The sequence below is a fragment of the Streptomyces sp. NPDC015144 genome, assembly GCF_043079735.1.
In the GTDB taxonomy this organism is placed as follows: domain Bacteria; phylum Actinomycetota; class Actinomycetes; order Streptomycetales; family Streptomycetaceae; genus Streptomyces.
In genome coordinates, this window is the sequence record NZ_JBIBUU010000009.1 from 112,567 (window position 1) to 169,004 (window position 56,438).

Here is a 56,438-nt window from a genome sequence, read left to right on the forward strand (position 1 = left end):
TGCCGTACCCAGGAAGCAGTAGCTGCTACGACACCGACGTGAGGGCCCCATGCGCGCACACGAACCGACGCGGACGCCGGACACGGGCAGGGCGCGCGCCAACTCCACGGGCCGGGCCGGAAGGCCTGCCGGCCCGGCCCGGCAGGCGGAGGAACCAGCTCCGCTCGCGGGGGACCTCTCCCCGTCGGCCCTGCGCTCGCTCCAGCGCAGCATGGGCAACGCCTACGTCACCGGGCTGATCCAGCGCGAGCGGCACCGTCACGGGCCGGACCGCGACGACGACCGCGAAGGCGTTTACGAGGGCGCCCGGCGGGACGGCTCCGCGGGCGGCCCGGTGGCCGGACCGGCCGTACAGCGCTCGACCACCGTGCACGAGGTGCTGCGCGGCAGCGGCCGGGCCATGGACGCGCCCCTGCGCCAGGAGATGGAGACCCGTCTCGGCGCCGACTTCTCCGACGTACGGCTGCACACCGGCGCCGTCGCCCAGCGGTCCGCCGCCGAGGTCGGCGCCCACGCCTACACCTCCGGGAACCACATCGTCCTCGGCCGGGGCGGGGACTCCAAGCACACGCTCGCGCACGAGCTCACCCATGTCATCCAGCAGCGCCACGGCCCCGTCGCGGGCACCGACAACGGCTCGGGCCTCTCCATCAGCGACCCGTCCGACCGCTTCGAGCGCGCCGCCGAGGCCAACGCCAGCCGCGTCATGGCGAAGGCCCCCGACGAACTCGCGGACCCGGCCCCCGACCCGCACGGCCCCGCACAGCGGCCGGGCGGGGCGGCGGCCGTCCAGCGCGTCATCCACCAGGAGCCCAGCTACCAGGCGAAGGTCGGCGACAGCACATCGCTCACCAACCGCGGCGACATCGACATCGAGGAGCACGGCGGGGAGCAGTTCGTCCGCGTCTACCAGACCGTCTACGCGCCGGTGACCGGCGGCGGCAACTTCAAGGACACCCAGCAGCGCGAGGACGGCTCGATCAACCTCATGCACCAGAAGGAGTCCGCCTGGCTGAACATGGGACGGCCCTGGCGGTCCATGCACTACATGCGCACCTACCAGGACCAGAAGAACCGCAAGGCCCCCGACGGCAACGCCTCCCCGGCCGCGCAGGACTCCTCGATGGTGCGCTCGTTCCTGGTCCCGCTCTACACGTACCAGCGGGTCACGAGCAACGCGGTCAGCGAGAAGCAGATCGGCTCGGTCCTGGACCCGGAGAACACCAGTCAGAGCACCGACAAGGCCAAGGACACCGACCAGTACGAGATCCGCGGCGTCTGGCGGGACGAGGTCGCGGACACGGCCGTCCCGAACTCCCTGATCACCTACGTACGGGACGACCTGGTCGGGCAGCTGAGCGGCGAGACGGCCTACGGCGAGGTGCGCCCCATCAGCGACATGCTCGGCAAGCTGAGCATGCCGGACCTGAAGGACTTCCCGGAGTACCGCCCCGCCGACCAGCGCGACGACGGGCTCGTACTGCCCCTGAACAAGGGCAAGATGCCCGGCGCCCGCGAACAGGACGCGCACATCGACCGCCTCGCGGACCTGGTCACCAAGGCGTACCCGAAGAACGGGGAGACCCATCTGAAGGACGCGAAGAACGCCCGCAAGGAGCTGAAGAAGCTCGCCGGTCTCGACGCGGCCAAGGATCGGGACATCGACTGGGACGCCCTCAAGGAACGCATCCACCGCGCGATGAACTACGCGGGCGTCCCCGCCGTGCTGGCCGAGATCTACAACGCGGCGAAGGGCGCGTCCGGGGACGAGTTCAAGACGAAGCCCTTCGGCAGCAACAAGTAGCCCGACTGCGGACGGCGGCGGCGCACGGCTCTCCACGGCGGCCCGCCGTCCGACCGCGTTCCGCACGCCGCGCGGTCGCTCACGCCCGCGACAGCTGCGGATTCCCCGCCCGTGAATTCCCCGCCTGCGGAACCCCCACCTGCGGCCCGTGCCCGGCGAGGTACAGCCGCATGGCGCACTGGTCCTCGGCCTCGATGAACACCCGCTGCCCCCAGTAGTCACCGAGGCGGTGCGCGACATCGACCAGCCGCCGCCGCTCCTCCGGCGAGTACGCGGGAAACCGCACCCAGCCCCGTTCGGAGACGGCACGGCCCAGATCGTTGAACAGCACGGCCCGCGCGCGCCGTTCCTCCTCCGCGGTCAACGGCGTGGGACCGTCCTCCGCGGGCTGCGACCGGACGTTGTACAGGTCTCGGATCACTGGCCGCTCGCCTTCCATCGTGTCCGTTCCGGGTTCCGGAGAGTGTCCGGAAGACTATCGCCGCCGCTGGTGGACATGTTCGGGTGCACCGACGAGTCGGCAGAGCAGGAAGAACGCGAGTCCGAGGAGAGTGCCGAATGATTGCCGACGTTCCGGACGGACCGAGCCGGACGGCCGCCACGTGCCTCCGGACCCACGGGAGCTTCGACCGGCCCGGTCCGGTCTGCTGAGTGCCCCTGTCTACGAGGACCTGCCGGACCACGCGCCCGACTGAACGCGTACGCGACAGCCACCGACCGCCTCTGCCCCTGCCCCTGCCCCGACTCTCCGAAGGAACCGACTTGCCCGCGCACCACAACATCGCCGCCGAGACCGAGCTCTGGAACACCTACGCCGCCTCCGCCTTCAAGGACGACATGGAGCCGGTCTTCCGCTGGACCCAGTACGCCGACCACGGCCCCGGGCCCGAGCGCTCGGCGACCCGCGCTCGGTGCTGGAGATCGGCTGTGGCACCGGCCGCGCGCTCGCCCACCTGGCCCGGCAGGGCGTCGCCGCCCGGGGCGTCGACCTGTCCCCGGTCATGGTCGAGAAGGCCGCCGCGCGGTGGACCGGCAACGGTGCCGAGTTCGTGTGCGCGGAGGTCCTGGACCACCTGAACGCGGACCCGGACACGTACGACGCCGTCTACTCCGTCTTCGGGGCCGCCTGGTTCACCGACCCCGGCCGCCTCTTCCCGCTCGTACGTCGACGACTCAACCCCGGCGGCGTCTTCGTCTTCTCCCAACCACCGGCGATCCCGGGCGCGTACGGCCCCCAGGGCATGTACAAAGGCGGCTTCGCCGGCCGGGCGCTCTTCACCTACCGCTACAGCTACCGCCCCGCCGTGTGGGAGCGGCTGCTCACCCGCGCCGGTTTCGCCACGGCCCACGCCCGGGTCCTGGACGCCCCGCAGCCCGGGCACATCGGCACGTTGCTGGTACACGCCGTCGCGGGGCCGGACGCCTGACGCCCACGCTCACGCTCACCGGAAGGCGGCGCTGTTCTCCGTCGCCCACTGCCGGTACGTCCTGGCCTCGGCGCCCGTGACCCGGGAGACGGTGTCGCGGACCTTCAGCAGCTCGTCGTTGATGTCCCCGCCCATCAGGTCGAGGACCGCGCTCGCGCCCCCGTCGCCCATGAACGAAGCCATCTCCCGGTGGGCCTCCTCGCGACTGATCTCGTCGAAGGAGAGTTCCCGCCCCAGCGCCTCGGCCAGGGCCGCGAGCTGCTGCCGGGGTGTGACGCGTGCCGGTCCGGTCAGCGCGTACGTCTGCCCCTGGTGCCCCGGTTCCGTCAGCGCCACGCGGGCCACGGCGGCGATGTCCGCAGGGTGGATGGTCGGCAGGCCGACGTCCCCGTACGGCGCCCGGACCACGCCCTGTTCGCGGATCGAATCCGTCCACCACAGGGTGTTCGAGGCGAACTGCGTGGGCCTGAGGACCGTCCAGGCCATACCACTGTCCTGGAGCGCCCGCTCGACGGCCAGGTTCGCGCCGGCCTGCGGGAGATGGGGATGGGTCTGCACGGTGATCGACGACACGAGCACCACATGCTCCACGCCCGCCTCCCGGGCCGCCGCCAGCACCTCCGCGTCCGCGCCCCTGCCCGCCGGAAGGAACAGCGAGCGCACCCCGCCGTCCAAGGCGCCCTTCAACGACTCCACCCGGGCGAGATCTCCCTCGACCGCTTCGACGCCCTCCGGGAACGAAGCCCGGCCCACGTCCCGGGTCAGCCCTCGCACGGGTACGTCACCTGCCTGGTGCAGTTCCTCCAGCAGAGCCCTTCCGATGTTCCCGGTCGCGCCGGTCACGAGGATCATCGCCATTCCTTCCTGCCGCCTGCCGTCGACTACGTGCACGCAACGCTAGGACCCCAACTCCGGTTGAGGTCAAGGAAGGCGGCGTCTCCGCCGATCAGCCCGACCGCCCCGCATCGACCGGGCGCAGATACCGCGTCCAGGGCGGCATCCATCCACCCGTCTCCGCCAGTACCTCCAGGCGGGTGCGGTACGCGCCGACGTCCGGGCTGGTGCTGTCGAACCAGTGGGTCACCGAGCGCCAGGCCGGCCGCGCCGGCTCGCCCTCCGCGACCAGCCAGACCGGCGGATCCGCCATGCCGAGGTCGGCCCCGTCGACGACGTGGAACGCGTACGCCTGGTGCGCGACCAGCACCAGCAGCCCGGCCGGGTCCCGGAGAGCAGCGCCGCCTCCGGGCACCAGGGCGGCCTGCGCGTACCGCTTCGCGTCCCCGCCGACCGCGTCCACCCCGAGCGCACTGCCCACCTGCCACAGCCCGTGGCGCACACCGATCAGACGCAGCACCTCACGGACAGCAGCGGGCACCGCCGTGACGCCCTGCGCGACGGCGTACGCCTCCACCTGCTCGTCCGTGGCACCCTCCACCGAATCCGGCGCCAGCCCCTCGGCCATGCACCGGTCGAAGACCGCCCGGATCGCCGCTCCTGCGTCCCGGCCCCGACTGTCCACGGCAGAGTTCCTCGCCTTCACACCCTGATCGACGCACTCAGCCCGACGACCGCCCCAGCCCGGCCCGGAACGCCTCCCACGCTACGGGGCCGACGATCAGGACGGGCCCGTCGAGCCACTTGGAGTCGCGGACGGCGACGATACTCGGGACGTTGCGGGCCACCTCGACACACTCCTGGCCAGCGTTGCCTCCGCTGTAGCTGGACTTGACGAACTCGTACCCGGGCACGCGATTTACAGCTCCCTGAGGGTGGCCTGATGAGCCTGACCAAGGGGCGTTGCGCAAGCCCCAGGCGCGAGATGCGGTCGAAAAGGCTGACGTGACGCTGGGCATCAGTATCGCTCTCCAACCAGAGGGGTCGACACCAAACACGGAGGGCTCACACGGCGGCGAGGTTCAGCCGCTCCGCATCATTCCCTAAGCGCGCTGCACCAGCTCGGACCGGAACGCCTCCCAGGCTGCGGGTCCGACAACCAGGACGGGCCCGTCGAACCGCTTGGAGTCACGGACAGCGACGGCACTAGGAATGTTGCGGGCTACTTCGACGCACTCACCGTGCGCCTCGCTGTAGGACGACTTAACGAACCGAAACATGACTACGCCCTCGTTTCGTGTGAGGCGTCCCTCCAAGCTCAGCCCCGAGACTGCACCAGCCCCGCCGTAAAGGCGTCCCACGCTGCGGAGCCAACAAGCAGGACGGGACCCGTAAGGTCCTTGGAGTCGCGAACGGCCACGGTGCGGGGGACGTTTCGGGCCACCTCGATGCACTCGCCGTTGCCGCTGCTGTAGCTGGACTTGACGAACTCGAAGTGGGACACGACTACAACTCCTTGCGAATACGCCCTATCAGAGCGATGGAATCGCGGGGAGCGAGTCCGCTTCGTGCGATTCGACCAAACGTGCCGTTGTGGCGCGCCGCATCCGGCTCGCTCTCAAGCCACAGCGTAGACGACGTGGTGTCCATGTAGACCACGTCCATCGCGCCGGGTTCGGCGAACGAGACGATGCTAAAAGCACTGGTCATGCCTGGATGAGAGCCTGCGAGGAACGGGACAACCTGCACGGTGACATTTGGCGCTTCGGCGGCCTCCGCCAGGCGTCCCAGTTGGGCACGCATCACATCGCGTCCGCCGACCAATTGTCGCAGCGCCGCCTCCGCCACGATGGCCCACAGCGCGAGAGGGCTGCCGTCCGTGAGGCGTGCTTGACGGGCGATCTTCGCCTCGACGAAGCGCTCGATCTCATCCGGGTCGTCCCAGTCCGCGTTGCCGACAGCGAGCGCTCTGGCATAGTCCGGAGTCTGGAGCAATCCCGGCACGAACGCTCCTTGCCAGGTTCGGACTCCCTTGGCAATGTCTTCCAACGCGACGTACTCGACCAATGAACGCAGCTCTGGGTACTGGTTCCACCAGCCCTTCGCCTTGCGCCGTTCTCGATCCACCCGAGCCACTTCCAGCAGCCGATCGACGAGCGCATCACTGGCCCCGTAGAACTCACAAAGGGCCTTGATGTCCGGGTCCCTCATCGGTACCCATCCCTGCTCCATCTTCACGATCTTTGAGTTGGTCGCGCTGATGACCTGGGCGGCCTGCTGCTGCGTCTTCCCCGACGCGTCTCTCAGGCGCAGAAGCTCACTACCGAGCCTGCGTCCCAGGACGGTTGACGACCTATTGCCTTGCCGATTCCCACGATTCACCGCACCAGTTTGGCCCTCCCGACGCGGGCAGTCGACGCCTGTCACCCGTTGGAGACAATTGACTCCGTTTCACTTGCCTCGCACTCCGGAGGGTGGCTACTTTCAGCGCATAGCCGCTCGCACAGCGGAATCAGTCGGCGGAAGTGCACCGCCCTGCCCTGCGCCCGCACCGGCGCTTCGCAGGTACGGCATCGCCACCGCCCGCAAACACGGAGGCCCGCGCCATGACCGCAGCCGAACAGATCTCCGTCCCCGAACCCGTCCTCCGCGAGGACCGGCTCGACTACGTACCGACCGCCGAGAGCGTGTCGTTCTCGCGGCGGCGTGCCGCGCGGCTCGTGCGGGAGTGGGGGTATCCGGGGCTGGTGGGCGACGCGGCCTTGCTGGTCAGCGAGTTGGCGACCAATGCGCTGGTGCACGGTGCCGTGGAAGGGCGGCTGTTCCGGGTGCGGCTCACGCTCACCGGCACCGCGCTCCGGGTCGCGGTGAGCGATCCGAGGGGCGAGCGGTTGCCGGACCTCCGTGAGGCGACGGACGAGGAGTGCTACGGGCGCGGGCTGCTGATCGTGAAGCGGATCGCGGACCGGTGGGGCGTCGAGCCGCGCGCCGTCGGCAAGATCGTGTTCGCCGAACTCGACCTGCTCCGGGGGCCGGACGCGCCGGTGGGCCCGCACATGCGATGTGCGGGCCCACCGGCGTAAAAGGTGGAACGAGGAGAGCTACGCCCAGGTGATCAGGCGCTTCGGGTTCTCCAGGATGGCGGCGACGTCGGCCAGGACCTTGGAGCCGAGTTCGCCGTCGACCAGGCGGTGGTCGAACGACAGGGCGAGGGTGGTGACCTGGCGGGGCTTCACCTTGCCCTTGTGGACCCACGGCTGGAGCTTGATCGCGCCGACCGCGAGGATCGCGGACTCGCCCGGGTTGAGGATCGGGGTGCCCGTGTCGACGCCGAAGACGCCGACGTTGGTGATGGTCACCGTGCCGCCCGCCATGGCGGCCGGGGACGTCTTGCCGTCCCGGGCCGTGGCGACCAGCTCGCCCAGTGCCGCGGCGAGCTGCGGCAGGGTCATGTCGTGCGCGTCCTTGATGTTCGGCACGATCAGGCCGCGCGGGGTGGCGGCGGCGATGCCCAGGTTCACGTAGTGCTTCTGGACGATCTCCTGGTTGGGCTCGTCCCAGGCGGCGTTGATGCCCGGGTTCCGCTTGATCGCGACCAGCAGGGCCTTGGCGATGAGGAGGAGCGGGTTGACCCGCACCCCCGCCATGTCCTTGTCCTCCTTGAGCTCCGCGACCAGCTTCATCGTGCGCGTCACGTCGACGGTGACGAACTCGGTGACGTGCGGGGCCGTGAAGGCGCTGCCCACCATCGCCTGCGCGATGGCCTTGCGTACGCCCTTGACCGGGATACGGGTCTCGCGGGCGCCCGCCGGGGCGGCCGCCTCCGCCGCGAAGGCGTCCACAGCGTCCGCGGCCTCGACGGCGGGGGCGGCGGGGGCCTGGACCTGCGCCGGTACGGGGGTGGCCACCGGGGCGGCCGCCGCGTGGACGTCCTCCCGGGTGATGATCCCGTCCTTGCCGGTCGGGACGACGGTCGCCAGGTCGATGCCCAGGTCCTTGGCCAGCTTGCGGACCGGGGGCTTGGCCAGCGGGCGCTCCTTGGGAGCCTCCGACGCCACGGCCGCGGGCGCGGGCGCGGCCGCAGGCGCGGGTGCGGCGCCGTGGCCGTTCAGCTCGGCCTGGACCGGGGCCGTGCCCTTGCGGGCCCGGCGCTTGGTCGAGCTCTCGGAGACGCCGTAGCCCACCAGGACCGGCTGGCGGCCCTTCGGGGCCTCCGGCTCCGCCTCGGCGGAAGGTGCGGGGGCCGAATCCGCGACGGGAGCCGGGGCCGCGGGGGCGTCGCCGCTGCCCGGGGCCACGTCCACCGCGATGATCACCTGGCCGACGTCGACGGTCGTGCCCTCGGGGAAGCGCAGCTCGTGCACCACCCCGTCGAACGGGATCGGCAGCTCCACGGCCGCCTTCGCCGTCTCGACCTCGCAGACGACCTGACCGTCGGCGACGGTGTCGCCGGGCTGGACGTACCACTTGAGGATCTCGGCCTCGGTCAGTCCCTCGCCCACGTCGGGCATCTTGAACTCACGGAAGCGAGCGGCGTTGGAAGTGTCGGTCATCGTTGTCACGTCCCAGTCCTCAGTACGCCAGCGAGCGGTCGACGGCGTCGAGCACCCGGTCGAGCCCCGGCAGGTACTCGTCCTCCAGACGCGCCGGCGGGTACGGGGCGTGGTAGCCGCCGACCCGCAGCACCGGTGCTTCCAGATGGTAGAAGCAGCGCTCCGTGATCCGGGCGGCGATCTCGGCCCCGGAGCCGTAGAACACCGGCGCCTCGTGGACCACCACGAGCCGGCCGGTCTTCTCGACCGAGGTCTGGATGGTGTCGAAGTCGATCGGGGCCATCGAGCGCAGGTCCAGGACCTCGATCGACTTGCCCTCCTCCTCGGCCGCCGCGGCCGCCTCCAGGCAGACCTTCACCATCGGGCCGTACGCGGCGAGCGTGAGGTCCGTGCCGGTGCGGGCCACCGAGGCCCGGTGCAGCGGGCCGGGAATAGCGTCGGTCTCGACCTCACCCTTGTCCCAGTAGCGCCGCTTCGGCTCGAAGAAGATCACCGGGTCGTCGCTCTGGACGGCCTGCTGCATCATCCAGTAGGCGTCGCTCGCGTTCGACGGCGAGACCACCTTCAACCCCGCGACGTGCGCGAACAGCGCCTCGGGCGACTCGCTGTGGTGCTCCACCGCGCCGATGCCGCCGCCGTACGGGATGCGGACGACGACGGGCAGCTTGATCTTGCCGAGCGCACGGGCGTGCATCTTCGCGAGCTGCGTGACGATCTGGTCGTACGCCGGGAAGACGAAGCCGTCGAACTGGATCTCCACGACCGGGCGGTAGCCGCGCAGGGCCAGGCCGATCGCGGTGCCGACGATGCCGGACTCGGCGAGCGGGGTGTCGATGACCCGCTCCTCGCCGAAGTCCTTCTGGAGCCCGTCGGTGATCCGGAAGACGCCGCCGAGCTTGCCGACGTCCTCACCCATGATGAGGACCTTGGGGTCCGTGTCGAGGGCCCGGCGCAGCGACTCGTTGAGAGCCTTCGCGATGGACATCTTTTCCATGGCCATGGCTACTTGCTCTCCTCGGCGGTGTCTGCGAACGATGCCTGGTAGGCGGCGAACTGGGCGCGCTCCTCGTCGACGAGCGGGTTGCCGTCGGCGTAGACGTTGTCGAAGATCGCGATCGGGTCGGGGTCGGGCATGGCCCGTACCGCCTCGCGGACCCGCTTGCCGAGGGCCTCGCTCTCCTCCTCCAGCGCGGTGAAGAACGCCTCGTCGCCGGCGCCCACGTTCTCCAGGTACCTGCGCAGCCGCAGGATCGGGTCCTTGGCCTCCCAGGCCGCCCGCTCCTCGTCGGCCCGGTACTTGGTCGGGTCGTCGGAGGTGGTGTGCGCGCCCATCCGGTACGTGAACGCCTCGACGAGCATCGGGCCCTCGCCGCTGCGGGCGCGGTCCAGCGCCGCCCTGGTGACCGCCAGGCAGGCCAGGACGTCGTTGCCGTCGACCCGGACGCCGGGGAAGCCGTAGCCCTGGGCGCGCTGGTAGAGCGGGACGCGGGTCTGCTTCTCGGTGGGCTCGGAGATCGCCCACTGGTTGTTCTGGCAGAAGAAGACGACCGGGGCGTTGTAGACCGCGGAGAACGTGAACGACTCGGCCACGTCGCCCTGGCTGGAGGCGCCGTCGCCGAAGTACGCGATCACGGCGGAGTCCGCGCCGTCCTTGGCCACGCCCATGGCGTAACCGGTGGCGTGCAGGGTCTGCGAGCCGATGACGATCGTGTACAGGTGGAAGTTGTTGGTGTTCGGGTCCCACCCGCCGTGGTTCACCCCGCGGAACATCCCGAGCAGGTTGGTCGGGTCGACGCCGCGGCACCAGGCGACGCCGTGCTCCCGGTAGGTCGGGAAGACGTAGTCGTCGTCGCGCAGTGCCCGGCCGCTGCCGATCTGCGCGGCCTCCTGGCCGAGCAGCGAGGCCCACAGGCCCAGCTCGCCCTGGCGCTGGAGGGCGGTGGCCTCGGCGTCGAAGCGGCGGGTCAGGACCATGTCCCGGTACAGGCCGCGCAGCTCCTCGGCGGTCAGGTCGATCGCGTAGTCCGGGTGCTCGACGCGCTCCCCCTCGGGCGTCAGCAGCTGGACGAGCTCGGGCTCGGTGCCCTGCGGCGGCCTGGCGGCCGTCTTCGCCGCCCTTTTCGCGGGCGTCGTCCTCGCGGTCTTCTTCGCGGGCGTCTCAGCGGGCTTCTTCGCGTTCGACGCGCTCTTCTTCGCGCTCGTCGCGGTCGTCGCGGACTTCTTCGCGGCGCTGGTCCCGCTGCTGCGGCGCGATGTGCGCGCGGCAGTGCTCTCCACGGTCACGTGCGTGCTCCTCCGTCGGTCCGGCCCCCGGGGTCTGCCGGGAAAGCCAGTGCGGCTCGCCTGGGTCCGTACCCGTGCACGGGGTGGGTGCCGCTCGGTCCGGGAACAGGCGTGACAGGTGCCCCGGCGAGCGCCCTGTGAAAAGCACGTTACCCAGTGCGCCGCATATCTGCGAAACCCCATCTGACCTGCGATTTTGCTTGGATTTCCAAGTAAATCGAAAAAGTCGGGAACTCTCGCTGGTCACAGCGCCGGGAACAGCCTCTCGGGCCACCGGAACAAGCGCACGTTATCCCGCCGTTCGGCGGCAGGGAAGAGGCGAGTGTGTGAGACTGCGTTTTGTGCGCGAACAAGGAAAAATCACCGTATTCCTTCTGGACGATCATGAAGTGGTCCGGCGCGGGGTCCATGAATTGCTCTCATCGGAGGACGACATCGAAGTCGTCGGCGAGGCCGGTACGGCGGCCGACGCCCTCGTCCGGATTCCGGCGACCCGGCCCGATGTGGCGGTGCTCGACGTACGGCTGCCGGACGGCAGCGGGGTGGAGGTCTGCCGCGAGGTCCGCTCCCAGGACGATTCCATCAAGTGCCTGATGCTCACTTCCTACGCCGACGACGAGGCCCTCTTCGACGCGATCATGGCGGGCGCCTCGGGCTATGTGCTGAAGGCGATCCGGGGCAACGAGCTGCTGAACGCGGTACGCGACGTGGCGGCCGGGAAGTCGCTGCTGGACCCGGTGGCGACCGCCCGGGTGCTGGAGCGGCTGCGCGCCGGGAAGAAGGAGCGCGGCGAGGACCGACTCGCCAACCTCACCGAGCAGGAACGCAAGATCCTCGACCTGATCGGTGAGGGACTGACCAACCGGGTGATCGGCGAACGGCTCCATCTCGCCGAGAAAACGATCAAGAATTACGTCTCCAGCCTGCTCTCCAAACTGGGCATGGAACGGCGCTCGCAGGCCGCCGCGTACGTGGCCCGGCTCCAGGCGGAGAAGCGCTGAGCCCGGACGGAGCAACGCCCGGCCACTCCCGGCCACTCCCGGCCACGGACACCCCGGTTACCCGGGACGCCCGGCAACGACGGCCCGCGACGACGTGAACCATCACCGTACGTGTCCGTATCGGGACTTTGGTCCCGCTTCAACCGGGGCCCCGGCCTCTGTCCGTGGGCCGGTGGGACACGGAGAGTGGAGAGCATGTCCCCCGAGGAACTCCAGGCGATCGAACTGCTCGGCCGCGTCCGCTACGGACGGCTGGCGACGAGCATGCGCGCCCTCCCGTTTCTGTCGGTGGCCCGCCATGTCGTGGTCGACGGCCATGTGATTCTGCGGATGCACAGCGGCTTCGGCTACCACAACGCCTGCGACGGCACGGTCGTGGCGTACGGCGCGGACAACTTCGACACCACCGCCACCGGGGGCGACTGCGAGCTGTGGGCCGTGCAGTTCACCGGCACCGCCCGGATCGTGCGCCCCTCGCCCGCCCAGTGCGCGTCGTTCGGCGAGGCTCCGGCGCGGGTGAACGGGGAGCTGTTCGACGCCGCGTACCTCCGGCTCGATCCGCACTTCGTCTCTGTGCACACTCTTGACTTCCACGCAACTCAACCGATCGGGCACACAGCGTGATCTAACATCTGGCGAGTGCCGCGCTCATTTGTCGCTCTTCCGTCCGTTCCTTCGGCGGACGAGATCCTGTTCCCGTTCCCCTTACCGTTCCCGTCCGCCCCCGCCCCACCGGTGTCGCCGGTGGACCAGGTGCGGCTGCCCCCCGTGCCCCGGCCGGCCGCGCCGCCGGTGAGCCCGGTGCGGGCCGAGCCCCCGATACGGCCGGCCGCCCCCGCGCCCCCCGTACCGCCGGTGGACGAGGTGCTGCGCCGCTACCCGGACGCCGGGGCACCGCTCAGCTGCACCCCCATCACCCAGGGCCTGCTCAACCACGGCTACCGCGTCTCCACCACCCGCGGCCGCTACTTCCTCAAGCACCACCTCGACGACTCCACCGGCGACCGCGCCACGATCGTCCGCCAGCACCGCGCGACCCAGCGCCTCCAGTCACTGGGCCTGCCCGTCGCCCCACCCGTCCGGGACACCGAGGGCGGCACCGTCACCGAGATCGGCGGCCGCTGCTACGCCCTGCACCCCTGGATCGACGGACTGCACCGGGCCGGCGCACAGCTGAGCACCACCCAGTCCGGGCGGCTCGGGGGGCTTCTCGGGACCGTGCACACCGGGCTCGCCCAGGTCATGGGCGCGGGCCCCGGGCTCGCCCGCCGGGCCGGTGGCCTCCGGAGCGCCGACCCCGCCGAGACCTCCGCGCTGATCGACGAGCTGCTGGCCGCCGCGCGCCGGCGCCGCCCCCGGGACGCCTTCGACGAACTGGCCGAGCACCGCCTCCTGGAACGGCGGGCCCTGCTGGAACGCCACGCCGACCGCAGGCCGCCCACCCCGGACGCCCCGGCCATCGGCTGGGTGCACGGCGACTTCCACCCGCTCAACGTCCTCTACCGGGGTCCGGAGCCGGTCGCGATCCTCGACTGGGACCGGCTGGGCGTCCAGCCGAGGGCCGAGGAGGCGGTACGGGCGGCCGCGATCTTCTTCGTGCAGCCGGCCGGGACGCTGGAACTGGAGAAGGTCCGGGCGTACGCACGCGCCTACCGCCGGGCGGCCGGTGCGGAACCGGCGGAGCTGGCCGCGGCGGTGCACCGGGTGTGGTGGGAGCGGCTCAACGACTTCTGGATACTCAGCTGGCGGTACTGCCGGGACGACCGGAGGGCCGACCCGCAGTTCCCCGCGGTATCGGCCCTGGCGGTGTGGTGGACGCGCGAGTACGAAGCGGTGCGCGAGGCGTTCACCGCCTGATCCGGGCGATTCCGGGGCGGGGATGGGCCCGGACCGGGAGTCCGGGAGTCCGGGCGGCGGGCGGCGGGCGGACCACCGGACGATCCCCTGGTCAGGGGCGCTGGGGGCCACCCGCTCCCGATCCGGCCGCCGCGGACGCGCCGGTGTTGGTGCTGCCGTTGTCCGCTCCCGTACCGCCGTTGTCCGTTCCGGTACCGCCGTTGTCGGTGCCGGTACCGCCGTTGTCGGTGCCGGTACCGCCGTTGTCCGTTCCGGTACCGCCGTTGTCGGTTCCCGTACCGCCGTTGTCCGTACCGGTGCCGCCGTTGTCGGTGCCGGGGGGCGGGCTGGTCGGCTGCTTCGTCGCCGGTTCGGTCGGCTCGGTCGGGGTGGTCGACGGCTCGTACGTCTGCTGCGGGGGCGGGTCCTGCTGGTTGCCGGTGGAGTTCTCCGGCTGCTGGGTGTCCTGGCTCGTGTCGTCGCTCGGCCCGGACGAAGTGCGCGTCGGGGACGGCGAAATGGACGTCTCGCCGGGCTGCTTCCGGTGGTTCGCGTCGTCGTTCTGCGCGGCGTTGACCGCGATGGCCACCCCCGCCCCGATCGCGATCAGCGCGAGCACCACGAAGAGCCACAACTTGCCGCGCCCGCCGCTGCCGCCGGGCTGACCGCCACCGTCGTAACCGCCGTCGTCCGGGTTCATCGGCGGCAGGATCGGGCCCTGCGAGGTGTCGCCGTGCTGCGGGTGGCCCATCGCCATCGTGGAGCCGTTGATGCCCATGGCCGGGGTGTTCCCGCCCTCGTGCACCGCGACCGGGCCGGTGTTCCACGTACCGGTGTGGCCGCCCTGCATCTGGAGCATCTGGAGCCCGTACTGGACCAGGCCGCGCATCTCCTCGGCGCTCTGGAACCGGTCGTCCGGGTCCTTCGCGAGGGAACGCATGACCAGCCCGTCCAGCTCCGGCGGCACCGAACCCAGCACGTTGGACGGCGGTACGGGCATGTCCTGGACATGCTGGTACACCACGGACAGCGGCGTCTCGCCGGTGAACGGGGGCCGCAGCGCCAGCAGTTCGTACAGCAGGCAACCGGTGGCGTAGAGGTCGGAGCGGTGGTCGACCGCCTTGCCGAGGGCCTGTTCGGGGGAGAGGTACTGCGGCGTGCCCATGACCATGCCGGTCTGGGTCATCGTCGACTGCGCGCCGTGCAGCGCACGGGCGATGCCGAAGTCCATCACCTTGACCGCACCGGAGTTGGTGATGATGACGTTGGCCGGCTTGATGTCGCGGTGCACGATGCCGTGCTGGTGCGAGTAGGCCAGCGCTTCGAGCACCCCGGAGACGATGATCAGCGCCTGCTCGGGCGGCGGGGGCTCGGCGGTGAGCAGCAGATCGCGGATGGTGCGGCCCTCGACCAGCTCCATCACGATGTAGGGGACGGTCTGCCCGCCCACGGTGTCCTCGCCGGAGTCGTACACGGCGACGATCGCATGGTGGTTGAGCCCGGCGACCGACTGCGCCTCGCGCGTGAACCGGGCCTTGGAGACCGGGTCCTCGGCGAGGTCGGAACGGAGCAGCTTCACCGCGACGGTACGGCCCAGCCGTACGTCCTCGGCCGCGAAGACCTCCGCCATGCCGCCCCGGCCGAGACGGTGCGTCATCCGGTAACGCCCGTCGCCCACGACACCGTCGATGCCCCAGGAGTCGGTGCCATCCGAAACTCCGCCGCCGTTTGCTTCGGATTCGGGTGCCATCAGTCCTCGCCGTCGTATCTGTCCGCGCGTCCGCGGGTTCTCACGGTGTCGGGGTCCTCCGCGCCTTCCACCCGGCCCGGACGGGACCGGACCCCGCCGGGCCGATCTGCCACGCTGCACATCGGACGGTGCGGGCCGGACGACCCCACTGCATTGCCACGTCACGCTACAGGCTCCGGGGGACACCCCGTCGTCGAGTCCGGACCGGCCACCCCCTCCTGCCGGGCGGCTCACCCGGTGGTGACGGACCGGCCATCGAACCGCCCTACACGCCGTCCACGCAAATTCCATGCGGTTCCTGTAACGCTTCCGGGACTCTTCTTGTGCGTACGGTCACGGAACGGGCACCTGGCTTGACGTGTCGTACCCCTCGGGCAGACTTGGCGCGTAATAGCGGGATGATCGCGGCAGTCGCGCCGAGGGGGAAGCAACTCATGAGCCAGGACGGCGCACAGGGCGCTCAGGGGCGCTACGCGGGCGGTTCGGTCGCCGGCGGGCGGTACCAGCTGCGCGACCTGCTCGGCGAGGGCGGCATGGCCTCGGTGTACCTGGCGTACGACACCGCGCTGGACCGTCAAGTCGCGATCAAGACATTGCACACGGAGCTGGGACGCGAGCAGTCCTTCCGCGAGCGGTTCCGGCGCGAGGCGCAGGCCGTCGCCAAGCTCCAGCACACCAACATCGTCTCGGTCTTCGACACCGGCGAGGACGAGCTCGGCGGCGCGCTGATGCCGTACATCGTCATGGAGTACGTGGAGGGGCAGCCGCTCGGCTCGGTCCTCCACGCGGACATCCAGGCGCACGGCGCGATGCCCGCCGACAAGGCGCTGAAGGTCACGAACGACGTGCTGGCCGCGCTGGACACCAGCCACGAGATGGGCCTGGTGCACCGCGACATCAAGCCGGGCAACGTCATGGTGACCAAGCGCGGCGTCGTCAAGGTCATGGACTTCGGCATCGCCCGCGCCATGCAGTCGGGCGTCACGTCGATGACCCAGACCGGCATGGTCGTCGGCACCCCGCAGTACCTCTCCCCCGAGCAGGCCCTGGGCCGCGGCGTGGACGCCCGCTCCGACCTGTACTCGGTCGGCATCATGCTGTTCCAGCTGCTGACCGGGCGCATCCCCTTCGACGCGGACTCCCCGCTGGCCATCGCGTACGCGCACGTCCAGGAGGAGCCGGTCGCGCCCTCCAGCATCAACCGCTCGGTCACCCCGGCGATCGACGCGCTGGTCGCCCGCGCGCTGAAGAAGAACCCGAACGACCGCTTTCCCAGCGCGGCCGCCATGCAGGACGAGATCGCCCGGGTGCTCTCCGCGGGCGGCGCCACGGGCGCCCCGGTGATCGTCGCGGGCGGCGGCGCTCCGGCGAACAGCGGCTCGGGCGTCGGCTCGGCGGTCTTCCCGCCGCTGGACCAGTCCGGTGCGGCCCCGCAGGGCGTCCAGACGCCGTACCAGCCGGGGCCGTACCAGTCCGGCCCGTACCAGTCGGGCGCGTACGGCCAGGCCACCCCGGCCCCGACCCCGGCGCCGTCGTACGGCTACCCGCAGGCGGCGCAGCAGTTCCAGGCCCAGGCCCCGGCCCCGGTCGCGCAGCAGACCCCGCCGCCCTACGGGATGTCGCCGCAGCCCCAGACCGCGCAGACACCGGCCCGCTCGGGCGGGGGCGGCTCCACGCGGATGCCGCTGGCCATGCGGCTGTCCATCGCCGTGATCGCGGTCGCGGTGGTCGGGACCGGCGGGTTCCTCGTGCTGCAGTCGCTGGGCGGCGATGAAACGGACAACGGCGGCGGGGACAAGACCCCGGCCGCGGGCGAGCACCGGCCTCCGGAGCGCAACCGGACCATGGAGACCGAGAAGTGCACGGAAGCGTACGAGAATTCGGACGACCCGGAGAAGGTCGACGCCCCGAAGTTCCTATACAAGGACTTCCTCTCCGCGAAGGCGTGCGCCGAGGCGGCCGGCTGGACGATCAAGAAGATCAAGGTCCCGGGGAACGCGTACGCGGAGGACCAGATCATCGACCAGTTCCCGTCGGCCGGAACCGCCGTGGACAAGACCGGCGCCCACTTCGAGCTGCGCGTCGCCACGGGGGACCCGGCCTGAGCCCTGAGGGCGCCTGAGTCCGGAGTACGTCCGGCCTGAGTCCGGAGTAGGGCGGGATCGGCGGTTTTTTGCGGGGTCCCTGCGGGCTGTCGGAACCTCGCCGGGCCCGAGTGGCGTAGTCCGGGGACACAGAAAGTGCCGGAGCTGTCGCCGCGTGTGACGCTGGCGCCATGTCTCCCGGACTTCTGCTCTCGCGGCCCACGCGGTGCGTGGCCTGCCTGGTGCTGACAACGGGTGCGGCGCTGGGGGGCGCTGCGGGCGAGGCGGCCGCAGCGGTCGCGACCACCGCCCCGTCGAGCGAGCCGGCCACCGCGCCCACCCCTTTTCCGTCAGCGCCTTCCGTTCCCTCAGCTCCTGTCGTGCCTTCAGCGCCTCTGGCGACTCCGTCCCCGTCAGGCCCTTCGGCTTCCCCAGCGCCTTCGGCTTCCGCGGGACCGTGGCTCTCTCCCGCCCCCGCGCTGTCCGGTTCGCCGCTCGCCGCACCGGGATCGGCGTACCCCGGGGCCCCTGCCGAAGCTTCTCCCGCCGATCCCTCTGCCTGGGTCTCCCTCTCGGCCTCCCCCACCGACGCGCGGACCCCGCTGGCCGGGCAGGAAGCCGGGGTGGGGCGGCCCCGGCCCGGGCGGCAGCTCTCGCCGGGCGAGATCGCGCGCTCGGACCGCTTGTACGACCAGGCCACGGCCCAGCCGACGGAGGAGGTGCCGGGCATGCCGTCGGCAGCCGACGCGCTCCCCGGCACCGAACCCCACTCGGAACAGGCCCTGAACCCCGCGACCGTGCACCAGGTGAAACAGGTGTCGCTGGGCGGCGGGCTCGCCCTGATCGGGCTGGGCCTGGCCTTCCTGGCGTACCGGATGCGCCGCACCGGCTGACCGGTCGCGGCCGCCGGCCCCGGTCCCGTCGTCGGCCGGGGTGCGCGCCCCGGCGTTCACCCGTACGCGCCTGACGTCGGTCCGGCGGGCGGAATACGCGGTCGAAAGGGTGGATCAGCCGTTTGCGGGGGCACCACAGTGCTGAACAAGAGGTGTGGGAGACAATGGCGCCATGGAGATGCCGAGGAATGAACGGTCGCAGGAGCACCCCCAAGTCCTCGTGGTGGGGCAGGACGGCATGGCGATCGGCGGCGGTGGCGGTGGCGCTGACGACGAATCGCGCGAGGTCCCGGTGACGGAGATGGTCGAACAGCCCGCGAAGGTCATGCGCATCGGCAGCATGATCAAGCAGCTCCTCGAAGAGGTCAGGGCGGCCCCTCTCGACGAGGCGAGCCGGGTCCGGCTGAAGGAGATCCACGCCGGTTCCGTGAAGGAGCTGGAGGACGGTCTCGCGCCGGAGCTGGTGGAGGAGCTGGAAAGGCTCTCCCTGCCCTTCACCGACGATTCGGTGCCCTCCGAGGCGGAGCTGCGGATCGCGCAGGCCCAGCTGGTGGGCTGGCTGGAGGGCCTCTTCCACGGCATCCAGACGACCCTGTTCGCCCAGCAGATGGCGGCCCGGGCCCAGCTGGAGCAGATGCGCCGCGCCCTTCCGCCGGGCAGCGTCCACGAGGAGGACGACGGCAGCCCCGACCCGCACGGACCGGTCCGGACGGGCCCGTACCTCTAGATCGTTTCTTTCGGGACGGCTGCGTTGCCGGACGGTTGAAGCGCCACAAGACTGATGTGCCACAAGGCCCGGCGTACCTGGTCCATGACCGGTGCGCCGGGCCTTGAGGGTGTCCGGGGGCCGTGCGGCCCCGTCCGGCATCAGCTCGTCGGGGCCTGGAGCAGGACCTTCCCGATGTGCGTGCTGGACTCCAGTACCCGGTGCGCCTCGGCGGCGTCCGGCATCGGCACCGTACGGTCCACGACCGGCCGTACGACGCCGTCCGCGATCAGCGGCCAGACGTGCTCGCGCACCGCCGCGACGATGGCGGCCTTCTCGGCGAGCGGGCGGCCGCGCAGCGAGGTCGCGGTGACGGCGGCCCGCTTGTTCAGCAGAGCGCCCAGGTTCAGCTCGCCCTTGACGCCGCCCTGGAGGCCGATGACGGCCAGCCGGCCGTTGACCGCGAGTGCCTGCACGTTCCGGTCCAGGTACTTCGCGCCGACGATGTCGAGGATGACGTCCGCCCCGGCCCCGTCGGTCGCCCGGCGGATCTCCTCGACGAAGTCCTGCTCCCGGTAGTCGATCAGGATGTCGGCCCCCAGCTCGGCGCAGCGCGCCAGCTTCTCGGGCCCCCCGGCGGTGACCGCGACCCGCGCACCCACGGCCTTGGCGAGCTGGATCGCCATCGTGCCGATACCGCTGGACCCTCCGTGCACCAGCAGCGTCTCGCCGGGGCGCAGATGGGCCACCATGAAGACGTTCGACCAGACCGTGGCCGTCACCTCGGGCAACGCCGCCGCCAGGGCCGTTCCGACACCGTCCGGCACCGGCAGCAACTGCCCGGCGGGAACGGCGACCTTCTCCGCGTATCCGCCGCCCGCGAGCAGCGCGCACACCTCGTCACCGACCGCCCAGCCGGTCACCCCGGGCCCGACCGCCGAGACGCGCCCCGAGCACTCAAGGCCGGGGTACGGGGACGCGCCGGGCGGCGGGTTGTAGAACCCCTGCCGCTGCAGCACATCCGCGCGGTTGACGGCGCTGGCGACGACATCGACGAGGACCTCGCCCTCACCGGCCACCGGATCGGGCACTTCGGCCCAGACGAGCGCCTCGGGGCCACCGGGTTCGGGGATCGTGATCGCATACATGGCGGCAAAGCTACTCCGTGGCCCCATGGAGTCGACGGAGCAGGTCGGATCCGCCGGTCGGCCGGGTCGGCCGATGAGACCGACCCGGCAGACCGGGATCCGGCGGACCGGGCCGAGGCATTCGGGAGACTGGACCGAGGCGTTCGGCAGAAGGCGTCAGTCGAGCGGGCGCTGCGTGGACATGGGCGGATGCTCGGGCGGCGTCTCGTTCGAAGCACGGACGATGGTGATCAACCGGTCCGTCAACTGGAGCGGGCTGGCCGCCGGGTCGTCGTAGCCCAGCAGCCGGTGCCCACGCAGAACACTGACCACGAGGTCGTCGGTCTCCCGGACGCTCTTGCCCACCTCGGCCTTTATCACCGGCCGTTCGACGAGATCGAGCCCGCTGCCCTGCTGGATCAGGTCCTCCATCACCGTGCCCGCGCTCGGGCTGAGCACGGAGAGCCCCAGCAGCCGGCCGGCGGCGCTGGCGCTGGTGATCACCGCGTCGGCCCCCGACTGCCGCAGCAGCGGTGCGTTCTCCTCCTCGCGCACCGCCGCGACGATCTTCGCGCCACGGTTGAGCTGCCGGGCCGTCAGCGCCACCAGCACCGCCGTGTCGTCCCGCTGCGTCGCGATGATGATCTGCCGCGCCTTCTGGAGCTCGGCACGCAGAAGCACCTCGCTGCGCGTCGCGTCACCGACCACGCCGACGAACCCCTCGGCATTGGCGATCTCGATCACCTTGGTCGCCGGGTCGACGATGACGATCTGTTCCTTCCTCAGGCCGGTGGCACGCAGGGTCTGGATGGCCGAACGGCCCTTCGTACCGAAACCGACGACGACGGTGTGATCGCGCAAGTTGCTTCTCCAACGCTTCAGCCGGAAGTCCTCGCGGGTCCGTTCCGTGAGGACCTCGAGGGTGGTGCCGACCAGGATGATCAGGAAGAGCACCCGCAGTGGTGTCACGAGCACCACATTGGTGAACCGGGCGCCGTCCCCGTACGGGGTGATGTCGCCGTAGCCGGTGGTGGAGAGGGTGACAGTGGCGTAGTAGACCGCGTCCAGCAGGTCGACCTTGTCGTCGGCGGCGTCGTGGTAGCCGCCCCGGTCCAGCCAGACGATCAACACCGTGGCGGCAAGGACCAGGAGCGCCATCAGCAGCCGCTTGGCGACCTGCCGTGCCGGTCCGTCGACCACTCTGCGCGGAAGCAGTACCCGTGTCGGTACGACGTGCTCGTCCGCGCGCCTGGCCATCGCATCGTGGCCGGGAAGTTTCACGTGAAACACCCTTCCGTCCACGGCATCGCCGAGGCCCATCGGAGATCGAGGATCTCCACTTCGGTGCCGGACCGTACCCCGCCCGGCGGGACGACGGCCAGTCCATCGGCCGCGGCGACACCTCGAAGCATCGCCGGACCGTTGTAGCGCAGTGGTACGACGCACTCGGCACCGCCCCCGGTGTACGGGGCGGTTTCGGGGTTCCGAAGGGCCCCAGAGCTCCCAGCGCCACCAGCGCCCCCAGCACCCCCCGCGCCCGCCGCCGCTCCGGGCCCCTGGGCCCCGGCGGTACCCACCCGGGTGACCACGGGCACCAGCCGGGTGTCGTGCGGGTGCCCCTGGACGTCCTCACCGGCGACGGTCCAGTACGGCGGCTCCGGCACCCGGCCGGCCAGCCCGCGGAGCAGGGGCTCGGCAAGGGTGAGGAGCCCGGAGACGGCGGCCAGGGGGTTGCCGGGCAGCCCGACGAGATAGCGGGCCCCGGCCCGGTCCGCCGTGCCCTTGCCGCCGAGCCGGGCCAGCAGCATCGGATGGCCCGGCCGGACCTCGGCCCCGTCCACCAGCAGCTCGGCACCGGCCTCGGCGAGGACGGAGTGGACGTGGTCGACGGGCCCCGCCGCCGTACCGCCCGTGGTGACCACCAGATCGGCGTCGGACGTGGCGAGGGCGTGACGCAGGGCGGCCGCATCGTCCCCGAGGCGCTGCGGGGCCGACACCTCGGCGCCCAGGGTGCGCAGCCAGGGGCCGATCATCGGGCCGAGCGCGTCGCGGATCAGCCCATCGTGCGGCAGGCCGTCGGTCAGCAGTTCGTCGCCGAGCACCAGGACGTCGACGCGCGGGCGCGCCACCACGACGAGCGTGTCGTACCCGGCCGCGGCCGCCAGGCCGAGAACGGCGGGCGTCATCAGCGCCCCGGGAGGCATGAGCAGGTCGCCCGAGCGGCATTCCTGGCCCCGGGGTCTGATGTCCTGGCCGGGCAGTACCCGGCGCTCCGCGTGCAGCAGCCCGGTGGCCCCGTCGGCATGGGCGTGTTCGCTGCGGATCACGGCGTCGGCACCGGGCGGAATGCGGGCGCCCGTGGCGATGCGTACGGCGGCCCCGTCGGGCAGCTCGGAAACGGCCCCCTGACCGGCGAGGATCCCCGCGCCCCCGCCCGCTCCCTCGGCGCCCTTCCCGTTCGCGTTACTTGTTCCGGCCCTGGCCCCGGTTCCGATCGCGTTCCTGGTTCCGGTTCCAGTCCCGTTCCCGGTTCCGGCGGGCTCGTTCCCGTTCCCGGTTCCGGCGGGCCCGTCCTCGGCTCCGGTGGTCCCATCGAGCCGCCACGGACCCGGCCCGGAGACGGCCCAGCCGTCCATGGCCGAGGTGTCGAAGGACGGCAGATCGGTCAGCGCGGTCAGCGGCTCGGCTAGTACGTGGCCGAGCGACCGGTCCAGCGGCACCCGGACGGTCCGGGCTCCGACGGCACGACCCGCCCGCACCGCGCGCGCACGGGCCTCCGGCCAGGAGACCGTTCCCCGGCCCCGCGACGGGCGGGTGCCAACGGGCCGGTCCGCGGCGTGCGGGGCGCCGGACGACCGGCGGGCGACCAGCGCGAGGGCCTGCTCCAGGGCCCGCTCCGTCTCGTCCGCCCCTGAACCGGCGCCCGGCCTCTCCTCGGCCGCGGAGAACGAGCCTCCGCCCGGGGACGGGTCGGCCGCATCGCCGGGGCGGGTCACCGCGTCTCGTTCTCGTCCGCCCAGCGAAGGGCGAGCGCGGCGGCCTTCCGAGCGGCCTCGGCCACCGCCGTGGCGCCGTCGCCGCCCTCACCGGCGGCCTTCGCCGCCGCGTACCCCACCAGGAAGGTGGTCAGCGGCGCGGCGGGCCGGGCGACACCGTGGGCGGCGTCCCTGGCCAGGTCGAGCAGCATGGCGTTGTCGACGTCGAGCTCGATGCCGAGCTCGTTCTTGACTGCGGTCATCCATTCATCCAGCACGGCCCCATGCTCTCTGATGCGGGCACGGGCCACCGCGATGTCCTCCCAGGTGTCGCAGTCGAAAGAGGCCAGGGGACCGGCCGTCACCCGGGCAAGGTCGAGTCCCTCCGTCAGCAGCCGCAGGGGGAGCCCGGACAGGCCACCGTGCTCGGCGGCGATCAGCGCGAGTTCACGGCGGAGCGGCTCGGCGCGGTAGACGGCGACGAGCGGCTGCTCCCGCCCCTGCGGGTCCACGCACAGGGCACCTTCCCCCGGCTCTCCTCCCTGCCCGTCGCGCGACCCGTTCCGTGGCCCCTCCCGGCGCCCTTCCGGTACCGCCGACAGAAGCGCCGCGACCGTGCCCGGCCCGAGGAACGGCAGGTCGGCGGAGAGCACCAGGAGACGGTCCGCCGTGGTCCGCCGGACCCCCGCGTCGAGCGCGGCCAGCGGACCACCGCCCCGGGGCTCCTCGCACGTCCAGACCACCGGCCGGACGGTGGGCCGGCGCCCGCCCACCACGACGGTGGCCGAGGCGTCGGAACAGGCCGTGAGCACCCGGTCGAGCAGGGCGCGGCCGCCGACCCGGATGCCGGGCTTGTCGGCGCCGTCGAGCCGCTTGGCGGCTCCTCCGGCCAGGACGATGGCGTCGTACGCGGTCATGCGTCCGAGTATGCGTGCCACGGCCCACGGCCCCGGGTCGCGGGGCCCCGGTTTCCCCGGTCGCCCGGGAAGGGGCCCCGACCCGGCCCGGCCGGCTACAACGTGCGCAGCAGCACCGCCGGTTGCTCCACGCAGTCGGCCACGTAGCGCAGGAAGCCGCCCGCCGTGCCACCGTCGCAGACCCGGTGATCGAAGGTCAGCGAGAGCTGGACCACCTGGCGCACCGCCAGCTCGCCCTGGTGCACCCAGGGCTTGGGCACGATCCGGCCCACGCCGAGCATCGCCGCCTCGGGGTGGTTGATGATCGGGGTCGACCCGTCGACGCCGAACACCCCGTAGTTGTTCAGCGTGAACGTGCCGCCGGTCAGCTCGGCCGGGGTCAGCCGCCCGGCCCGCGCCGCCTCGGTCAGCCGGGCGATCTCCGCTCCGATCGACTCGGCGTTCCTCGCCTGCGCGTCCCGCACGACGGGAACGACCAGGCCGCGCTCGGTCTGCGCCGCGAACCCGAGATGGATCTCCGGCAGGCGCACGATCTCCCGCGCCTCCATGTCCACCGTGGAGTTGAGCTCGGGGAACCGGGCCAGCGCCGCGGTGCAGATACGGGCCAGCAGCGCCAGCACCGACACCTTGGGCCCGCCGGACGGTCCTCCCGCGGCGTTCATCGCGGCCCGGGCCGCCATCAGCTCGGTGGCGTCGGCGTCGACCCAGCAGGTGGCGTCCGGGATCTCCCGCCGGCTGCGCGCCAGCTTGTCGGCGACCACACCCCGCACACCGCGCAACGGGATCCGCCGCGCTCCCTCCTCGGCCGTCGGCCGCACCACCTGTGCCGCCTGCGTCGCCTGGACTGCCGGTGCGGGAGCGGAGTCGAGCCTCGGAAGCGTGGTCGCCGAGGAGACCGCCACCTCGTCCCGCGCTCTGATCGCGGCCTCGACATCGGCCCGCAGGATCAGCCCGTCCGGACCGGAGCCCGCCAGGCTCCGCAGATCCAGCTCGTGCTGCCGGGCCAACTTCCTCACCAGCGGCGAGACGACCGCCACCGGCCCCACGGCCACGTCCGGCACGGAGACGGAAACCGGCTCCGGAGCCGGGGCGGAATCAGCGACCGGGGCGGAAGCCGGGGCCGCGGCCCCCCGCCCGGAAGCTCCCGCCACGGCGGCAGGGCGTACCCGGCGACGCCGCGCCACCGGAGCGCCCGTCCCGTACCCGACCAGCACGTTCCCGGACGACTCCGCCGAGGCCCCCTCGCTCGCACCGGAGCCGCCCCCGGCACCCGGCTCCGCCTCCTCGTCCTCCCCGACCGCGACCGTCAGCAGCGGTGCCCCGACCGGAAGTTCCGCTCCCTCCTCGCCGAACCGCGCGGTCACCACACCCCCGTACGGGCACGGCACCTCCACCATCGCCTTGGCCGTCTCGACCTCGACGACCGGCTGGTCGACGGCGACGACATCGCCGACCTCCACCAGCCAGCGGACGATCTCCGCCTCGGTGAGCCCCTCACCGAGGTCCGGCAACTTGAACTCGCAAACCCGCGCCATCAGCTCTCCGCCTCCCACTGCAAACGGGCGACCGCGTCCAGCACCCGGTCCACGCCCGGCAGATGGTGCTTCTCCTGCATCGGCGGCGGATACGGGATGTCGAACCCGGCGACCCGCAGCACCGGCGCCTCCAGGTGGTGGAAGCAGCGCTCCGTGATCCGGGCCGCGATCTCGCCACCGGGACCGCCGAAGGCGGAGGACTCGTGCACGACGACCGCGCGCCCCGTGCGCCGCACGGACGCCACGACGGTCTCGTCGTCGAACGGCACCAGCGAGCGCAGGTCCACGACCTCCAGGTCCCAGCCCTCGTCGACGGCCGCCTGGGCCGCCTCCATACAGACCGGCAGCGACGGGCCGTACGTGATCAGCGTGGCGCTGCGCCCCGGCCGGCGGACCACGGCCCGGCCTATCGGCTCCACGGAGACCGGCGCCTCGGGCGACCAGTCCGACTTCGACCAGTAGAGCCGCTTCGGCTCCAGGAACACCACCGGATCGTCGGACGCGATCGACGCCCTCAGCAGCCCGTACGCGTCCTCGACCGTCGCCGGGGTCACGACATGGAGGCCGGGCGTCGCCATGTAGTACGCCTCCGAGGAGTCGCTGTGATGCTCGACCCCGCCGATCCCGCCGCCGTACGGCACCCGGACCGTGATCGGCAACGGCATGGCGCCGGCCGTCCGGTTCCGCATCTTCGCGACATGGCTCACCAACTGCTCGAACGACGGATAGGCGAAGGCGTCGAACTGCATCTCCACCACCGGACGCAGCCCGTACATCGCCATGCCCACGGCCGCCCCGAGAATGCCCGACTCGGCCAGCGGGGTGTCCGTGCAACGGTCCTCGCCGAACTCCTTCGCCAGACCGTCGGTGACCCGGAAGACCCCGCCGAGGGCACCGACGTCCTCACCGAGGACATGCACCGCCGGATCCTCGGCCATCGCGTCGCGCAGCGCCCGCCCGAGCGCCTGCGCCATCGTGGCGGGCCTGGCCTTCGCGGCCCGCTGCCCCGCCGTCACCGCCGCGGTGGTCATCGCCCCTCCTCCACTTCGTCCCGACCGGCTTCCAGCTCGGCCCGCAACAGGTCCGCCTGCTCGCGGAGCTGACTGGTCCGCTCCGCGTAGACATGGGCGAACAGATCCATCGGGTCCAGCACCGGATCGGCGTTCATCCGCTCGCGCAGCGCCGCCGCCATCCGCTCGGCGGCCGCCCGCGCCTCCTCGATCCCGTCGTCGTCGAGCAGCCCCCGCCCGGTCAGCTCCCGCTCCAGCAGCCGGATCGGGTCGTGCGCCCGCCAGACCTCCACCTCGCTGTCGGCGCGGTACCGGGTGGCGTCGTCGGCGTTCGTATGCGCGTCCATGCGGTACGTCACCGCCTCCACCAGCGTCGGACCGCCACCTCTGCGAGCCCGCGCCACGGCCTCGGTGAGGACCTGGTGCACCGCCGCCGCGTCGTTCCCGTCGACCAGTCGGCCCGGCATTCCGTACCCCACCGCCTTGTGCGCCAGGGACGGGGCGGCGGTCTGCTTCGCCAGCGGCACGGAGATCGCGAAGCCGTTGTTCTGTACGAAGAAGACGACCGGAGCACGCCAGACGGCCGCGAAATTCAGCGCCTCGTGGAAATCGCCCTCGCTGGTCCCGCCGTCCCCGACCATGGCGAGCGCGACCACGTCGTCGCCCTTCAGCCGTGCCGCGTGGGCCAGCCCGACGGCATGCGGCATCTGAGTGGCGAGCGGGGTGCAGAGCGGCGCGACCCGGTGCTCGCGCGGGTCGTATCCGGTGTGCCGGTCACCGCGCAGCAGCGTCAGCGCCTCGACCGGGTCCAGCCCGCGCGCCACCGCCGCGAGGGTGTCCCGGTAGCTGGGAAAGAGCCAGTCCCGCTCCTCCAGCACCAGCGCGGCGGCTATCTCGCAGGCCTCCTGCCCGGTGCTCGACGGGTAGACGGCGAGCCGCCCCTGCTTCGTGAGGGCGGTGGCCTGCGCGTTGTACCTCCGGCCGCGGACCAGCTCCGCGTAGAGCCGCAGCAGCAGCTCCGGATCGGCGTCGGCCACGGCGTCCGTACCGAGCACGCGGTACGGCTCGGGGTCCGGGAGCAGCGGCGCGGGATCGGTGAGCGGCTTCCAGGCCGGGGGCGGCGTGGGCCGGTACGCGGCCGCGCCGGGCAGCTCTTGGACCGTCATGACAAGCACCTCCTGGCATCGAGGGGTTTCGAGCGGCGTCCGGCGGCACCGGGGGATCACCCAATGCCGGGGGTGTCGAAAAGCATCGAAATGTCGAGCACTGTCCGAGGCGCGGCTGTGGCCTGCCTCACCTACCGATTGTTCGGTCGTGAGCGCATTTTGGCTACAGGCACCTTCAGCCTGTGGACAAACGGTTCTCCACAGCCTGGGATGGGTGCAGGTCGTCCAGGGCGGGGAGGCGGGGGAACATGTCAGCTGAACAAATGGCCGACGGGAGCGAGGTCCCGGACCGGACGCCCCCGCCGCGCCCGCTCGACGCCATCGACCGCGACATCCTCCGGCTGCTCCAGACGGATGGCCGCGCCTCGATACGGTCGGTGGCCGATCGCGTCCATGTCTCCCGGGCCAACGCCTACGCCCGGATCAACCGGCTCATCGACGACGGGGTGATCCGCGGCTTCGGCGCGCGCGTGGACCACGAGCGGGCGGGGCAGGGGGCGTCCGCGTACATCACGCTCAAGATCGTCCAGAATTCCTGGCGCACGGTGCGCGAGGAGCTTCAGGCGCTGCCGGGGGCGACGCACATCGCGCTGGTCAGCGGCGATTTCGACGTCCTGCTGCTGGTGCACACCCCGGACAACAGAACACTGCGCGAGCTGGTCCTGACGAAGATCCAGGCCATCCCGGAGGTGCTCTCCACCCGGACGCTCCTGGTGTTCGAGGAGACCGACCTGGCCCCGGGCTCGAACCGGCCCGCCGAACTCGACTGAGACCGCCCGGATCCCCGAACGTCAGGCCGGGAGCTCAGCGGCTGGCCCGCACCCCTTCGAAGGCCACCCGTACGAGCGTGTCCGCCACCAGCTCCCCGTCGACCCCGCCGTCCGGCAGCGGCCGGTACCACTCCACCAGCGAGTTGACCATGCCGAAGAGCAGCCTCGTCACCAGGCGTATGTCCACGTCGGAGCGGAGGTCGCCGTCCGCGACCGCGGCCTTCAGCAGGTCGCTCACCCGCTGGTCGAACTCGCGCCGCCGCTCCATGGCCCAGCGTTCCGTCTTCGTGTTGCCCCGCACCCGCAGCAGCAGCGTGACGTAGGGAAGTTCGGCTATCAGCACGTCGACGGTGCGACGGGTGACGTACTCGACCCGCTCGATCGCCCGCCCCTGGGTGGCCCCCGGCTCGTCGAGAATCGCGAAGAGCCCGTCGAGCGCACGGCTGACCGCGCGGCGCAGGAGCTCCTCCTTGCCCGCGACGTGGTGGTAGATGGACGACTTGGAGATCCCCGCCGCGCGGGACAGATGCTCCATGGACGTGCCGTCGTAGCCGCGCTCGTTGAACACGCGGACGGCAACGGTGAGCAGGGTCTCCGGGGTGTACGTGTCCCGCTTGGCCGTGGTCATGTCCGCGATCCTCCCCTACCGGTTGTCCACAGGTGTGGCGGGCCCCCTTGTCCCGACCGATCGTTCGGTTACTCTAACTCTGTCCACCTGTTCCTGCCCAGCTCGACGAGGAGTTGGTCCGTCATGGCCGCCGAGCTCTCCCCGCATCTGCTGTCCGAGAAGCACCGCCCCACGCTCGACCAGGCCCTCGACGCGATCCGTACGCGTGGCTACTGGTCCCCCCACCCCGAGCATCCGAAGGCGTACGGGGACGGGGGCGCGCCCGGCAGTCTGAGCGCCGCCGAGGGCAAGGCCGCGTTCGACGCCGTGCTGAACACCCGGATCGACCTCGGTCAGCCCGGCACCGACGGCTGGACGGGCAGCGAGGTCTCCCCGTACGGGCCGGCGCTCGGCGTCGAGTACCCGCACGCCGACGCGGACGTGCTGCTTCCCGCGATGCGCGCCGGCATGCCCGCCTGGCGTGCGGCGGGCCCCGAGAGCAGGGCACTGGTCTGCCTGGAGATCCTCGCCCGGATCAGCGCCCGGACCCACGAGTTCGCGCACGCCGTGATGCACACCAGCGGCCAGGCGTTCCTGATGGCGTTCCAGGCGGGCGGCCCGCACGCCCAGGACCGCGGCCTGGAGGCGGTGGCGTACGCGTACGAGGAGCAGACCCGCACGCCGCAGGGCGCCGACTGGTCCAAGCCGCAGGGCAAGCGCGACCCGCTCCAGCTGCGGAAGACGTTCACCGCGGCGCCGCGCGGCATCTCGCTCCTGATCGGCTGCAACACCTTCCCCACGTGGAACGGCTACCCCGGTCTCTTCGCCTCGCTGGCGACCGGCAACCCCGTCCTGGTCAAGCCGCACCCGCGCGCGGTGCTCCCGCTCGCGCTCACCGTGCGGGTGGCCCGCGAGGTGCTCGCCGAGGCGGGCTTCGACCCCAACCTGGTCGCCCTGGCCACCGAGCGGCCCGGCGAGGGCATCGCGAAGAGCCTGGCCCTGCGCCCGGAAGTCCGGATCATCGACTACACCGGTTCCACCGCCTTCGGCGACTGGCTGGAGGACCACGCCCGCCAGGCCCAGGTCTACACGGAGAAGGCCGGGGTCAACACGATCGTCGTCGACTCCACGGACGACTACCGGGGCATGCTGTCCAACCTGGCGTTCTCCCTCTCCCTGTACAGCGGCCAGATGTGCACGACCCCGCAGAACCTGCTGATCCCCCGCACCGGCATCACCACCGACACCGGCGACAAGTCCTACGACGAGGTGGTCACCGACATCGCCGCCGCGGTCACCGGCCTCCTCGGCGACGACGCCCGGGCGAACGCGCTGCTCGGCGCCCTGGTCAACCCCGATGTGAAGGCCCGCCTGGAATCGGCTCCGGAGCTGGGCGAGGTGGCCCTGGCCTCCCGCGAGGTGACCAACCCGGAGTTCCCCGACGCCGTGGTCCGCACCCCCGCCATCGTCCGGCTGGACGCCGCCAAGCCCGACGACGAGAAGCACTACCTGTCGGAGTGCTTCGGTCCGGTCGCCTTCGCGGTCGCGGTCGACTCGACGGCCGACGCGATCGAGCTGCTGCGCCGCACGGTGCGCGACCGGGGCGCGATGACGGTCGGCGCGTACACCACCTCACCGGAGGTGGAGCGCGCGGTGGAGGACGTCTGCCTGGACGAGTCGGCCCAGCTGTCGCTGAACCTGACCGGCGGGGTGTACGTCAACCAGACCGCGGCCTTCTCGGACTTCCACGGCTCGGGCGGGAACCCGGCGGCGAACGCCGCTCTGTGCGACGGGGCCTTCGTCTCCAACCGCTTCCGCATGGTGGAGGTCCGCCGCCAGGCCTGACCACGCCCACCGGCACCCCGGGGCGTGCCCGACCGGACACGCCCCGGGACCACATCGCAGCACCACGCCCGGACGGCCCCACCGCCTCCGTCGCCGGTGCGCGCTCCATGACCCGTTGGACGCTGCCCGTCGGCCCGTCGCCCGTGACCAGCCGGACTGGACCGGACCAGCGCTACGCGCCCGCCCCGGGGATCTCCGCGTACCGCTGCACCCACGCGTGCATGGCGATGGCGGCCGCGGCGCCCGCGTTGATCGACCGCGTCGATCCGAACTGCGCGATCGAGCACACCATCGCCGCGTGCTCCCGGGCCTCCTCGGTCAGCCCCGGCCCCTCCTGCCCGAAGAGCAGCACACAGCGGCGCGGCAGCTCGGTCCGCTCCAGCGGGACCGCCCCCGGCAGGTTGTCGATGCCGATGATCGGCAGGCCCTCGGCCTCCGCCCACGCGGTCAGCGACCGGGTGTCGGGGTGGTGGCGCACATGCTGGTACCGGTCGGTGACCATCGCGCCGCGCCGGTTCCACCGCCGCCGCCCCACGATGTGGATCTCCTTGGCGAGAAAGGCGTTCGCCGTGCGCACCACGGAACCGATGTTGAAGTCGTGGCCCCAGTTCTCGACCGCCACATGGAAGTCGTGCCGCCGCAGGTCCAGATCGGCGACGATCGCCTCCCGCGTCCAGTACCGGTAGGCGTCGCCCACGTTGCGCCGGTCACCGTGGGCGAGCAGTTCGGGGTCGTACCGCTCGCCCTCGGGCCACGGCAGCGGGTGCGGCCCGACGCCGATCTCCGGCCCGAAGCCGTCGTCGTACTGCGCCGGCTCCGCGTCGCCGCTGCCGTCCGTGCTACCGCTCTCGTTCCTGCTCACCCGACGAGCGTATGACCCCCGCCGTCGCGTTGCGGAGCCTCCTCGCCCTCGTCCCCCCGCCGCTGGCCGGGGACGTCGCCCCGGCCGGGAACGAGGCGCTGCCGGGCGAGGGCCGCCCGGGAGCCGACCCAGAGCAGGAAGGCGGTCGGCAGGAAGACGGCGTCCGCGGCGATCATCGCCATGGAGAAGAAGGGCAGTCCGAGCAGCAGGGCGATACCGGCGTGCTCGCACATCATGGCGACGAGCAGCACGTTCTTGACCCGCCGGTTGAACAGCGTGAACGGGAACGCGACCTGGACGGCGACCGTGCCGTACGTGATCAGCATCACCATGACGCCGTTGGTGGCGAGGAGGTCCGACAGCCAGGGCCAGGGCGTGAAGGAGTCGAGCTGGAGCGGGTAGTACAGCGCCGTGCCGTCCTGCCACCGCGAGCCCTGGATCTTGTACCACCCGGCGGTGGAGTAGATCAGACAGACCTCGGCCATGATCACGACGAGGGTCGCGTTGTGGGCGAGGTTGGCGATGACGTCGAGCAGGACGCGTGACTGGCTCCGCGGCGCGTAGCGGTTCACGAACCACCAGGCGCCCTCGCCGATCCACAGGATCCACAGGAGGGTCGGCAGCCACCAGGTGCCGCCGAGCCCGTCCGTCACTCCGGCGGCCATCAGCACCACGCCGAGCACGGCCCACAGGACCGGACCGGTCACGTCGCCCCGGATCCGTGCCGGTCGCCGAGGACCGTCCGCCGCCGCCTCGACGCCCTCGGTCGCGCCGGCCGGCCAGTCCGGATCCCGCGCTTCGGCGGCCTTCCGCTCCTGCCGCGCCGCCCGCCGGGCGTCCAGCGACCAGACCCGTGCGCAGCGCGTGAGCACCAGGTAGATCGCCATGATGTGGATGACGTTGTCGCCGCCGTCGCCCATGAAGATGCTGCGGTTCTGGACGGAGAGCACCCCGACCATGAACAGGACCGACATCGCCCGGGTGTGCCAGCCGACCATCAGCAGCGCCGCGGAGATGAGCGTGACCGCGTAGACGATCTCGAACCAGACGGTGCTGTCCGACCACATGAGTACGGAGAACGCCTGGTTGCTGGAGATCAACTGCTGCGCCATGTCCCAGCGCCAGGGGGCGTCGGGGCCGTACAGCTCGTGGCGGTTCGGCAGTTCGCGCAGCAGGAAGAAGAGGTAGGTGGCCGAGAAGCCGATCCGGATGACGGCGCTCTGGTACGGCCCGAAGGGGGTGGACGTGACGCGCTGGATGGCGCGGGCGATCCGGTGCTCGGCCCGGCGGCCGAGGGCGGGCGTGCTCACTTGTCCGCCTCCTCGGTGTTCGCGGGCAGGTCCGCGTCGGTCACCGTCCACCACGGCAGCACCCGGTAGGAGGGTTCGGTACTGATCCTCTCGTTGCTCCACGGGGGCGCCGGGACCGACCGGGTCTCGGAGCGGACCTGGATGCGCCGGACGGGGCCGCCGTAGTCGTGTCCGTCGAGGCGGAGCATCACGATGCGGCGGATGTAGCGCTCGGAGAGCTCACCGCGCAGGCCGTTGGGCCGGTCCTCGTTGTCGTGGGAGTTGAGGTAGAAGTCCCAGCCGCGACGGAGTTCGTTCTGGTTGACATGGCTGGGCAGAGGATTGCCGCGGATCGCCTTGCTGTCCTCGGCCGAGAGGCTCATCCAGCGGGTCGTGCGGACGCCGTCGCGACCGGCTATCTCAGCCCTCACGTGCACCGCGATGTTCTGCTGGAGCGGATTGGGGGCGAAGAGCTTCCAGTTCTGCTCGAACTCGGGATAGACCCACTCGTCGACCGCCTCGCCGTGCCGCTTGGTCAGGGTGTTGGAGGGGGCGACGTGCAGAAAGACCATGGCCAGCTGGACGCAGGCGATCACCCCGATCACGGACAGCGCGAGCGCGGCGACGATCTGGTACGGGAGGGAGAGGCCGGCCATCCCGCCCAGTGGCTCTGGTTCAGGCTCCTGACCTGCGTCGGAAGGATCCTTCTCGCGCTGCTCCGGTTCCGGACCGGCGACCCCGTTCCCGCGCGCGGCGCCGCTGCCGTCGTACGAATCCATCCCGCCCCGATCCCCGTCGATCCCCGGTCAGTTATCCACAGGGTTGACACCCTACGGGCCGTCGACCCACCATTGAAGACATTGAACCGAACGATCGGTCGGTAGGGAGCCCGGGATGGCGGCAGTGGCTGCGGACCAGACAGCGCAGGCGGGAGCGGGCAATCCCGCTGGGGCGGACGAGGCCCTGGAGGCGGCGTTCGACGCCGCGGTGGCGGCGGACGAGCGCATCGAGCCGCGCGACTGGATGCCCGACGCGTACCGGGCCTCGCTGGTCAGGCAGATGGCCCAGCACGCCCACTCCGAGATCATCGGCATGCAGCCGGAGGCCAACTGGATCACGCGCGCGCCCTCGCTCCGCCGCAAGGCGATCCTGATGGCCAAGGTGCAGGACGAGGCGGGCCACGGCCTGTACCTCTACAGCGCGGCCGAAACCCTCGGCACGGGCCGCGAGGAGCTGCTCGACAAGCTCCACGCGGGCCGCCAGAGGTATTCGTCGATCTTCAATTACCCGACGCTGACCTGGGCGGACGTCGGCGCGATCGGCTGGCTCGTGGACGGCGCCGCGATCACCAACCAGGTGCCGCTGTGCCGCTGCTCCTACGGTCCGTACGCGCGGGCGATGGTCCGCATCTGCAAGGAGGAGTCCTTCCACCAGCGCCAGGGGTACGAGCTGCTGCTCGCCCTCAGCCGGGGCACGCCCGCGCAGCACGAGATGGCGCAGGACGCGGTGGACCGCTGGTGGTGGCCGTCCCTGATGATGTTCGGCCCGCCGGACGACGCGTCGGCCCATTCGGCCCAGTCGATGGCCTGGAAGATCAAGCGTCACTCCAACGACGAGCTCCGGCAGCGCTTCGTGGACATATGCGTCCCGCAGGCCGAATCGCTCGGCCTCACCCTCCCCGACCCGGACCTCCGGTGGAACGAGGAGCGTGGGCACCACGACTTCGGCGCGATCGACTGGGCCGAGTTCCAGGAGGTCCTCAAGGGCAACGGGCCCTGCAACGAGCAGCGCCTGGCCCAGCGCCGCCGGGCGCACGAGGAAGGCGCGTGGGTACGGGAGGCGGCAGCCGCCCACGCCGAGAAGCACGCACCGGAACGGACAGCGGTGAGGACCGGAAGTCCCATCGTGAACGGGGAGGCGACAGCATGAGCAGCTCGACCGAATGGCCCCTGTGGGAGGTGTTCGTGCGTTCGCGGCGCGGCCTCTCCCACACCCACGCGGGCAGCCTGCACGCGCCGGACGCCGAGATGGCCCTGCGCAACGCACGCGATCTGTACACCCGCCGCTCCGAGGGCGTCTCCCTCTGGGTGGTGCCGTCGGCGCAGATCACGGCCTCCTCGCCGGACGAGAAGGACTCCTTCTTCGAGCCCGCCGGCGACAAGCCGTACCGGCATCCGACGTTCTACGAGATCCCGGAAGGGGTGAAGCACCTGTGACCGCGGCCCTCGCCCTGGGCGACGACGCGCTGGTGCTCTCGCACCGGCTGGGGGAGTGGGCCGGCCACGCCCCCGTGCTGGAGGAGGAGGTGGCCCTGGCCAACATCGCCCTGGACCTGCTGGGCCAGGCCCGGGTGCTCCTCTCCCTGGTCGGGGACGAGGACGAGCTGGCGTATCTGCGCGAGGAGCGGGCCTTCCGCAACGTCCAGCTGGTCGAGCAGCCGAACGGCGACTTCGCCCACACCATCACCCGCCAGCTCTACTTCTCCACCTACCAGCGGCTGCTGTACGAGCGGCTGGCATCGGGCGACGGCCCGTTCGCCGAACTGGCGGCCAAGGCCGTCAAGGAGGTCGCGTACCACCAGGACCACGCGGAGCACTGGACGCTCCGGCTCGGTGACGGCACCGAGGAGAGCCGTGCCCGGATGCAGCGCGCCACGGACGCCCTGTGGCGGTTCACCGGCGAGCTGTTCGAGCCGGTCGAGGGGATCGACATCGACTGGACGGCGCTCGACGGCGACTGGCTGGAATCCGTCTCCGCGGTGCTGGAGCGGGCCACGCTGACCCCGCCCGCCGGTCCCCGGTCCGGGGCGTGGGCCGCGGGAGCGGGGCGCCAGGGCGTCCACACCGAGCCCTTCGGCCGCATGCTCGCCGAGATGCAGCATCTGCACCGCAGCCACCCGGGGGCGTCATGGTGACCGGGACGCCCCTGGAGGAGGAGCTGCGCCATCTCGCGGGCTCCGTCCCCGACCCCGAGCTGCCCGTGCTGACCCTGGACGAGCTGGGGGTGCTCCGGGGCGTGGAGGTCGTCGCCCCGGGCCGGGTCACCGTGCGCCTCACCCCGACCTACACCGGCTGCCCCGCCATCGAGACCATGTCCTGCGACATCGAGCGGGTGCTGCACGACCACGGCATACCGGAGGTCTCCGTGGTCACGGTGCTCTCACCCGCCTGGTCCACGGACGACATCAGCGCGGAGGGGCGGCGCAAGCTCGCCGAGTTCGGCATCGCGCCCCCGCGCCCCCACGGAGCGGCCGCCGCCGGCGGTCCGGTGCCGCTCGCTCTCTCCGTCCGCTGCCCGCACTGCGGGTCGACCGACACGGAACTGCTGAGCCGGTTCTCCTCCACCGCCTGCAAGGCACTGCGCCGCTGTGTGTCGTGCCGCGAACCGTTCGACCATTTCAAGGAGTTGTAGATGTTCCATCCGCTCCGGGTCCGCTCGATCGAACGGCTCACGGACGATTCGGTGGCCGTCACTCTCGCCGTGCCGCCCGCGTCGCGCGAGATCTTCCGCCACAAGCCGGGCCAGCACCTCAACGTGCGGTACACGGCCGACGGCGAGGAGATCCGCCGTTCGTACTCGATCTGCTCCCCGGCCACCGAGGAGCCGGACGAGCCGGTCCTGCGGGTGGGCATCCGGCTGGTCGACGGCGGCAGGTTCTCCACGTACGCCCTGAAGGAGCTCGCCGTCGGCGACCAGGTCGAGGCGATGCCCCCGATGGGCCGCTTCGTGCTGACGCCCCGGCCCGGATCCTTCGCGGCGATCGTCGGAGGCAGCGGGATCACGCCGGTCCTGTCCATCGCCACCACGCTGCTGGCGCGGGAGCCCGCAGCCCGCTTCTGCCTGATCCGCAGTGACCGGACGGCGCTCTCGACGATGTTCCTGGACGAGGTGGCCGAGCTCAAGGACCGTTACCCCGACCGGTTCCAGTTGGTCACGGTCCTCTCCCGGGAGGAGCAGCAGGCCGGGCTGCCCTCCGGCCGGCTGGACGAGGACCGCCTCGCCGCCCTGCTGCCCGCCCTGCTCCCGGTGGACGGGGTGGACGGCTGGTATCTCTGCGGGCCGTTCGGCCTGGTCCGGGCGGCGGAGCGGGCGCTGGGCGGCCTGGGCGTCGACCGGACCCGCGTCCACCAGGAGATCTTCCATGTGGACGACGGTCCGGGCGCGGACACCCGGCCCCGGGCCACGGCGCCCGCCCACAGCAGACTCACCGCCACCCTGGACGGCCGCTCCGGCACCTGGCCGGTGGAGGACGGCGAATCCCTGCTGGAGACCGTGCTGCGCAGCCGTGCCGACGCACCGTACGCCTGCAAGGGCGGGGTGTGCGGGACCTGCCGGGCCTTCCTCGTCTCGGGCGAGGTGCGGATGGACCGCAACTTCGCGCTGGAGCCCGAGGAGACGGACGCGGGCTACGTGCTGGCCTGCCAGTCGCATCCCGCCACCCCGGAGGTGGAGTTGGACTTCGACCGCTGACCGCTCGCCACGTGTTCCCTTCTCGTAGAACCTGTTCTATCTTGACGAACCGTCAGATCCAGGCAGGACATCGGGCAGCGGGAGGCCGGGGCAGTGGACTTCACCTTCACCGAGGAGCAGCAGGCGGCCGCGGAGGCGGCGCGCGGGGTCTTCGCCGGGGTCGCGCCGGACGGGGTCCCCAGCCCCGCTCTCGTACCGGGCGCCGTGGCCGAGGACATCGACCGTCCGCTGTGGGCCCGGCTCGCCTCCGGCGATCTGCTGAGCCTCACCCTGTCGCCGGAACACGGCGGGGCCGGGCTCGATCCCGTCGCGCTCTGCCTGGTGCTGCGCGAGTCCGCCAGGGTTCTCGCCCGGGTGCCGCTGCTGGAGACCTGCGCGGTCGCGACGGCGCTCCAGCGGTACGGAGAGCCTTCGCTGGCCGCCGAGTTGTTGCCCCGGGCCGGCCGGGGCGAGCTGGTGCTCACCGTCGGCGCCAACGGCCGTTCGGGACACGAGCCGGCCGAACGTGCCGTCACGGCCCGCCCGGAGACGGCCGCGGCGGCCGATGCCGGTACCGAGGGCGCCCGGACCGGGGGTACGGACGCGGGCTGGGTGCTCGACGGGACGCAGACCGCGGTGCCCTGGGCCCAGGCGGCGGACTGGATAGCCGTTCCGGCCCAAACGCCCGAGGGCCGGACCGTGATCGCCCTGATCAGCCCCGGCCAGGACGGCGTCACCCTGGCCGAGCAGGTCTCCACCAGTGGCGAACGGCTCGCCGAGGTCCGGCTGGAGGCGGTACGCATCACGGGCCGCGCCCTGATGGATCACCCCGGTGCCTGGGCGTGGCTGCGCGCCCTCCTCACGACCGGCACCTGCGCACTCGCCCTGGGCCTGGGTGAGGCCGTGCTCGCCATGACGAGCGAATACACCGGAAAGCGGGAGCAGTTCGGTTTCCCCGTGGCGACGTTCCAGTCCGTCGCGGTACAGGCCGCGGACCGGTACATCGACCTGCGGGCCATGGAGGCGACGCTCTGGCAGGCCGCCTGGCGGATCTCCACCGGGGCCGACGGGACACTGCCCGCCGAGGGCGACATCGCGGTGGCGAAGATCTGGGCGTCGGACGGTGTCCGGCGGGTCGTTCAGACGGCGCAGCACCTCCACGGCGGGTTCGGCGCGGACACCGACTACCCGCTGCACCGCTTCCACGCCTGGGCGAAGCAGATCGAGCTGTCCCTCGGCCCGGCAGCGGCACACGAGGAGGCGCTGGGCGACCTGCTGGCCGCGCACCTTCTCGGCTGACAGTGGCGGGGCCCCGGCGCTCCTGCCCGGGACTCGGAACGCGGGCCCGAAGCACCATGCCCGGAGCAGGGACGCCGGAGCGCCGTGGCGGGAGCGCGGGGACCGGCGCCCGTACTCAGAGCACGAAGGCCGGAGTGCCGTTGTCCGTGACCATCGGGCGCCCGGCACCGTCCCAGGCGAGCATCCCGCCGTCGACGTTCACCGCGTCGATGCCCTGCTGCACGAGGTACTGGGTGACCTGCGCCGACCTGCCGCCGACCCGGCACACCACATGCACGCGCCGACCGTCACCGACTGCATCGGTCAGCTCACCGAAGCGCGCCACGAAGTCGCTCATCGGGATGTGCAGAGCGCCCTCGACATGCCCGGCGCCCCACTCGTTGTCCTCCCGGACGTCCAGCACGAAGCCGTCCGACGGGACCGCCGCGGCTTCCACCGAGGGCAGAGGGGCGAAATTCATGGGTCATGCCTTCTCTCGTACGTACGCGCCTGGGTCATCCGGAACGCTACTGCACCAGTGTCGCCAGCTCCGCCTCGCGCTGCGCGACCTCGCCCAGAAGCTGTTCGGCGATCTCGTCGAGCAGCCGGTCGGGGTCGTCCGGGGCCATCCGAAGCATGGACCCGATGGCGCTCTCCTCGAGCTCCTGGGCGAGCAGCGTCAGAAGCTCCTTGCGCTGGGTCAGCCAGTCCAGCCGGGCATAGAGCTCCTCGCTCTCGCCGAACCCCTTCTCCGGCGGAACCGGGCCCGCTTCCCACTCCTTCGCCAGCTCCACCAGGAGCTCCTCGTCGCCCCGGCCGTACGCGGCGTTCACCCGGGCGATGAACTCGTCCCGGCGGGCCCGTTCCGTCTCGTCCTGGGCAAGGTCCGGATGGGCCTTGCGGGCCAGGTCCCGGTAGAGCCTGCGTGCCTCCTCGGTCGGCCGGACGCGCTTGGGCGGCCGGACCGGCTGCTCCGTCAGCATCGCCGCGGCCTCGGGGGAGAGCCCGTCGGAGTCCATCCAGTCATGGAACAACTCGTCGACACCGGGCATCGGCATCACGATCGCACGGGCCTCCTGCGCCTTGCGGATGTCCTCCGGGTCGCCCGTTCTGGCGGCCCGGGCCTCCGCGATCTGCGCGTCGAGCTCGTCGAGGCGGGTGTACATGGGACCGAGCTTCTGGTGGTGCAGTCGCGAGAAGTTCTCGACCTCGATCCGGAAGGTCTCCACCGCGATCTCGAACTCGATCAGCGCCTGCTCCGCCGCCCGCACCGCCCTCGCCAGACGGGCCTCGGGCTGCTCCTCCTCGGCCCGGGCGCCCGCACTGCCGGCATCCGCGCCACCGGCGCCCGCAGCACCGGTATCCGCACCACCGGTATCCGCGTCTCCGGTCCCGGAACTCCCGGTCCCGGCGCTCCCGTCCTCGGCATCGGGCCGGGGACCGGCAGCGGCCGGCCCACCGTCCTGCTCGAACGGCTCGTCCTGCCGGTCGTCGTCGTTCCGGCCATCGTCGTTCGGGGAGGTCGGCACCCCGGCGGCTTCGTGGGTCACCCGTCCAGCGTATGGCCCCGGCCCGCCTCCCCCGTACGCCCGGTCGGTCCGGCGCGGCTCAGACGCCCAGCTCGGCGGCTATTCGCCCGGAACCTATCGCCCGTACCAACTCCGCGTGATCCGCCTCCGTACGGTCCGCGTAGGTCACCGCGAACGCCGCCACCGCCTCGTCCAGCTCGTCGTTCTTGCCGCAGTAGCCCGCGATCAGCCGCGGATCGGCGCTGTGCGCATGGGCCCGCGCCAGCAGCGCCCCCGTCATCCGGCCGTAGTCGTCGACCTGGTCGGCCGCCAGCGCGGCCGGGTCGACGCTCCCCTTGCGGTTCCTGAACTGCCGTACCTGGAACGGGCGTCCGTCCACCGTGGCCCAGCCCAGCAGGATGTCGCTGACGACCTGCATCCGCTTCTGCCCGAGCACCACCCGGCGCCCCTCGTGCACCGACCGGGGCACTTCGAAGCCGACAGCCGGCAAGTACGGCGCCAACACGGACCGCCGCGCCTCCTTCACCTGAAGCACCAGCGGCTCACCCCGGTGATCGAGCAGGAGCACCACGTACGACCGGGTGCCGACGCTCCCCGTGCCGACCACCCGGAACGCCACGTCCTGTATCGCGTACCGGGCGAGAAGCGGGACCAGGTCCTCCGAGACCGTGCCCACGTACTCGCCCAGCGCGGACGCGACCGCGGCGGCCTCGCCGTCCGACACCCGCCGCAGTACCGGCGGCGCGTCGACGAAGCGGCGGCCGCCGTCGACGGACTCCTCCGTGGACTTCGCCGCGAAACGGGCGCTCGTGTTCTTCCGGGCCTTCTCCGAGACCCGCTCCAGAGTGCCGAGAAGGTCCCGCGCGTCCGTGTGCGAGACCAGCTCCTCGTCCGCGATGGCGTTCCAGGAGTCGAGCGCGGGCAGCTTGGCCAGCAGCCGCATCGTCCGCCGGTACGCCCCCACCGCGTCGTACGCGCCCCGCCGACAGGTCTCCTCGTCCGCCCCGGCCTCACGCCCCGCGAGCACCAACGAGGTGGCCAGACGCTTCAGGTCCCACTCCCAGGGGCCGAAAACGGTCTCGTCGAAATCGTTCAGATCGATGACCAGACTGCCCCGCGCATCGCCGTACAGCCCGAAATTGGCCGCGTGCGCGTCGCCGCAGAGCTGCGCACCGACCCCGCTGACGGGCGTGCCCACCAGGTCGTGAGCCATCAGACCGGCCGAGCCCCGCAGAAAGGCGAAGGGCGTGGCCGCCATCCGCCCCACCCGGATCGGGGTGAGCTCGGGCACCCTGTCCCGGCTCGACGCCTCCACCGCCCGCACCGCGTCCGGCCGCCCGGCCGGCAGGTCCAGGTCCGCGTGCGAGGACCGGGGCACCTGCCCGCGCAGCGCCTTGCCCGCGTCCTTCGGCAACCGCGCCGCGCCGTCTCCCGCCCGGCCCGGCCCGGCCGCCCGTCGCGCGAATCCGGGCACGGCCGGGATACGCGAATCCCCTGCCCCCGCCCGCCGGACCGGCACCGCCATCCCGCTGTCGCCCATGGCGCGCAGCCTCCCCCCGTACCCACCTGCGCTCCTGGCCGAATGCCTGTCGCAGAGCAATTCCGACGAAGGTACCCCCGCCCGCCGAAAGCCGCTCGCCCCTGTGGAAAACCTGTCCGACCGCCTGTGGACAGCGCCCCGGTCCCCGTCAGGAACCGTCGCCGTCAGACGCCGACGGCCTCCTCCAGCTCCTCCTCGACCTCTTCACTCCCTACAGTCCCCGCAGCACCCTTGGCCACCCCTGCCGCCGAAGCACCAGTACCAGCGAGGGCACCGGCCTTCCGCCGCTTCGATTCGGCCATTCCCGCGAGTCCCACCATCACCAGGCCCACCACGAGCCAGAGTCCGAGCACCAGCACATGCCCGCCGAGCCCGTGTCCCTCGAAGTACACATGGCTGCGCACCCCCTCGACGAAGCCCGCCCCGTTCCAGAAGGAGTGCAGGGAAGCGAAGAAGCCCGGCTGCAGTTCGGGCCGGAAGATGCCCCCGGAGCTGGTGAAGTTGAGCATCACGAACAGCACCATCAGGCCCAGCGTCGTCCACCGCTTGAGGAAGGTGTGCAGTCCGACGCCGATCAGCAGGATGCCCGCGGAGTAGAGCCAGGCCATCGCCCACAGACCACCGAGTCCCTGGTCCACCAGCCCGAACAGCGGCCCCGCGAACACCACGCCGATCACGCTCACCACGAACGACGTGACAACGGCCAGTGCGGCCCTGATCCGCAGCGCCAGCACGGCCCCCGCGCCCCCGATGACCGCGACCGACGCGTACGAGCCGATGCTCAGCGCGACCAGGAGGAAGAAGATGCCCTGGCCGGTCGGATCGCCGTCCGCGGTCGGCGCCGTGTCCGTCACCTTCAGAGGGGCGCCCCGCTCCGCCGCGACCTTGGTGAAGACCTTCTCCACCACCGTGGCGCTGGTGTCGGAGGACGCGCTCGCCACCAGCAGCTCGGGGCGGCTCCCCGGCAGGTAGGCACCGTAACTCGTCTGCGTCCTCAGGTGATCCGCGGCGGTGGCGCGGTCCGGAACGGTCCGCACGCTCAGCGCCCCGTCGCTCCTGTCCTGGAGGTTCTGCGCGAGCACCTGGGCCCTCGCCCCCGACCCGACGACGTCCACCCGGAGATCGTGCGGCTCCGGGGCATGGAAGGCCCCGAGATAGGCCAGCCCCATACCGATGCACATCAGCAGCGGTGTGACGAAATGCCCCAGCACATGACGGAGAGCGGCGGCGGTGGAGCCGGGGGCTCCTTCCGGACTTGCGGACATCCAGAACACTCCAATAGTTGTCTTTTACAACTCCAAACTCGTTGTACTATACAACCAGCATCAGGGAGAGCGAGACGGAGGCCGGAGCGTGCCGGACACACCCGAGGAACGTGAAGCATCGCTGGACGTCATCCAGCGCGAGCTGACGGCTTTCGCACGCCGCGCACGCGCCACGGCGGCCCGCCTCCACCCGGAGCTTCCTCTGGTCTCGTACACCCTGCTGGCACACATCGAGGATCGAAACGGCTGCCGCGCGACGGATCTGGCCGCCCACTACATGCTGGACAAATCAACGGTCAGCCGACAGGTCGGCACCCTGGAGAAACTGGGACTGGTCGAGCGCCACCCGGACCCGGACGACCACCGGATCCAGGTACTGCACCCCACCGAGGCCGGAACCCGGGTCCTCGCCTCCACCCACGCCAGCCGCCGCACCGCCTACCGCGAACGCCTCGCGGACTGGTCGGAGGAAGATCTCGCCCGGTTCGCGGAGTACCTGCTCCGCTACAACACGGTCGGCGACACCACCGCGTAGGCCGCAGAGGTCGCAGAGCTCGCCAACTACCGCAGGGGGTCTGAACCAGACGTTTCACGTGAAACGTCCGGAGAGAAGCCGGAGTCGGAACCAGTCCGTGAGCCAACCCGGGAAGCAGAGCCGGAAGCGAGGCAGCGCATCGAGTCGCGAACCAAGTCGCATATCAAGCCAGGAACGAAGAAGCCCCACAAGCCGTTGGGCCTGTGGGGCTTCTCTCTTGTGCGCGAGGGGGGATTTGAACCCCCACGTCCCTAAGGACACTGGCACCTGAAGCCAGCGCGTCTGCCGTTCCGCCACTCGCGCAAGAGTGGTGTTTCCGGGCTCCTTCACCGTTTCGGTGCGCTTGCCTGGCGACATCCGGAAGATTAGCACGCTATGCAGGGTGGATTCACATCCGTTGTTTCACCGGTCGACTGAAGGGAAGCGGGAACGCCGGGCGGCCGCCCCCACTCCTCCTGTGTGCACCCCGCGTGCGGGACACTGTGAGGAGGCCGCCTCTACGATCCGTGTGAGAGGTGACACTCATCCACAGGGCAGACAAGGGGAACCAGCCGATTTCCCGACGCGTGGATACGATCAGTAAGCAGTACAGGGACGACTACGACGGAGGAGGTGCCCCATGGGAGTCATGAAGCGTTTCGAGCAGCGTCTCGAGGGTCTGGTCAACGGCACCTTCGCCAAGGTCTTCAAGTCCGAGGTCCAGCCGGTCGAGATCGCCGGCGCCCTCCAGCGCGAGTGCGACAACAACGCGACGATCTGGAACCGCGAGCGGACCGTCGTCCCCAACGACTTCATCGTCGAACTCAGCACACCCGACTACGAGCGACTCAGCCCGTACTCCGGGCAGTTGGGCGACGAGCTCTCCGGGCTGGTCCGCGACTACGCGAAGCAGCAGCGGTACACCTTCATGGGCCCCATCAAGGTCCACCTGGAGAAGGCCGACGATCTCGACACCGGGCTCTACCGGGTGCGCAGCCGCACCCTGGCGTCGAGTTCGTCGCAGCAGCCCTCCCAGGGCGCGCAGGGCCAGCCACCCCATCCGGGACCGGCCCGTCCGCAGCCGCCCGGCGGCGGCTACGGCTACCCGCCCAGCTCTCCCCCGCCCATGCCTCCCGGCCCGCCCCCGGGCGCCAGGCCCGGAGCGCCCAGCACCGACCGGCACCCGCCGGCCGGGCCCAGCCCCCTGCCCAACGCGCAGGTGCGACGCTGGATCGAGATCAACGGCACCCGCCATCAGATCTCCCGCCCGACGCTGGTGCTGGGCCGCAGCACCGACGCCGACGTGCGGATCGACGACCCCGGCGTATCGCGTCGGCACTGTGAGATCCGGACCGGAACGCCCTCGACGATCCAGGATCTCGGGTCTACCAACGGCATCGTGGTAGACGGGCAGCACACCACCCGCGCTACGCTCCGCGACGGCTCGCGGATCGTCGTGGGCAGCACCACCATCGTTTACCGGCAAGCCGAAGGGTGAAGCGGGGGCAATGTCAGAGCTGACCCTGACGGTCATGCGGCTAGGTTTCCTGGCTGTTCTGTGGCTATTCGTGATCGTGGCCGTACAGGTCATCCGCAGCGATCTGTTCGGAACGCGTGTCACGCAGCGCGGCTCACGCCGCACCGCGAGCGACGCACGGCCGGCACAGGCGCGCCAGAACACCGCCGCGCCGCCGCAGCAGCGCCAGCAGTCCGGCCGCCAGCGCCGGGGGGCGCCCACCAAGCTGGTCGTCTCCGAGGGGAGCCTCACCGGCACCACGGTGGCGCTCCAGGGCCAGACGATCACGCTGGGCCGGGCGCACGATTCGACGATCGTGCTGGACGACGACTACGCGTCCAGCAGGCATGCCAGGATCTACCCCGACCGTGACGGCCAGTGGATCGTCGAGGATCTCGGGTCCACCAACGGCACGTATCTCGACCGGACCCGCCTCACCACCCCGACGCCCGTTCCGCTGGGTGCGCCGATCCGGATCGGCAAGACCGTCATCGAGCTGCGGAAGTAGTACGACAATGAGCGAGCGGAGCGAGCGAGCCGCGGCAGTCCGGGCATCGGACTCCGTCCGGCTCCCGACCGGAGGGTGGGCAGTGTGGCTCAGGACCGGCTGTACCCGGAGCCGACGGGCGAGGTGGGCATGAGTCTTTCCCTGCGCTTCGCCGCCGGATCGCACAAGGGCATGATCCGGGAGGGCAACGAGGACTCCGGTTACGCCGGTCCCCGCCTCCTCGCCATCGCCGACGGCATGGGCGGACAGGCGGCCGGCGAGGTCGCCAGCTCCGAGGTCATCTCCACCCTCGTCCAGCTCGACGACGACGTCCCCGGCTCGGACATCCTCACCTCGCTCGGTACGGCGGTCCAGCGGGCCAACGACCAGCTTCGCGTGATGGTCGAGGAGGACCCCCAGCTGGAGGGCATGGGCACCACGCTCACCGCCCTCCTCTGGACCGGCCAGCGCCTCGGCATGGTCCACGTCGGCGACTCCCGCGCGTACCTCCTCCGTGACGGCGTCCTCACCCAGATCACCCAGGACCACACCTGGGTGCAGCGGCTGGTCGACGAGGGCCGGATCACCGAGGAAGAGGCCACCACCCACCCGCAGCGCGCCCTGCTGATGCGCGCGCTCGGCAGCGGCGACCGCGTCGAGCCCGATCTCTCCATCCGCGAGGTCCGGGTCGGCGACCGCTATCTGATCTGCTCCGACGGGCTGTCCGGCGTCGTCTCCCACCAGACCCTGGAGGAGACGCTCGCCAGCTACCAGGGCCCTCAGGAGACCATCCAGGAGCTGATCCAGCTCGCCCTGCGCGGCGGTGGCCCCGACAACATCACCTGCATCGTCGCCGACGTCCTCGACGTCGACAGCAACGACACCATGGCCTCGCAGTTCAACGACACCCCCGTCGTCGTCGGCGCGGTCGCGGAGAACCAGGCCGCGCAGATGGCCGCCGCCGAGAGCACGGCCGCCATGCAGACCCCCGCCGGACGCGCGGCCGGCCTCGGCCGCCCCGTGGCGCCGCCCCCGGGGGGCTTCGGCCCGCCCGGCAGCGGTGACGCCGACGCGTACGGCGGGATGCCGGAGGGCTCCTTCGACTCGTACACCGACGACGACTTCGTCAAGCCCGGTGGCGGCCGCAAGTGGCTCAAGCGCTCCCTCTACACGGTGCTGGCGCTGGCCGTCGTCGGCGGTGGCGTCTACGGCGGCTACCGCTGGACGCAGAACCAGTTCTACGTGGGCGCCAACAAGGAGCACGTCGCGCTGTTCCGCGGCCTCAGCCAGGACCTGGCGTGGGTCTCGCTCTCGAAGGTCGAGAAGGACCACCCCGAGATCGAACTCAAGTACCTCCCGCCCTACCAGCGCAAGCAGGTCGAGGCGACGATCGCCGAGGGCGACCTGGCCGCGGCCCGCGAGAAGATCAGCGAACTCGGGATCCAGGCATCCGCCTGCAAGAAGGACGCCCAGCGGCGCGCGGCGGCGGAGAGCGACGCCCGCCCGGACCCGGAGAAGTCCGGAGGCATCGACGCGAACGCCCCCAAGACGTCCTCCACGTCCAAGGACACCAAGACCAAGCCGACCACCACGACTCCCACTCCTGGTCCCAGCCTCTCGGAGGAAGAGAAAAAGCTGGTCCCGCAGTGCGGTAAGCAGTAAAGCCGTAGGGGGCCTTCAGCACCATGAGCGTTGTCACCAATACGACCACGATCGGCGCGATCGACGCACCGAGCCGCCGCAACACCGAACTGATGTTGATGGCCTTCGCCATCGCCATCTCGGTGTTCGCCTACGCCAATGTCGGGCTCGCCCTCAACGGCAAGCTCCCTTCGGGCATGCTCGGATACGGGCTCGGCCTTGCTCTCCTGGGCGGCATCGGCCACCTCGCCGTCCGTAAGTTCGCTCCCTACGCGGATCCCTTGCTGTTGCCGCTGGCGACCCTGCTGAACGGGCTGGGGCTGGCCATCATCTGGCGGCTGGACCAGTCCCCGAGGTTCCAGGCGACCCGTGACTTCGCTCCCGCCGCCTCCAAGCAGCTGCTCTTCTCGGCCGTGGGCGTCGCGCTCCTGGTGGGCGTCCTGCTGCTGCTCAAGGACCACCGCATCCTGCAGCGCTACACCTACATTTCCATGCTGGTGGCGCTGTTCCTGCTGATCCTGCCGATGTTCTTCCCCGCCGTGAACGGCGCCAAGATCTGGATCAAGATCCCCGGTGTCGGCACGATCCAGCCCGGAGAATTCGCCAAGATCATCATCGCGGTGTTCTTCGCCGGCTACCTCATGGTGAAGCGGGACGCGCTGGCCCTGGCCAGCCGCCGCTTCATGGGGCTGTATCTTCCTCGCGGCCGTGACCTCGGTCCGATCCTCATGGTCTGGGCCTTCTCCATCCTGATCCTGGTCTTCGAGACCGACCTCGGTTCGTCGCTGCTGTTCTTCGGCATGTTCGTCGTCATGCTGTACGTGGCCACCGAGCGCACCAGCTGGATCGTCTTCGGTCTGCTGATGTCCGCGGCGGGTGCCGTGGGCGTCGCGGCCTTCGAACCCCACGTTCAGCAGCGTGTGACCGCCTGGCTCGACCCGTTCGACGGCTGGGGCAAGCTGGCCGCCAGCGAGCAGATGGCCAAGTCCCTCATGGCCTTCGGCTCCGGCGGCACCCTCGGTACCGGGCTCGGCCAGGGCAACTCCGACCTGATCGGCTTCGCCGCCAACTCCGACTTCATCCTCGCCACCGTCGGCGAAGAGCTGGGACTGGCCGGGATGATGGCCATCCTGCTCGTCTACGGATTGATCGTCGAGCGCGGTATCCGCACGGCCCTCGCCGCCCGTGACCCCTTCGGCAAGCTCCTCGCGATCGGGCTCTCCGGCTCTTTCGCCATCCAGGTGTTCGTCGTCGCCGGCGGTGTCATGGGGCTCATCCCGCTGACCGGTATGACCATGCCGTTCGTCGCGGCAGGCGGGTCGTCCGTGATCGCGAACTGGGCCCTGGTCGGCATCCTGCTCCGCATCAGCGACACCGCCCGTCGGCCCGCCCCGGCTCCCGCCCCCTCACCCGACGCCGAGATGACCCAGGTGGTCCGACCGTGAACAAGCCCCTGCGCCGGATCGCGATCTTCTGCGGGGTGCTCGTCCTCGCGCTCCTGGTCCGCACCAACTGGCTCCAGTACGTCCGCGCCGACGAGCTGAACGGCAACGAGCACAACCGCCGCGTACAGATCGAGCGCTACGCCCACGAGCGCGGCAACATCATCGTCGACGGCAAGTCCGTCACGGGCTCCGTCGAGACCAAGGACAGCGACTTCAAGTACAAGCGGGTCTGGAAGAACGGCCCCATGTGGGCCCCCGTCACCGGCTACGCCTCGCAGGCGTTCGACGCCTCGCAGCTGGAGAAGATCGAGGACGGCATCCTCACCGGCAACGACGACCAGCTCTTCTTCAACCGCACCCTGTCGATGTTCACCGGCGGGAAGAAGCAGGGCGGCAACATCGTCACCACGCTGAACAGCGCCGCCCAGAAGGCCGCCTTCAAGGGACTCGGCAGCAAGAAGGGCGCCGTCGCCGCGCTCGACCCGCAGACCGGCGCCGTCCTGGCCCTGGTGAGCACCCCGTCGTACGACCCCTCCGTCTTCGCCGGGAACTCCTTCAAGGACTCCGAAGCCCGCCAGAAGCTCCTGAACGACAAGGACAAGCCGATGCTCAACCGGGCATTGCGCGAGACCTACCCTCCCGGCTCGACCTTCAAGGTCGTCACCGCCGCCGCGGCCCTGGAGAACGGGCTGTACAGCAACGTCGACGAACCGACGGACTCGCCGCTGCCCTGGCGGCTCCCGCTGAGCACCCAGGACCTGCCCAACGAGGGCAACATCCCCTGCAAGAACGCCTCGCTCCGGGAAGCCCTGCGGTGGTCCTGCAACACCGTCTTCGGCAAGATCAGCGATGACCTCGGCAACGAGAAGATGATGGCGGAGGCCGCGAAGTTCGGCTTCAACCAGGAGATCTTCATCCCGGTCCGCGCCGACGCCAGCGCCTACCCCAAGGACAACCGTCCGCAGAACGCCATGGCCGGCATCGGCCAGGCGTCCAACCGCGCGACCCCGCTCCAGATGGCCATGGTCGCCGCGGCCATCGCCAACGACGGCAAGCTGATGCAGCCGTACATGGTCGCCGAGCGCCAGACCCCCAGCCTCGACGCGATCTACACCCACCAGAAGGAACAGTTCAGCCAGCCCCTCAGCGGTGAGAACGCGCAGAAGCTCCAGCAGATCATGGAGACCGTGGTCAAGACCGGCACGGGAACCAACGCGCAGATCAGCGGCGTCACCGTAGGCGGCAAGACCGGTACGGCCCAGCACGGCCTGAACAACAGTGAGAAGCCGTACGCCTGGTTCATCTCCTACGCCAAGACCGACAGCGGCTCCCCGGTCGCCGTCGCCGTCGTCGTCGAGGACAGCCAGGCGGGCCGGGACGACATCTCCGGTGGCGGCCTCGCCGCCCCGATCGCGCGGGACGTCATGAAGGCGGTCATCGACAGCAAGCGGTGATGCCCGTCACATCGGGTGCCACATCTGCACATGGGGATACCGGTCGGGTATCAGGTCCGGACTACGGGCCGATCAGGTAGCCCGCGGCCGGTAGCGTATGCGCGAGCAGCACACCGCCGGACCACACACCGGTGTGGTCGGGACTGACGGAGAGGGCTGGAACAGTTATGGAAGAGCCGCGTCGCCTCGGCGGCCGGTACGAGCTGGGCTCGGTGCTCGGCCGTGGTGGCATGGCCGAGGTGTACCTCGCACACGACACCCGGCTCGGCCGCACCGTAGCCGTGAAGACGCTCCGGGCCGACCTGGCCCGTGACCCGTCGTTCCAGGCCCGGTTCCGCCGTGAGGCCCAGTCCGCCGCCTCGCTCAACCACCCGGCGATCGTCGCTGTCTACGACACCGGCGAGGACTACGTCGACGGGGTCTCCATCCCGTACATCGTGATGGAGTACGTCGACGGGTCGACCCTCAGGGAGCTTCTGCACTCCGGCCGCAAGCTGCTGCCCGAGCGCACCCTGGAGATGACCGTCGGCATCCTCCAGGCGCTGGAGTACTCGCACCGCGCCGGAATCGTCCACCGCGACATCAAGCCGGCGAACGTCATGCTGACGCGCACCGGCCAGGTCAAGGTCATGGACTTCGGCATCGCCCGCGCCATGGGCGACTCCGGGATGACGATGACCCAGACCGCCGCCGTCATCGGCACCGCCCAGTACCTCTCCCCCGAGCAGGCCAAGGGCGAGCAGGTCGACGCGCGCTCCGACCTCTACTCGACCGGCTGCCTGCTGTACGAGCTGCTGACCGTCCGGCCGCCCTTCATCGGGGACTCCCCGGTCGCGGTCGCCTACCAGCACGTACGGGAAGAGGCGCAGCCGCCGAGCACCTTCGATCCCGAGATCACGCCCGAGATGGACGCGATCGTGATGAAGGCGCTGGTCAAGGACCCCGACTACCGCTACCAGTCGGCCGACGAGATGCGGGCCGACATCGAGGCGTGCCTCGACGGCCGGCCGGTCGCCGCCACCGCGGCGATGGGCGCGGCAGGTTACGGCGGCTACGACGGGTACGGCAACGAGCAGCCGACCACCGCACTGCGCCCCGCGGACCAGAACGGCGCCGCCACCTCCATGCTGCCCCCGGTCAACCCGGAGGACGGCAGCTACGACGACCGGCCGGACCGGCGCCGCCAGAAGAAGAGCAACACCTCGACGATCCTGCTGATCGTCGCGGGCGTCCTGGTGCTGATCGGCGCGATCCTGATCGGCCAGGCCGTCTTCAGCGACAACAAGAAGGACACCCAGGTCGACGCACCGAACCTGGTCGGCCTGACCGTCGACGCGGCGGAGCAACGCGCGGGGAACGCCGAGGTCGTCATGAAGGTCGGCTCGCGCAAGGAGTGCGAGGACCAGCCGAAGGGCAAGATCTGCAGCCAGACGCCGGAGGCCGACACTCCGATGGAGAAGCAGGACACCGTCACGGTCGTCGTCTCCACCGGTGCTCCCAAGATCGAGGTCCCGGACGTCACGGAGAAGTCCCAGGACAGTGCCCGGAAGGCGCTGGAGGACAAGGGCTTCACGGTCAAGGTCGTCACGGAGGAGTCCGAGAAGTCGCCGGACACGGTCATCCGGCAGGACCCCGCGGGCAACGCGAAGGCGGAGAAGAACTCCGAGGTCACGATCACCGTCGCCAAGCAGGCGGAGGCAGACCTTCCGGACGTTCGCAGCCGGACCATCGACCAGGCGCTGGCCCAGCTCTCCCCGCTCGGGTTCACCAACATCTCCCAGCAGCAGGTGGATTCGGAGCAGCCCGCGGGCACGGTCATCGAGCAGAGCCCGGCCGGTCCGAGCAAGCAGCCGAAGAACACCCCGATCGTCCTGAAGGTCTCCAAGGGCCCGCAGGAGCCGGAGAAGGCCACCGTGCCGGATCTGCGCGGCAAGACCATCGGTGAGGTGAAGGGCCTGCTCGCCGGGGCGGGGCTCCAGCTCGGCCAGGTGCAGGGCCCGAGCGACGACAACGCGAGGGTCATCGGCTTCCAGCCGGGAGCCGGCCAGCAGGTCGACAAGAACAGCGCGGTCAACGTGCAGACCATGCCGGGCGGCGGTGACGGCAATATCTTCGGCGGCCCGTCCGGCTCACGCCGCTGAGCCGGTAGGTACGCCACCGCGAAGGGCCCCGGCCACCATCTGGTGACCGGGGCCCTTCGTCGTACGCGGGCGGCGGGTGCGCTCAGCGCAGCTCCGCCGGCTTCGTGCGGTCCTTGTCCACCTTCTCGGTGCGCACCAGCTCGCCCCACACGATGTAGCGGTACTTCGAGGTGTAGACCGGCGTGCAGGTCGTCAGCGTGATATAGCGGCCCGGCTTCTTCGCCCCCGAGCCCTCCGGCACCGGCTGCAGGACGTCGACGTTGTACTTCGACGTCTCGGGCAGCTCCTTGAAGACCTTGTAGACGTACCAGGTGTCCCGGGTCTCGAAGACGACCGGGTCGCCGGTCCGCAGCTTGTCGATGTTGTGGAACTTGGCGCCGTGCCCGTCGCGGTGGGCGGCCAGGGTGAAGTTGCCCTTCTTGTCCCACGGGAGGGCCGACTTCACCGGGTCGGTGTAGTAGCCGGCGATGCCGTCGTTCAGGTTCTCGGTGTCGGTGCCCTTCTTGACCAGCACCTCGCCGTTCCTCATCGCGGGGACGTGCAGGAAGCCGATGCCGTCCTTGGTGTCCAACGCGCCCGGCCCGCCCGCCCAGCGGTCACGGACGGTGTCGCCCTGCTTGGTGGCCTCCCGGTCGGCGAGGACGTTCGTCCACCAGAGGGAGTAGACGACGAAGAGGCCCAGCACCAGACCGGCGGTGATCAGCAGCTCGCCGAAGAGACTGACCGCGGTCGCGACGGGATGCCTTCCCCGGCTCCGGGGCGGGGGCGGAAGCGGGGGTGCCGGCTCGCCGGTCTGCTCGTCATGCTCGGTCCTAGCCGTCACCGCACCCATCCCTGTCGTGATGTTGACTCAGCCCACGAGCGCGTCGGGCTTCCCCTTGCTGCGCGGCCGTTCGTCGATCATCTTGCCCCAGACGATCAAACGGTACGTACTCGTGAATTCCGGTGTACAGGTCGTCAGTGTGATGTACCGGCCGGGCTTGGTGAAGCCCGAACCGCGCGGGATCGGGTCGATCACCGAGACGTTGGACGGCGACGTCTGCGGCAGCATGCTCGTCATCTCGTACGTGTAGTACGCGTCCTGTGTCTCGACCACGACCTCGTCGCCGGGGTTCAGCCGGTTGATGTAGCGGAACGGCTCGCCGTGGGTGTTGCGGTGACCGGCCAGGGCGAAGTTGCCCTTCTTCGCCGAGGGCATCGCGGTACGGAGCGAGCCCTCGCTGTAGTGCCCGACCATGCCCCGGTCGAGGACCTTGTCCTTGTTGATGCCCTCGGCAATCGGGGCGACCACGTCCAGCTTCGGGATGTGGATGATCGCGAAGCCCTGACCGGCCTCGAACACGCCGGGGCTGCGGTCGCCCTTGGCCCAGTCGTCCTGGATCTTGTGGGTCTCCTTGCCCGCGTACTGGTTGGCGCGGACGTTCGTCCACCACAGCTGGTACGTGACGAACAGCAGCATCAGCACGCCGAGCGTGATGAACAGCTCGCCGGTGACCCGGCTGGCCACCACCGCGGGGCTGTCCTTGGCCGCGCGCGCCGCACGCCGCGCCTCGACGCGCGACATCGGCCGGCCGGACGGTGCGGCGGGCGGCGCGGTCTCCTGGCGCGGCTCGGCCCGGCGCCGCCCCCGCCCCTTGGCGGCGCGACGACGCTCGGCACGGCCCCCGGTACGCGGCTCGGGGTCGGTACGCGGCTCGGGATCCAGCAGCGGAACCGGATCCTCCGGGGCCAGCCCGGAGAGCGGGTCCGGAACCCCGGAACCCATGACCCCGGAGCCGATGATCCCGGAATCCGCCGCCCCGGGACCCGCCATCCCCGAGTCCATGATCCGGGAATCCGGAGCGTCGAAGGCCTGAGCGTCGAAGGCCGGAATGTCCGGTACCGGAGCCGCGGCGTCCGGGGGCCGGACCGGGTCGGGGGCCGCAGGGACCCGGGACAGGACCTCGGTGGCCTGGGCGCCGGGATCCGGCGCGGGCGTCTGCTGCCCGTACCAGTCCCGTTCGAAGCCCTCGGGGTCGTACCACTCCCGCGGGGTCTCCGCGGGGCTCTGCGCGCCGTACGCGGCCTGTGGCCGCTGCTCCGGGGCCCGGTGCTGGCCCGCCCCGGGAACGGCCTCCGGCCCCGACGGCTGGGCCGGGACGGTGTCCGCCCTGAACCACGGCGAGGAGTGCCGCCCCGGCAGCGGATCGGTCAGCGGATCCGCCAGGCCGTCGACAGCCGCCTCGAACGCGCCCGCGGCCCCGTGCGCCCCGTGCGCGCCCTGCTCGTACGGGCCGTCCTGTCCGGCGTCCGGTCCGGGGCGGGGCGAGGTCACGCGACGGCCTTGCCCACCACCGGCGCGAGCCCCGCCGACCGCGCGACGGCCCCTGTGTCGCCGCACCGCACCAGCCAGTTGGCCAGCATCAGGTGGCCGTACTCGGTCAGCACGGACTCCGGGTGGAACTGGACGCCCTCCACCGGCAGCTCACGGTGGCGCAGCCCCATGATGATGCCGTCAGCCGTCCGCGCCGTCACTTCCAACTCCGCCGGTACGGTGTCCGGTTCGGCGGCGAGCGAGTGGTAGCGGGTCGCGGTGAAGGGGGAGGGCAGACCGGCGAAGACCCCCGCCCCCTCGTGGGTCACCGGCGAGGTCTTGCCGTGCAGCAGCTCCGGGGCGCGGTCCACCACACCGCCGTAGGCCACCGCCATCGACTGCATCCCCAGGCAGACCCCGAAGACCGGGACGCCCGTCGCCGCGCAGTGGCGCACCATCTCGACGCAGACGCCCGCCTCCTCCGGAGTGCCGGGGCCGGGCGACAGGAGGACCCCGTCGAAGCCGTCCTGGGCGTGCGCCGTGGTCACCTCGTCGTTGCGCAGCACCTCGCACTCGGCGCCGAGCTGGTAGAGGTACTGGACGAGGTTGAAGACGAAGCTGTCGTAGTTGTCCACGACAAGAATGCGGGCACTCACCGGCCGCCTCCCGTCCCCGTCGCGCCGTCGACCGTCACGTCGCCGAACGGAAGCAACGGCTCCGCCCAGGGGAAGACGTACTGGAAGAGCACGTAGACGACGGCCAGCACCAGCACCAGCGAGATGAGCGCACGCACCCACGAGTTGCCCGGCAGATGCCGCCAGATCCAGCCGTACATGTCGTCCCTCCATTCGGTACGGGACCAGACTAAAGGGCCGCGGCGACGGCGTGGGTCAGCTGTGGAAAGCCGCGGGCCTGCCGTCCGCCACGGGCTGGGTGGCGTCCAGGTGGGCCCAGACGATCAGCCGGTGGCTGCTTCCCCACTCGGGCTCGCAGGTGGTCAGCGTCAGATAGCGCCCCGGCCCGTCGAAACCGGACTTCCGGGGGACGGGGTCGATGACCCCGACATCGCTCGGCACCGTCCGGTACGGCGTACGTCCGATGCGGTACGTGAACCACGTCGTCCCGTCCGTCAGCAGCACCGCGTCGCCCCGTCGCAGCTTCGGGAAGTCCTTGAACGGGTCCCCGTAGGTGCGCCGGTGGCCGGCCACCGCGAAGTTGCCGCTCGCGCCGAGGCGGGCCGTCCCCGCGTAGTGGCCGAGACCTTTCTGCAAGGTCCTGACCTCGGTGTTCTCCAGGACCGGCCACTCCCAGCCCTTGCCGAAGCGGGGGATGTACATCATCGCGAACGGCTTGCCGTCGCGGTACGCGGGCGCGGCGGGCCGCTTCGGAGCGGCCGGGGCGGACGACGGGGTGGTCTCCGGCGCGGAGGCCGTTCCGCGGTCCCACTGGTCGTGGAGCGATTCGATCTGCCCCTCGGTGGCGCCCGCCGCCCGCACTCCCGTCCAGAACAGGACGTACACCACGAAGAGCACGATCAAGGCGCCGACGGTGAGGCAGAGTTCGCTGAGCGTCCTGACGACCAGTCGCACCGACACCTGCCGGCCTCCCCACA

General features: G+C 71.1%; 54 protein-coding genes, 1 tRNA gene and 1 pseudogene. 24 read left to right on the forward strand and 32 right to left on the reverse strand.

Going from position 1 to position 56,438, the window contains the following annotated elements; genetic code table 11:
• Positions 1–49: 49 nt before the first annotated feature.
• Positions 50–1,804, forward strand: a complete 1,755-nt coding sequence (locus ACF08W_RS17590) for a DUF4157 domain-containing protein (protein WP_392279763.1) — start codon at positions 50–52, stop codon at positions 1,802–1,804.
• Between the two features lie 79 nt (positions 1,805–1,883).
• Here the strand turns inward: ACF08W_RS17590 and ACF08W_RS17595 are convergent, their stop codons facing one another.
• Complete coding sequence (locus ACF08W_RS17595; RefSeq protein WP_392279764.1) at positions 1,884–2,225, reverse strand: hypothetical protein; 342 nt, start codon at positions 2,223–2,225, stop codon at positions 1,884–1,886.
• 341 nt (positions 2,226–2,566) lie between these two features.
• Here ACF08W_RS17595 and ACF08W_RS17600 point away from each other — a divergent pair.
• Positions 2,567–3,231: pseudogene (locus ACF08W_RS17600) on the forward strand (class I SAM-dependent DNA methyltransferase).
• Between the two features lie 15 nt (positions 3,232–3,246).
• On the opposite strand, the gene ACF08W_RS17605 reads toward ACF08W_RS17600, so the two are convergent.
• The 6 genes from ACF08W_RS17605 to ACF08W_RS17630 all read right to left on the reverse strand — a co-directional run bounded on the left by ACF08W_RS17605 (position 3,247) and on the right by ACF08W_RS17630 (position 6,447).
• Positions 3,247–4,083: an SDR family oxidoreductase gene (locus ACF08W_RS17605; RefSeq protein ID WP_392279765.1), complete on the reverse strand. Its 837-nt coding sequence runs from the start codon at positions 4,081–4,083 to the stop codon at positions 3,247–3,249.
• A 94-nt stretch (positions 4,084–4,177) separates the two neighbouring features.
• Positions 4,178–4,750: a hypothetical protein gene (locus tag ACF08W_RS17610; protein WP_392279766.1), complete on the reverse strand. Its 573-nt coding sequence runs from the start codon at positions 4,748–4,750 to the stop codon at positions 4,178–4,180.
• A gap of 37 nt (positions 4,751–4,787) precedes the next feature.
• Positions 4,788–4,979: a DUF397 domain-containing protein gene (locus ACF08W_RS17615; RefSeq protein ID WP_392279767.1), complete on the reverse strand. Its 192-nt coding sequence runs from the start codon at positions 4,977–4,979 to the stop codon at positions 4,788–4,790.
• Positions 4,980–5,168: 189 nt separating this feature from the next.
• Entirely contained in the window at positions 5,169–5,345 is a 177-nt protein-coding gene (locus ACF08W_RS17620; RefSeq protein ID WP_392279768.1) for a DUF397 domain-containing protein, read from the reverse strand.
• A gap of 38 nt (positions 5,346–5,383) precedes the next feature.
• Positions 5,384–5,569: a DUF397 domain-containing protein gene (locus ACF08W_RS17625; RefSeq protein ID WP_392279769.1), complete on the reverse strand. Its 186-nt coding sequence runs from the start codon at positions 5,567–5,569 to the stop codon at positions 5,384–5,386.
• 2 nt (positions 5,570–5,571) lie between these two features.
• Complete coding sequence (locus tag ACF08W_RS17630) at positions 5,572–6,447, reverse strand: helix-turn-helix domain-containing protein (protein ID WP_392279770.1); 876 nt, start codon at positions 6,445–6,447, stop codon at positions 5,572–5,574.
• A gap of 224 nt (positions 6,448–6,671) precedes the next feature.
• Between ACF08W_RS17630 and ACF08W_RS17635 the strand changes: the two genes are divergently transcribed.
• Positions 6,672–7,148 (forward strand): ATP-binding protein, encoded by a 477-nt coding sequence (locus ACF08W_RS17635; protein WP_392279771.1) that lies wholly within the window; start codon positions 6,672–6,674, stop codon positions 7,146–7,148.
• A gap of 18 nt (positions 7,149–7,166) precedes the next feature.
• Here ACF08W_RS17635 and ACF08W_RS17640 read toward each other — a convergent pair whose 3' ends face one another.
• From ACF08W_RS17640 to pdhA (ACF08W_RS17650), 3 genes are read right to left on the reverse strand one after another with little or no spacing between them, the layout of a single operon-like run.
• Positions 7,167–8,627 carry a dihydrolipoamide acetyltransferase family protein gene (locus ACF08W_RS17640; RefSeq protein ID WP_392279772.1) on the reverse strand — a complete coding sequence of 487 codons (1,461 nt, stop codon included), beginning with the start codon at positions 8,625–8,627 and terminating at the stop codon, positions 7,167–7,169.
• A gap of 10 nt (positions 8,628–8,637) precedes the next feature.
• Positions 8,638–9,618 (reverse strand): alpha-ketoacid dehydrogenase subunit beta, encoded by a 981-nt coding sequence (locus ACF08W_RS17645; RefSeq protein WP_352274109.1) that lies wholly within the window; start codon positions 9,616–9,618, stop codon positions 8,638–8,640.
• 2 nt (positions 9,619–9,620) lie between these two features.
• Positions 9,621–10,901: a pyruvate dehydrogenase (acetyl-transferring) E1 component subunit alpha gene (pdhA, locus tag ACF08W_RS17650; RefSeq protein WP_352274108.1), complete on the reverse strand. Its 1,281-nt coding sequence runs from the start codon at positions 10,899–10,901 to the stop codon at positions 9,621–9,623.
• A 341-nt stretch (positions 10,902–11,242) separates the two neighbouring features.
• Here pdhA (ACF08W_RS17650) and ACF08W_RS17655 point away from each other — a divergent pair, with 341 nt between their 5' ends.
• The 3 genes from ACF08W_RS17655 to ACF08W_RS17665 all read left to right on the forward strand — a co-directional run bounded on the left by ACF08W_RS17655 (position 11,243) and on the right by ACF08W_RS17665 (position 13,759).
• The gene (locus ACF08W_RS17655; RefSeq protein ID WP_352274231.1) at positions 11,243–11,902 is read left to right on the forward strand and encodes a response regulator transcription factor; all 660 of its coding nucleotides are present in this window, start codon (positions 11,243–11,245) and stop codon (positions 11,900–11,902) included.
• Positions 11,903–12,097: 195 nt separating this feature from the next.
• Entirely contained in the window at positions 12,098–12,526 is a 429-nt protein-coding gene (locus ACF08W_RS17660) for a pyridoxamine 5'-phosphate oxidase family protein (protein ID WP_352274107.1), read from the forward strand.
• A gap of 240 nt (positions 12,527–12,766) precedes the next feature.
• Positions 12,767–13,759 carry a phosphotransferase gene (locus tag ACF08W_RS17665; protein ID WP_385203907.1) on the forward strand — a complete coding sequence of 331 codons (993 nt, stop codon included), beginning with the start codon at positions 12,767–12,769 and terminating at the stop codon, positions 13,757–13,759.
• Positions 13,760–13,850: 91 nt separating this feature from the next.
• On the opposite strand, the gene ACF08W_RS17670 is transcribed toward ACF08W_RS17665, so the two are convergent.
• Positions 13,851–15,488: a protein kinase gene (locus tag ACF08W_RS17670; protein ID WP_385202869.1), complete on the reverse strand. Its 1,638-nt coding sequence runs from the start codon at positions 15,486–15,488 to the stop codon at positions 13,851–13,853.
• A gap of 434 nt (positions 15,489–15,922) precedes the next feature.
• On the opposite strand from ACF08W_RS17670, the gene ACF08W_RS17675 reads away from it, so the two are divergent.
• From ACF08W_RS17675 to ACF08W_RS17685, 3 genes are all read left to right on the forward strand, one after another.
• Positions 15,923–17,593 (forward strand): protein kinase, encoded by a 1,671-nt coding sequence (locus ACF08W_RS17675; protein WP_392279773.1) that lies wholly within the window; start codon positions 15,923–15,925, stop codon positions 17,591–17,593.
• A 602-nt stretch (positions 17,594–18,195) separates the two neighbouring features.
• Entirely contained in the window at positions 18,196–18,465 is a 270-nt protein-coding gene (locus ACF08W_RS17680) for a hypothetical protein (RefSeq protein ID WP_385202863.1), read from the forward strand.
• A 172-nt stretch (positions 18,466–18,637) separates the two neighbouring features.
• Positions 18,638–19,192, forward strand: coding sequence for a bacterial proteasome activator family protein (locus ACF08W_RS17685; RefSeq protein WP_385202860.1), 555 nt, complete (start codon positions 18,638–18,640; stop codon positions 19,190–19,192).
• Positions 19,193–19,332: 140 nt separating this feature from the next.
• On the opposite strand, the gene ACF08W_RS17690 is transcribed toward ACF08W_RS17685, so the two are convergent.
• The 7 genes from ACF08W_RS17690 to pdhA (ACF08W_RS17720) all read right to left on the reverse strand — a co-directional run bounded on the left by ACF08W_RS17690 (position 19,333) and on the right by pdhA (ACF08W_RS17720) (position 27,901).
• Positions 19,333–20,319 (reverse strand): NAD(P)H-quinone oxidoreductase, encoded by a 987-nt coding sequence (locus tag ACF08W_RS17690; RefSeq protein WP_385202857.1) that lies wholly within the window; start codon positions 20,317–20,319, stop codon positions 19,333–19,335.
• Between the two features lie 156 nt (positions 20,320–20,475).
• Complete coding sequence (locus ACF08W_RS17695; protein WP_352274101.1) at positions 20,476–21,618, reverse strand: potassium channel family protein; 1,143 nt, start codon at positions 21,616–21,618, stop codon at positions 20,476–20,478.
• On the reverse strand, positions 21,576–23,294 hold the full coding sequence (locus ACF08W_RS17700) for a molybdopterin molybdotransferase MoeA (RefSeq protein WP_392279774.1): 1,719 nt from the start codon (positions 23,292–23,294) through the stop codon (positions 21,576–21,578). The genes ACF08W_RS17695 and ACF08W_RS17700 overlap by 43 nt, the downstream gene beginning before the upstream one ends.
• Complete coding sequence (locus ACF08W_RS17705) at positions 23,291–24,190, reverse strand: DUF6457 domain-containing protein (RefSeq protein ID WP_392279775.1); 900 nt, start codon at positions 24,188–24,190, stop codon at positions 23,291–23,293. Before ACF08W_RS17705 ends, ACF08W_RS17700 begins: the two co-directional genes overlap by 4 nt.
• A 95-nt stretch (positions 24,191–24,285) precedes the next feature.
• Positions 24,286–25,725: a dihydrolipoamide acetyltransferase family protein gene (locus ACF08W_RS17710; protein ID WP_392279776.1), complete on the reverse strand. Its 1,440-nt coding sequence runs from the start codon at positions 25,723–25,725 to the stop codon at positions 24,286–24,288.
• A complete protein-coding gene (locus ACF08W_RS17715) occupies positions 25,725–26,756 on the reverse strand; it encodes an alpha-ketoacid dehydrogenase subunit beta (protein ID WP_385202842.1) in 1,032 nt (343 codons plus the stop codon). The genes ACF08W_RS17710 and ACF08W_RS17715 overlap by 1 nt, the downstream gene beginning before the upstream one ends.
• Positions 26,753–27,901, reverse strand: a complete 1,149-nt coding sequence (gene pdhA, locus ACF08W_RS17720) for a pyruvate dehydrogenase (acetyl-transferring) E1 component subunit alpha (RefSeq protein ID WP_385202839.1) — start codon at positions 27,899–27,901, stop codon at positions 26,753–26,755. The genes ACF08W_RS17715 and pdhA (ACF08W_RS17720) overlap by 4 nt, the downstream gene beginning before the upstream one ends.
• 263 nt (positions 27,902–28,164) lie before the next feature.
• Here pdhA (ACF08W_RS17720) and ACF08W_RS17725 point away from each other — a divergent pair, with 263 nt between their 5' ends.
• Positions 28,165–28,671, forward strand: a complete 507-nt coding sequence (locus ACF08W_RS17725) for an Lrp/AsnC family transcriptional regulator (protein WP_352274229.1) — start codon at positions 28,165–28,167, stop codon at positions 28,669–28,671.
• A 34-nt stretch (positions 28,672–28,705) separates the two neighbouring features.
• Here the strand turns inward: ACF08W_RS17725 and ACF08W_RS17730 are convergent, their stop codons facing one another.
• Positions 28,706–29,299, reverse strand: coding sequence for a TetR/AcrR family transcriptional regulator (locus tag ACF08W_RS17730; RefSeq protein WP_352274095.1), 594 nt, complete (start codon positions 29,297–29,299; stop codon positions 28,706–28,708).
• Between the two features lie 123 nt (positions 29,300–29,422).
• On the opposite strand from ACF08W_RS17730, the gene paaN reads away from it, so the two are divergent.
• Positions 29,423–31,123, forward strand: a complete 1,701-nt coding sequence (gene paaN / locus ACF08W_RS17735) for a phenylacetic acid degradation protein PaaN (RefSeq protein WP_392279777.1) — start codon at positions 29,423–29,425, stop codon at positions 31,121–31,123.
• 172 nt (positions 31,124–31,295) lie between these two features.
• Here the strand turns inward: paaN and ACF08W_RS17740 are convergent, their stop codons facing one another.
• The 3 genes from ACF08W_RS17740 to ACF08W_RS17750 are packed head-to-tail and all read right to left on the reverse strand — an operon-like array spanning position 31,296 to position 34,053.
• Positions 31,296–31,985 carry a TrmH family RNA methyltransferase gene (locus tag ACF08W_RS17740; protein WP_392279778.1) on the reverse strand — a complete coding sequence of 230 codons (690 nt, stop codon included), beginning with the start codon at positions 31,983–31,985 and terminating at the stop codon, positions 31,296–31,298.
• Positions 31,982–33,295, reverse strand: coding sequence for an HTTM domain-containing protein (locus ACF08W_RS17745; protein ID WP_392279779.1), 1,314 nt, complete (start codon positions 33,293–33,295; stop codon positions 31,982–31,984). The genes ACF08W_RS17740 and ACF08W_RS17745 overlap by 4 nt, the downstream gene beginning before the upstream one ends.
• Complete coding sequence (locus tag ACF08W_RS17750) at positions 33,292–34,053, reverse strand: DUF5819 family protein (RefSeq protein WP_352274091.1); 762 nt, start codon at positions 34,051–34,053, stop codon at positions 33,292–33,294. Before ACF08W_RS17750 ends, ACF08W_RS17745 begins: the two co-directional genes overlap by 4 nt.
• Positions 34,054–34,168: 115 nt before the next feature.
• Between ACF08W_RS17750 and paaA the strand changes: the two genes are divergently transcribed.
• From paaA to ACF08W_RS17780, 6 genes are all read left to right on the forward strand, one after another.
• Positions 34,169–35,203 carry a 1,2-phenylacetyl-CoA epoxidase subunit PaaA gene (paaA, locus tag ACF08W_RS17755; RefSeq protein WP_392279780.1) on the forward strand — a complete coding sequence of 345 codons (1,035 nt, stop codon included), beginning with the start codon at positions 34,169–34,171 and terminating at the stop codon, positions 35,201–35,203.
• A complete protein-coding gene (gene paaB / locus ACF08W_RS17760; protein WP_352274089.1) occupies positions 35,200–35,490 on the forward strand; it encodes a 1,2-phenylacetyl-CoA epoxidase subunit PaaB in 291 nt (96 codons plus the stop codon). The genes paaA and paaB overlap by 4 nt, the downstream gene beginning before the upstream one ends.
• A complete protein-coding gene (gene paaC / locus ACF08W_RS17765) occupies positions 35,487–36,188 on the forward strand; it encodes a 1,2-phenylacetyl-CoA epoxidase subunit PaaC (RefSeq protein WP_392279781.1) in 702 nt (233 codons plus the stop codon). Before paaB ends, paaC begins: the two co-directional genes overlap by 4 nt.
• Positions 36,182–36,685 (forward strand): 1,2-phenylacetyl-CoA epoxidase subunit PaaD, encoded by a 504-nt coding sequence (gene paaD / locus ACF08W_RS17770; protein ID WP_392279782.1) that lies wholly within the window; start codon positions 36,182–36,184, stop codon positions 36,683–36,685. Before paaC ends, paaD begins: the two co-directional genes overlap by 7 nt.
• Positions 36,686–37,744, forward strand: coding sequence for a 2Fe-2S iron-sulfur cluster-binding protein (locus ACF08W_RS17775; protein WP_392279783.1), 1,059 nt, complete (start codon positions 36,686–36,688; stop codon positions 37,742–37,744).
• Positions 37,745–37,837: 93 nt separating this feature from the next.
• Entirely contained in the window at positions 37,838–39,022 is a 1,185-nt protein-coding gene (locus ACF08W_RS17780; protein WP_392279784.1) for an acyl-CoA dehydrogenase family protein, read from the forward strand.
• A gap of 115 nt (positions 39,023–39,137) precedes the next feature.
• On the opposite strand, the gene ACF08W_RS17785 is transcribed toward ACF08W_RS17780, so the two are convergent.
• From ACF08W_RS17785 to ACF08W_RS17800, 4 genes are all read right to left on the reverse strand, one after another.
• Complete coding sequence (locus tag ACF08W_RS17785; RefSeq protein WP_352274084.1) at positions 39,138–39,482, reverse strand: rhodanese-like domain-containing protein; 345 nt, start codon at positions 39,480–39,482, stop codon at positions 39,138–39,140.
• Positions 39,483–39,528: 46 nt separating this feature from the next.
• Positions 39,529–40,551: a hypothetical protein gene (locus ACF08W_RS17790; protein ID WP_392279785.1), complete on the reverse strand. Its 1,023-nt coding sequence runs from the start codon at positions 40,549–40,551 to the stop codon at positions 39,529–39,531.
• Positions 40,552–40,609: 58 nt separating this feature from the next.
• A complete protein-coding gene (locus ACF08W_RS17795) occupies positions 40,610–42,070 on the reverse strand; it encodes a DUF2252 domain-containing protein (protein WP_385202807.1) in 1,461 nt (486 codons plus the stop codon).
• Positions 42,071–42,234: 164 nt separating this feature from the next.
• Positions 42,235–43,335, reverse strand: coding sequence for a hypothetical protein (locus ACF08W_RS17800; protein WP_392279786.1), 1,101 nt, complete (start codon positions 43,333–43,335; stop codon positions 42,235–42,237).
• Positions 43,336–43,423: 88 nt separating this feature from the next.
• Between ACF08W_RS17800 and ACF08W_RS17805 the strand changes: the two genes are divergently transcribed.
• Positions 43,424–43,870, forward strand: a complete 447-nt coding sequence (locus ACF08W_RS17805) for a MarR family winged helix-turn-helix transcriptional regulator (RefSeq protein WP_352274080.1) — start codon at positions 43,424–43,426, stop codon at positions 43,868–43,870.
• 220 nt (positions 43,871–44,090) lie between these two features.
• On the opposite strand, the gene ACF08W_RS17810 is transcribed toward ACF08W_RS17805, so the two are convergent.
• A tRNA-Leu gene (locus tag ACF08W_RS17810) sits at positions 44,091–44,173 on the reverse strand.
• A 316-nt stretch (positions 44,174–44,489) separates the two neighbouring features.
• Here ACF08W_RS17810 and ACF08W_RS17815 point away from each other — a divergent pair.
• From ACF08W_RS17815 to pknB, 6 genes are all read left to right on the forward strand, one after another.
• On the forward strand, positions 44,490–45,347 hold the full coding sequence (locus tag ACF08W_RS17815) for a DUF3662 and FHA domain-containing protein (RefSeq protein WP_352274079.1): 858 nt from the start codon (positions 44,490–44,492) through the stop codon (positions 45,345–45,347).
• Positions 45,348–45,357: 10 nt separating this feature from the next.
• Positions 45,358–45,873, forward strand: coding sequence for an FHA domain-containing protein (locus tag ACF08W_RS17820; protein WP_352274078.1), 516 nt, complete (start codon positions 45,358–45,360; stop codon positions 45,871–45,873).
• A gap of 129 nt (positions 45,874–46,002) precedes the next feature.
• Positions 46,003–47,514, forward strand: a complete 1,512-nt coding sequence (locus ACF08W_RS17825; protein WP_392279787.1) for a PP2C family protein-serine/threonine phosphatase — start codon at positions 46,003–46,005, stop codon at positions 47,512–47,514.
• A 23-nt stretch (positions 47,515–47,537) separates the two neighbouring features.
• A complete protein-coding gene (locus ACF08W_RS17830; protein WP_385202796.1) occupies positions 47,538–48,938 on the forward strand; it encodes an FtsW/RodA/SpoVE family cell cycle protein in 1,401 nt (466 codons plus the stop codon).
• The gene (locus ACF08W_RS17835; protein ID WP_385202793.1) at positions 48,935–50,392 is read left to right on the forward strand and encodes a peptidoglycan D,D-transpeptidase FtsI family protein; all 1,458 of its coding nucleotides are present in this window, start codon (positions 48,935–48,937) and stop codon (positions 50,390–50,392) included. The genes ACF08W_RS17830 and ACF08W_RS17835 overlap by 4 nt, the downstream gene beginning before the upstream one ends.
• 167 nt (positions 50,393–50,559) lie before the next feature.
• Positions 50,560–52,533, forward strand: a complete 1,974-nt coding sequence (gene pknB, locus ACF08W_RS17840; protein ID WP_352274074.1) for a Stk1 family PASTA domain-containing Ser/Thr kinase — start codon at positions 50,560–50,562, stop codon at positions 52,531–52,533.
• Positions 52,534–52,615: 82 nt separating this feature from the next.
• Here the strand turns inward: pknB and ACF08W_RS17845 are convergent, their stop codons facing one another.
• From ACF08W_RS17845 to ACF08W_RS17865, 5 genes are read right to left on the reverse strand one after another with little or no spacing between them, the layout of a single operon-like run.
• Entirely contained in the window at positions 52,616–53,356 is a 741-nt protein-coding gene (locus ACF08W_RS17845) for a class E sortase (protein WP_352274073.1), read from the reverse strand.
• 27 nt (positions 53,357–53,383) lie between these two features.
• Positions 53,384–54,847 carry a class E sortase gene (locus ACF08W_RS17850; RefSeq protein ID WP_392279788.1) on the reverse strand — a complete coding sequence of 488 codons (1,464 nt, stop codon included), beginning with the start codon at positions 54,845–54,847 and terminating at the stop codon, positions 53,384–53,386.
• On the reverse strand, positions 54,844–55,482 hold the full coding sequence (locus ACF08W_RS17855) for an aminodeoxychorismate/anthranilate synthase component II (RefSeq protein ID WP_352274071.1): 639 nt from the start codon (positions 55,480–55,482) through the stop codon (positions 54,844–54,846). Before ACF08W_RS17855 ends, ACF08W_RS17850 begins: the two co-directional genes overlap by 4 nt.
• Complete coding sequence (locus tag ACF08W_RS17860; RefSeq protein ID WP_385202784.1) at positions 55,479–55,661, reverse strand: hypothetical protein; 183 nt, start codon at positions 55,659–55,661, stop codon at positions 55,479–55,481. Before ACF08W_RS17860 ends, ACF08W_RS17855 begins: the two co-directional genes overlap by 4 nt.
• A 55-nt stretch (positions 55,662–55,716) precedes the next feature.
• Entirely contained in the window at positions 55,717–56,421 is a 705-nt protein-coding gene (locus tag ACF08W_RS17865) for a class E sortase (RefSeq protein ID WP_392279789.1), read from the reverse strand.
• Between the last annotated feature and the right edge of the window lie 17 nt (positions 56,422–56,438).

Excerpts from the sequence above, each read along its gene's own strand:
- ACF08W_RS17590 (WP_392279763.1), top strand. The coding sequence starts at position 50 with ATGCGCGCACACGAACCGACGCGGACGCCGGACACGGGCAGGGCGCGC.
- ACF08W_RS17605 (WP_392279765.1), bottom strand. The coding sequence starts at position 4,083 with ATGATCCTCGTGACCGGCGCGACCGGGAACATCGGAAGGGCTCTGCTG.
- ACF08W_RS17620 (WP_392279768.1), bottom strand. The coding sequence starts at position 5,345 with ATGTTTCGGTTCGTTAAGTCGTCCTACAGCGAGGCGCACGGTGAGTGC.
- ACF08W_RS17635 (WP_392279771.1), top strand. The coding sequence starts at position 6,672 with ATGACCGCAGCCGAACAGATCTCCGTCCCCGAACCCGTCCTCCGCGAG.
- ACF08W_RS17645 (WP_352274109.1), bottom strand. The coding sequence starts at position 9,618 with ATGGCCATGGAAAAGATGTCCATCGCGAAGGCTCTCAACGAGTCGCTG.
- ACF08W_RS17660 (WP_352274107.1), top strand. The coding sequence starts at position 12,098 with ATGTCCCCCGAGGAACTCCAGGCGATCGAACTGCTCGGCCGCGTCCGC.
- ACF08W_RS17670 (WP_385202869.1), bottom strand. The coding sequence starts at position 15,488 with ATGGCACCCGAATCCGAAGCAAACGGCGGCGGAGTTTCGGATGGCACC.
- ACF08W_RS17675 (WP_392279773.1), top strand. The coding sequence starts at position 15,923 with ATGAGCCAGGACGGCGCACAGGGCGCTCAGGGGCGCTACGCGGGCGGT.
- ACF08W_RS17685 (WP_385202860.1), top strand. The coding sequence starts at position 18,638 with ATGGAGATGCCGAGGAATGAACGGTCGCAGGAGCACCCCCAAGTCCTC.
- ACF08W_RS17690 (WP_385202857.1), bottom strand. The coding sequence starts at position 20,319 with ATGTATGCGATCACGATCCCCGAACCCGGTGGCCCCGAGGCGCTCGTC.
- ACF08W_RS17695 (WP_352274101.1), bottom strand. The coding sequence starts at position 21,618 with ATGGGCCTCGGCGATGCCGTGGACGGAAGGGTGTTTCACGTGAAACTT.
- ACF08W_RS17705 (WP_392279775.1), bottom strand. The coding sequence starts at position 24,190 with ATGACCGCGTACGACGCCATCGTCCTGGCCGGAGGAGCCGCCAAGCGG.
- ACF08W_RS17710 (WP_392279776.1), bottom strand. The coding sequence starts at position 25,725 with ATGGCGCGGGTTTGCGAGTTCAAGTTGCCGGACCTCGGTGAGGGGCTC.
- ACF08W_RS17715 (WP_385202842.1), bottom strand. The coding sequence starts at position 26,756 with ATGACCACCGCGGCGGTGACGGCGGGGCAGCGGGCCGCGAAGGCCAGG.
- pdhA (WP_385202839.1), bottom strand. The coding sequence starts at position 27,901 with ATGACGGTCCAAGAGCTGCCCGGCGCGGCCGCGTACCGGCCCACGCCG.
- ACF08W_RS17725 (WP_352274229.1), top strand. The coding sequence starts at position 28,165 with ATGGCCGACGGGAGCGAGGTCCCGGACCGGACGCCCCCGCCGCGCCCG.
- ACF08W_RS17730 (WP_352274095.1), bottom strand. The coding sequence starts at position 29,299 with ATGACCACGGCCAAGCGGGACACGTACACCCCGGAGACCCTGCTCACC.
- paaN (WP_392279777.1), top strand. The coding sequence starts at position 29,423 with ATGGCCGCCGAGCTCTCCCCGCATCTGCTGTCCGAGAAGCACCGCCCC.
- ACF08W_RS17750 (WP_352274091.1), bottom strand. The coding sequence starts at position 34,053 with ATGGATTCGTACGACGGCAGCGGCGCCGCGCGCGGGAACGGGGTCGCC.
- paaA (WP_392279780.1), top strand. The coding sequence starts at position 34,169 with ATGGCGGCAGTGGCTGCGGACCAGACAGCGCAGGCGGGAGCGGGCAAT.
- paaB (WP_352274089.1), top strand. The coding sequence starts at position 35,200 with ATGAGCAGCTCGACCGAATGGCCCCTGTGGGAGGTGTTCGTGCGTTCG.
- paaD (WP_392279782.1), top strand. The coding sequence starts at position 36,182 with ATGGTGACCGGGACGCCCCTGGAGGAGGAGCTGCGCCATCTCGCGGGC.
- ACF08W_RS17775 (WP_392279783.1), top strand. The coding sequence starts at position 36,686 with ATGTTCCATCCGCTCCGGGTCCGCTCGATCGAACGGCTCACGGACGAT.
- ACF08W_RS17785 (WP_352274084.1), bottom strand. The coding sequence starts at position 39,482 with ATGAATTTCGCCCCTCTGCCCTCGGTGGAAGCCGCGGCGGTCCCGTCG.
- ACF08W_RS17795 (WP_385202807.1), bottom strand. The coding sequence starts at position 42,070 with ATGGGCGACAGCGGGATGGCGGTGCCGGTCCGGCGGGCGGGGGCAGGG.
- ACF08W_RS17800 (WP_392279786.1), bottom strand. The coding sequence starts at position 43,335 with ATGTCCGCAAGTCCGGAAGGAGCCCCCGGCTCCACCGCCGCCGCTCTC.
- ACF08W_RS17815 (WP_352274079.1), top strand. The coding sequence starts at position 44,490 with ATGGGAGTCATGAAGCGTTTCGAGCAGCGTCTCGAGGGTCTGGTCAAC.
- ACF08W_RS17820 (WP_352274078.1), top strand. The coding sequence starts at position 45,358 with ATGTCAGAGCTGACCCTGACGGTCATGCGGCTAGGTTTCCTGGCTGTT.
- ACF08W_RS17825 (WP_392279787.1), top strand. The coding sequence starts at position 46,003 with ATGAGTCTTTCCCTGCGCTTCGCCGCCGGATCGCACAAGGGCATGATC.
- ACF08W_RS17830 (WP_385202796.1), top strand. The coding sequence starts at position 47,538 with ATGAGCGTTGTCACCAATACGACCACGATCGGCGCGATCGACGCACCG.
- pknB (WP_352274074.1), top strand. The coding sequence starts at position 50,560 with ATGGAAGAGCCGCGTCGCCTCGGCGGCCGGTACGAGCTGGGCTCGGTG.
- ACF08W_RS17860 (WP_385202784.1), bottom strand. The coding sequence starts at position 55,661 with ATGTACGGCTGGATCTGGCGGCATCTGCCGGGCAACTCGTGGGTGCGT.